A 57,009-nucleotide genomic window follows, 5' to 3' on the forward strand; every position below is an offset into this window, starting at 1 on the left:
CGCCCCCCCGTGTGTCGCTGGGCCCGGCGGCCCCCCCCCCCCGGGGGGGGGGGCCCCCCCCCCCCCCCGCCCCGGCGGCCGGCCGCCTCCGGTGTCCTCCGGCGGAACGGCGTCGTCACATAGAACGACGGGCGACGGCGGTGCGGTTCCGCCGCAGCCGGGCCGGAACGCGCAGCCGCTCCCGCAGCCGGGTGATCCGCGGCAGCCGTTCGCGCTGCTCGCGGGTGTGCCGGTCCAGTTCCTCCAGCAGCCTGTGCGAGCGGTGCTCGGTGTCCATCTCGTCCAGGATGCGGTTCACCTCGGTCAGCACCGCGCCGTGCAGCTGCCACTGGCGGGCGTCGCGCCGGACCTCGTCGAGCAGCAGCTGGGCCAGCTTGTCGCGGGTGGCCGAGGCCTGCCGCAGCTCGGCGGCGAGCCGCTCCTCGGCCGACTCGGCGCTGGCGCTGACGCTGGTGGTGACCAGCACCGCGAAGCTGACCACGGCGTCGGCGATCTCGGACAGCTGCTGCTGCACGACGGCGCCGGTCTCGGGTTCGAACAGGGGCTCCGGTTCGCGCTCCTTGGCCAGGTCGGTCAGCGTGCGCGCGAGCACCCGCAGCACGACCGTGCAGATCTCCAGCGTGTCCAGGCCGGTGCGCAGCACCACCCGGTGCAGCAGGCCCTCCCGCACGCGCGGGTTCAGCCGCAGGCTGTCCTCGGCCTGCCGCAGGGCCGCGTCCACCTCGACGATGTCGTGGTCCAGGCGCCGCGCCTCGTGCAGCCGCTCCGCCGCCCGGTGCACGGGCGTCCGGACGGCGGCCTCCTCGCCCATGCGCAGCATCAGCTGCCGCAGGCGGCGCGCCAGTCCCTCGATCGACTCGCCCGCCTCCTCCACCCACACCGGCGGAGCCAGCAGCAGGTTGCAGCCGAGCCCGACCGCCGCGCCGATCAGGGTCTCCACGACGCGGGCCCACGCCGTGTCCCCGTGGGCGGTGACCCCGAGGACCAGCATCGCGCTGATCGCCACCTCGGGCACGTACTCGTCGACCCGCACCAGACGTCCGACGACCAGCGAGGCCAAGATCAGCAGCGCCAGGCTCCACCAGGTCAGACCCACCAGGAGGCTGAAGGCGATGGCGACCAGCACACCGGTGACCACCGAGTTCACCCGGCGGATGCCGTTGGTGAGCGTGGCGTAGAGGGTGACCTGGACGACCAGCAGCGCGGTCAGCGGCGCGGTGAGGGGAGCGGCCTCCGGACTCAGCCGCAGGGCGATCACGTAGGCGGCCGTCGCCGCGACGGCCGAACGCAGTGTCTGGACGACCACGGGATCCCGGCGCCGCTTCACGAACCTGGCGGTTGACGCCGTCCACTCACGTACTTTGTGCATCCTCTGGCCTGTTCCCTTCCCCAGGCGCATCGAACGTGTTTGTGAAGGACGGTAGTCGCCCGGAGGGACCACGGCGGAAATCGGCCAGTGCGGAAAGCCGCGTGCTTTCGCGCCCCGCGGCCGATCGGAAGGCGTGGCAGGCCAGGACGCCCCCCCGGTCGCGGGGCGGGTGCGGGGATCCGGCCACCGCCGGGACCGGCGTGGTGGTCGAACACGCCGTGGGACCGGTCACCGCGCCCCCCTCCGCCTCGCGCCGCGGACGGCCGGCGGGCAGGTCCCCGGGGCCGGCGCGACGTCGCGCCGGCCCGCGCCCACGACGTGCTGATCCACCTCCACCGGGTGCGGGCGGCGCGGCTGCGCGTCCGCTGAACGCGCTTCCGGGGCGTGGGGCCGTCAGGCGGACACCTTGTCGAGGAAGGCGAACAGGTGGTCCGTGGTACGGGCGATCTGTTCCTCCAGGGTCAGGCTCTCCTCGAAGCGGGCCCCGGTCTCCGGGACCTTCCTGCCGCGCAGGTAGAGGGAACAGGCGAGGTCGGTGCACATGTAGGCGCCGACCGAGTTGCCCTCCCGGCCGGCCGGGCCCGCCTTGCGCGCGGTCATCAGGGAGACACCGCCGCGCGGATGGGTCGTCAGGCACAGCGAGCACATGCTGCGGTGCAGGAAGCCGCGCTGTGCGGGCTGGAAGCGCAGCGCGACACCGACGAGCCGCCCCTCGCGTTCGGTGACCAGATAACTGCGGTCGGGCGCCCCCGGATCGCGCCAGCCGAGGAAGTCGAGTTCCTCCCAGGGGCGCTCGGCGAGGTCCCGGGGTACGGCCAGGCGCTTGGCCTCTCCCTTCGAGCAGTTGATGAACGAGGTGCGGATGTCCTGCTCGCTGAGGGGTCTCATGGGAAGCCTCCTGGCCGTCGCGCAAAACCTAGGGGGTCTAGGTTTCGGGGGAAGGGTAGACAGCCCCGGCGGGGGGAGACCACCGGTTTTCCCGCGGCCCCGCCCGCCGCGGTGTTCCGCCGGGCGCGGGAGGGCCTGACGCGGGAGCACGGACCGGTGCGCGTGCGACGGCCGCGCGGAAGGGACACGCTGTTCACCGCGTACGACGAGCCCGACCGGGCCAGGGTGCACGACCTCCTCACCCCGACTCGCCCCCGCCCTGTGCTGCTTCGGCCGCGACGCCCCCGACGCCGACTTCCGGCACACCGCGGAACCGCGTGCCGCCGAGGCCGGCGAGGTCCGGGCGCCGCCGGCCGCCGGAGCCCGGGTGCACGTCTGCGGCGACGGCGCCCGCACGGCGCCGGGGATGCGGGAGGAGTTCCGCGCCCTGTGCCGCAGGCACGTACCGGACGCCGACGGGACGGCCGCCGGGAGGTGGCTGAACGGGCTGGCCGCCGACGGGCGGTACGCCGAGGACGCGTACCCGGCCGGCCGACCGTGGCGGGGGCGCACGGTGGCGGCCTCCTGAGGACGGGGCGGGGCGGCGGCGGGCCCCGAACTCGCCGCTGCCCCGCCCCGCCCCGGACCGGCGATCTTGTGGGGTCCGCCGGGGTTTCGCCGGCCGGCGCGGAGGTACTCGCGTGGCGCTCGAACGACGTGAAGGGCCACGCGAAGGGAGCAGGCCGTGACCGACCACCGCAGCGAAGCGCCTGGTGAGAACGGCGAGCCCGTCCCGCGTGACCTGCCGGACCAGCAGGTCACGGCCGGCGAGGACCCCTGGGAGGTCGCCCCGGACCAGGCGGGCGGTGACACCGGCGCGCGGGACGGGTCCGCCGGCGCCGACGAGTCCGACGAGTCCGCCGAACGGGCCGGGAGCGGCCGTGACGTTCCGGACACGGACCAGGCGGGGACGGGGCGGCAGGGGGAGGCGCGCTCGGGCAGCGTCCACCCCGAGCAGCCGGTACCGGACGAGCCGTCGGACTGAGCGCCTCTTCGTCGTCCCGCCGTTCACCGCGTCCCGGACCGACCGCTTCCCGCCCCGGCCGGAAGCGGTCGGTCCGGTCGTCGGTCCGGTCCGGGAGCCCGCCGGTCCGGCGGGCTCCCGGACCGCCTCACCCCGCCTTGCGTCCCCGCAGCGGCTCCGTCCGTGCCCCCGCGCCCTGCTGGAGGCCCTGCAGGAACTCCTCCAGCACCTCGGTGGCCGTGCGCTGCGGGCGCCAGCCCAGTTCCGTACGCGCACGCGTGCAGTCCATCAGCGGCAGCCTGAGGACCGCGTCGAAGAGGTGGGGGGAGGCCGGCAGCAGGTGCAGACCCCAGGCGGCGGCGATCGCCGAGCGGGCCGCGGCGCGGGGCAGCCGCACCGGGCGGGCGCCGAGCATCTCGCCCAGCAGTCCCGCGTCGACCGGGGGATCGGCCGCCAGGTTGAACGCGCCCCGGACGTCGGAGCGCACCGCGAGCCGGTAGGCGTTCGCCGCGTCGTCGGTGTGCAATGCCTGCATCCGCAGCCCCGGGATGTCGGGCAGGAAGGGCAGCAACTCCGGGCGCACCAGCGGACCCGGCAGGAACCGGCCGCCGAAGATGCGGCGCTGCTCGCTCGCCGAGGCCCGCTTGAACAGGAAGGCGGGCCGCATCCGCACCACCCGGGTCCCGGGGTGGTCGCGCTCGAAGATGTCCAGGGCACGCTCCAGGTAGGCCTTCTCGCGGCAGTACGCGGCGTCCGGCCAGCCGTGCGTGGGCCACGACTCGTCCACGGCGTGGTCCTTGGGCCCCGGCGAGTACGCGCCGACCGACGAGGCGTGCACCAGCGCCGGCACCCCGGCCGCGGCCACCGCCTCGAAGACCCGCATGCTGCCGAGCACGTTCGTGCGCCAGGTCGTCGCCGGATCGTGCGTCGGCTGGAACGCCCAGGCCAGATGGACCACCGCGTCGGCGCCCGAGAACTCCCCGGCCAGATCCGACCGGCCGGAAGCCAGGTCCACCGCGGCCCAGTCCGTCTTCGGCGGCGACCACTCGGGCAACCGCCGTGCCAGGCCCAGCACCGACCCGACGTCCGGGTCCTCCGACAGCAGGCGCACCACGCTGGTGCCCACGTTGCCGGTGGCGCCCGTGACGACGACCCTCAAGCCCGTTCCGCTGCTCACCTTCCGCTCCTCTCGGCCGCCGGTTCGCGCAGGGCCGACCGAGTACCCGGCCGGCACGGATCGCACCCGTGACCGGGAGCGGAGGAGGGACGCGCGGCAACCGCGCCGCCGCCCCCGCGCGGACCCGCCCGCGGAACCCGCCGCTTCCCGGCCCGTACGGAGCCGCGCCGACGGCCTGGACGGCGAAGGGGGCGGCCCGCGCCGGACGGCGAAGGGGCCGACTCCCGTGCCTGGACGGCGAAGGGGCCGGCCGGCGCCCGGCGGGCAGGGAAAAGCCCCGACCGGACGGGGGAATCACGGTCGGGGCCGACCGAGGGCGGGCACGGACGGCGGTTGCCTCGCGGCGAGGGGCTCCACAGGGCTTCAGCCGAACGATCGTCCCTGTGGGCGGAAGGTGAGGCCCGGGGACACTGTCCCGTCCGTACCCACGGCTGGTTCAACGGGCAACGACCTCCGGCTGTTCCGTCCCCCGCCCCTTCCCGGGGTGATGTGCGTCACTGCCCCGGGTCCGTCGCCCGGGTGTCACGCCCCGCGTGCGCCGGGGACCGTCTCGGCCCACAGGTTCTCGGCCTGGAGCAGCAGCGTGCCCAGCACCGCCGCCCGGTCGGCGCCCCGCCCGGCGTGCTCCCGCAGCTCCTCCTGCAGCTGCCCGTGCAGTTCCCGCCGCGCCGCCTCGGCCCGTTCGTCCGCGGGCGCGTCCTCGTCGCCGTCCCGCAGGCGGTCGGCCTCGGCCCGGCAGGTGTCACCGATCAGCTCCAGCAGGCACGCGTACGAGCGCAGGGCCCGGCCGTCGGGCGGCAGGGGCGTGCGGGCCTCGTCGGCCGCCACCACCAGCGTCCGGATCAGCGCCGTGACGTGCCCGGTGACACGGCCGAAGCGCTCGTCCTCCTCCTCCGGCGGCAGGGCGGCCCGCGGCGCGCGGTGCAGCCTGCGCAGCAGGCCGGAGGTCAGCCGCAGGCTCTCCCGGCTCCAGCGGCGGGCCGAGCGCAGCGCCTCCAGGCGGCGCTCCAGCCGGGCCGAGGCGCTCAGCCAGTCGGGGACGCGGTCCGCGCCCCACTGGTTCTCGCGCAGGTCGGCGGCGACCTCGTGCAGCACGTCGCCCGCCTCCCGGGCGAGCGCCGCCAGGTTCTCCCGTACGTCCCGCAGGTGGATCGGCGGCAGGACCAGGGCGTTCACGGCGATGCCGATGACCGCGCCGAGCACCGCCTGCCCCACCCGGTGCCCGACCGCGGACGCGCTGACGGTGCCGGAGGCGAGCGTGAACAGGGCGGTGGTGGCCGCATACACACCCTGGTCGCCGAAACGGGGCCAGTTCGCGAGCAGCATCAGCACCGGTACGCACAGCGCGAGCGCGCCCGTCGTGTCGCCGGTGAGCGCCTGCGCCGCCGACGCCACCAGGGTCCCCACGCAGATCGCCGCGCACTGCCGGGCCCCCTGCACCAGCGAGCTGTAGACGGTGGCCTGCACCAGCACCAGGGCCACCCAGGGCGCCATCAGCGCCAGCGGGTCGCCGAGCCAGACGCCCGCCACCAGCCAGGCCAGCAGCGCCGCCCCGGCCGCCTTCAGCGACTGCACCACCAGGTCGCGTTCCCGCCCCGGCCCCCGGCAGGCGGCCCGTACGGCCCCCGCGACGGCCCGCGCCTCGCGCCGTACGGCGTCGCCCGCCCGGGCCGGCCCTCCCGCGGTGCCGATCCGCCGCAGCACCGTATGCCTGTCTCCTTCTGCCGCACCCCTCACACCGGTCATCCGGTGCGGGTATCCGCGTGATCGGGAGTATCACCCCAAAGGGCTGTCCCGCAGGGACGCGAGGAGGGCGGCGGGATCGTCGTAGACGGCGTCCGCGCCGGCCTCCTCCAGGTCGGCGCGGGGAACGCCGCCGCACAGGACGCCCACGCAGCGCACCCCGGCCCGGCGGCCCGCGCGCATGTCCCACACGGTGTCGCCGACGAACACCGCCCGCTCGGGCGCCACGCCCACCAGGTCCAGGGCGTGCTCGACCGGCTCGGGGGCGGGCTTGCCCCGGTCGACGTCGTCGGCGCCGGCGGTGGCGGCGATGGCGTCGTCCGCGTCGAGGGCCCGGCGCAGCGCGGTCAGTTCCGCGTCGCCCGCCGAGGTGGCGAGCACCACCTTCCAGCCGTCGTGGTGCAGGCGCCGCAGGAGTTCCCCGGCCCGGGGCAGCGCGGGCAGCCGGTCGAAGTACTGCCCGTACAGCGCCTTGTGGGCGGCGCTCAGCGCCGCGTCCTGCCCGGGGTCCCGGCCGTCCCCCAGCAGGTGGGCGACGAGGTCGGCGGAGGGCAGGCCCACGGCCCGGTGGACGGCGTGCATCGGCACCCGGTGGCCCGCCTGCCGGAAGGCCTCCCACCAGGACACGACGTGCAGATGGTTGGTGTCGACCAGAGTGCCGTCGACGTCGAACACGGCTGCCCGCTGCATGGGTGAAGTCCTTTCCTCGCTCGCCGGACCGGGTACCACCCCGGCGGCCCGTCACGCCGGGGCGGTACCCGGAACGGGCCCGGGACCTGCCGGGCTCCGCCACCACGTCCAGGTGCCCCCGCAGCCGCCCGGGGACGGCGGCGCGCCGCGGACCGGCCGGTTTGCCCGGTACGCGCCCCGGGTACTGCGATGCCTCGTCCCCCACCGACGAGGAGGTCCGCCATGTCCGGTCCCACCGCCCGCAGCAAGGTCGCCGTCGTCACCGGTGCCGACTCCGGCATCGGCAGGGCCACGGCCGTACGCCTGGCACAGGCGGGCCTGGACATCGGCATCACCTGGCACGGCGACTCCCGGGGCGCGCAGGAGACGGCCGAGGAGGTCCGGTCGCACGGCCGGCGGGCCGAGGTGGCGCAGATGGACCTCACCCGGCTGCCCGAGGCCGCCGACACCGTCGACGAGCTGTGCGAGCGCCTCGGCCGCATCGACGTGCTGGTCAACAACGCCGGTACGGGCACCATGACGCCCTTCCTGGAGCTGAAGCCGGAGAAGGTCCGCGAGGTCCTCGACGTCGACCTCGTCGGCCCGTTCCTGTGCGGGCAGAGGGCGGCCCGGCACATGATCCGGCAGGGCGACGGCGGCCGGATCGTCAACGTCACCTCGGTCCACGAGCACCAGCCGCGCGTGGGCGCCGCCCCGTACTGCGCGGCCAAGGGCGGTCTCGGGCTGCTCACCCAGGTCATGGCCCTCGAACTCGCCGAGCACGGCATCACCGTCAACGCGGTCGCCCCCGGGGAGATCTCCACGCCCATGACCGGCCAGGAGGACACCGACCCGCACACCCAGAGCCGCCCCGGCATCCCCCTCGGACGGCCCGGCGACGCCCGCGAGGTCGCCGCCGTCATCGCCTTCCTGGCCGGCCCCGACGCCTCCTACGTCACCGGCGCCTCCTGGAGCGTGGACGGCGGCATGCTCCGGATGGGACCGCAGGCCGGATCGCATCTGACGAGCGACGACTGGCGGCGTCCGTGAACGGGACGCCGTCGTGAGACCGAGCACCGGTGACGACGGCGGTGCGTGCGCTCCCCGGACCCCCTCCAGGGTCCGGGGAGCGCACGCACCGCGCTGCCGCCGGTTCGGTTCTACGCTCGATGCATGACCGAAATCGCGAGCCCGCACATGTCCCACCCGCGGATCCTGGTGCTCGGGGTTCAGCCGGGCAGGCCGCCGTTCCGGATCGTGGAGATCGACGGCCAGGTGGTCGGCGAGGCGAAGGCCGTCACCGACGTCCTGCAGGCCGCCGCCGCGTTCGGCATCACGGTCCACGACCTGGACGACCCGGACGTGGTCCGCTGGGTGGGCGGGGACAAGTTCACCTGGACCGTGCACTAGCGCCGGCCGGCGGGCTCAGCCGACCGTCCACTTCTGGTTGGCTCCGCCCGTGCAGGTCCAGATCTGCAGCCTGGTGCCGTTGGCCGAACTGTTGCCGGTGGCGTCGAGGCACTTGTCGGCCTGCGGGTTGACGATGTCGCGCGCCGCGGTGACGACCCACTTCTGGTTGGGGCCGCCGGTGCAGTCCCACAACTGCACGGGCGTGCCGTCCGCGGTGCCGTTGCCGGTGACGTCCAGGCACTTGCCGAGCGCGCGGAGCGTGCCGTCCGAGCCGGCCGTCCACCGCTGCGCGCCGGTGCCGTTGCAGTCGTAGAGCTGCACCGGGGTGCCGTTGGCCGGGTTCGCCCCGGCGACGTCCACGCACTTGCCGGCCAGGCCCCGGATCGGCACGCCGGTCCCCGAGTCGCTCGTCGTCACCGAGACGTGGTCGACGACCAGCTGCTGCGGGAAGACGGTGGAGCCGTCCGGGTCGCCGGGCCAGTAGCCGCCGACCGCCAGGTTCAGGATGAGGAAGAACGGCTTGTTGAACACCCACTGCCTGCCGCCCAGGTCGGCGGGGGTGCGGCGCTGGTAGACCTGGCCGTCCACGGACCAGGTGATCGAGTCGGGCGCCCAGTCGACGGCGAAGGTGTGGAAGGCGTCGGCGAAGGCCTGGCCGTTGGGCAGGGTGTAGGCCGCGCCGATGCCGCCCGAACCGGAGTAGCCGGGGCCGTGCAGCGTGCCGTGCACGGTGGAGGGCTCGAAACCGACGTTCTCCATGACGTCGATCTCGCCGGAGTTCGGCCAGCCCACCTGCCCGAGGTCGGTGCCGAGCATCCAGAACGCGGGCCACATGCCCTGTCCGCGCGGGATCTTCATCCTGGCCTCGACGTGCCCGTACTGCGCGGAGAACTTCCCGGAGGTGTTCAGCCGGGCCGAGGTGTACTGGCAGGTGCCGTACCAGCACTGGTAGTTGGCCGGATTCTCGCGGCGGGCGGTGATCACCAGATGGCCCTGGCCGTCCAGGGCCGCGTTCTTGTTGCCGGAGGTGTAGTACTGCCGTTCGTGGTTGTTGACGTTGTCACCGGTCTCGATCTGCCACTTCGAGGAGTCGACCGCGGCACCTGCGGGACCGTCGAAGGTGTCCGAGAACGCCACGGCGGCGGCCCCGGCGTCCGGCGCGTCCGCCCGGGCGGGCCCGGCGAGGGCGGTACCGACCAGCGCGGCGGACAGGACGGCCAGGAGACATCTGCGCAGCAGGCGTGGGGAGGTCACGGGTCTTCCCTTCTTGTACGGCGGCACAAAGGCGCGCCGAAGAGGTGGGGTGAAGGGTGCGCCTTCGATTGAAGAAGTGAAGGGAAGACGGCGTCAATACCTTGGTCCGGACCAAATGGCCGTACCCAGGCCCCTGTTCGCAGTACCCCTGCTCGCCGTGCCGGTGCGGGCGCGCCGTGCGCCGTGCCGCCCGTGCGCCCCGCCGTGCGCGCCGCGCGGTTCAGCCGCGGGGCTTGCGGGCGTGCACCGCGCGGCTCAGCCGTCGTCCCAGGAGCAGGTAACCGATCAGCGCCCCGGTGGTGTTGAGGATGACGTCGTCGATGTCGAAGGCGCGCCCGGTGATCATGGCGCCCTGCGCGAACTCCACCAGCAGCATGACGACGGCGGTCAGCAGCACCACCCGCAGGATCCGGCGGGTCCGGGGCGCGACGACGGGCACGAGCACGCCGAACGGGACGCCGAGCAGCAGGTTCCCGCCGACCTGCCGGACGGCGTCGCGCAGCGCGGGCTGGTCCAGATAGGACCGCAGGGAGCGGCCGGGGTGCAGGTTGGTGTGCGTCAGCGCCTCCGAGGCGGGGGAGGGCTGCAGGGTCAGCCGGGCCAGCACCACCGCGAACGCGACCATGAAGACGAAGGCGCACAGCATCGCCAGCAGGCGCAGGGGCAGGGGGAGCGGCCGCCGCTCGGGGACGTCCTCGGGGGCGCGCCGACGGGGGAAGGGGCGCCGGCGCAACACCGGCCGCGGGTCTGAGGCTGCACGGGCCATTCGGTCCTCCAGTCTTCAACTGCGGTGGGATGTACGCCGGTTACCCGCGGTCCGGCCGACGATGCCGCCCTCGGCCGGACGCGCCCGCGAGGCCCCGCCGCCGTGCCGGGCGGCCTGCCGGCGCGCCCGGCCGGGTTCACTTCCCGTACGAGACCCGCACGTCCTCGAACCCGAGGGACCGCAGCAGGCCTTCGAGCATCTCCGTGGTGTTGGACTCGGCGCGCGCGGTCAGCCCGCTCTCCTTCGCCGCGTCGCCGATGTGCCGTACGGCGAGCTGCTGCACGGCCTGTTCGCTGTTGGGGTTGTCCGAAAAGAGGTCGCCAAGGCGGTCGAGGAACCCGCGCTGCTTGGAGACGGCGTAGGAGCGGTCCGGGTCGAGGGCCGGCCTGCCCAGCTGCGCGTGGGGCAGCCGGAGGGTGGCCGACGTGCGGTCGTCGTCGACCCTGACGTCGTTCTCGCCGACCTTGCCGAGGTCGACGTAGGCGTCCACGCTGCCCGCGCCGACGTACAGGGTGCGACTGCCGCGGACCGCGTCGGGCAGGAACCTGGCGTCCTTCTCCAGGTCCACGACGACCTGGAAGTTGCCGGAGGCGGCGTCGTAACGGCTGATGTCCTGAATGGACTTCAGGAGCGCGGGGCCCGAGCGGTCCTCGGTCTCGGTGCCGAACACGTCCTTCAGACCGGGCAGCACGCTCAGCCGGATCCCGGCGAACAGCACGGCGAGCACCAGCACGACCGCGCTCACCACCTTCGCCCAGCCGGGTACGCGCCTCGGTGTGCGTTTGACGGGGGTCGTCATGGTGACGGTCCTCCTTCCTACGCTCCGGATGCCCCTCACGGCCCCTGTCAGACAGCCCGGGGCGGTATGCGGCGGTTCGGGCGGGAGCGCGGCGGGGCGCACGGCGTCGTCCCGGTCGTGGCGGCCGGGGCGCCGTCTTCGGGGACGAGGACGGCCGGACGGCGGGGACCGGGAGGATCACCGGGATCGTCGGGCGGCCCCGGGGCCGTGGAGCAGCCGTGCGGGGGAGCAGCGGTGCGGGTCAGACCGGGCCGGACGCGGCCTCCGGCAGGGACAGGGCCGCCTCCAGCGTCGGCTGCGGGGGCAGCAGGCGTGCCAGCCCGGTGATCCGCAGGACGCGCAGCGTCAGCGGGTGGGTGCACACCAGGAGCAGCCGGCCGTGCCGGTCGAGCACCCTGCTGCGGGCCCGGTACAGCAGGCGCAGCCCGGAGCAGTCGAAGAACTCGACCCGCGTCAGGTCGATCACGACCCGGGCCTCGGGGCGTGACGTCACCTGGTCCAGATGGGGGGCGAGTTCCGCCGCCGCGGCGATGTCGATCTCACCGCGGAACTCCAGCACCGTGTGGCCCCGGGCCTGGCGGACGCGCAGGTACCGGGGGAGCGGTGCAGGATCCTGCCGCACGACGACATCGCCTCCAGCCTGCTGCGCGCGTGGGGGAGGGGACGGTCCCCAAAACCGTTCCCCGCCCTGCAAGTTACCCTCGGCCGACTGCATTTGAGCATGTTCGATTGACATATGTCTTCGAATTGCGACCGAGTTCTCGCCAGGTTTGCGCGGGGCGCACGCGGGGGCGCCTGTGCGGGCGTGTGGACGACTGCGGGAGGGGGCGGGAAGGGGTGGGTGTGCGGGCGCGCGGGTGTGCGCGGCGTCGCGGCGGGGCCGGCCAGGCCGGTCGGTGTCCGGCGAACCGGCCGGCCCGGCGAACCGGCCTGGGCGCGTGCCCGACGGAACGGCTCGGTCCGGTGGCGGCCGGCCCCGCCGCGGCGGAGAGGGGGAGCGGCGTCAGTCGACCACCAGCACCAGCTTCCCCGTGGTGCGGCCGGTGCCGCCCAGCGCGTGCGCCTCGGCGGCCCCGGCCAGCGGGAAGGTCCGTGCGACGGTGGCGCGCAGCCTGCCGGCCTCCACCAGTTCCGCGATGGCCTTCATGCCGGCGTGGTCGGCGTCGACCAGCATCCGCACCGCCCGGACGCCGAGCCGCTCGGCCTCCCGGTGGAAGTCGTCCGACCCGACCGGCAGGATCGACACCACGATCCCGCCCGGGCGCAGCACCCGCAGGGAGCGCAGCGAGTGGTCGCCGCCGAGGGTGTCCAGGACGACGTCGACGTCCTTCACGGCCTCGGCGAAGTCCGTCTCCCGGTAGTCGACCGGCTCGTCCACGCCGATGTCCCGCAGGAACCCGTGCTTGGCCGCGCTCGCGGTGCCGATCACGTACGCGCCCCGCGCCTTGGCGATCTGCACGGCCACGTGCCCGACCCCGCCGGCCGCCGCGTGGACCAGCACCCGCTGCCCGGGCCGCACGTCCGCGTACTCGACGAGGGCCTGCCACGCGGTGAGCGAGACCAGCGGGAGCGCGCCCGCCTGGATGTGGTCGATCCCGGCCGGCTTGGGGGCGAAGGCGCGTGCCGGACCGGTGACGTACTCGGCGTGCGAGCCGTGGCCGAAGGGGTACGGCAGCATGCCGAACACCTCGTCGCCCGGCTCGAACAGGGCGACGCCGACGCCCACCGCCTCCACCACGCCGGAGACGTCCCAGCCGAGGACGAAGGGCGGCTCGCCGAGGAAGCCGCCGTTCTCGCGGTGCTTCCAGTCGGTCGGGTTGACGCCGGCGGCGCGCACCCGCACCAGTATCTCGTTCGGCCGCGGCGCGGGCCGCTCCACCTCCACTTCCTTCAATACCTCGGGTCCGCCGAGGACGTCCTGGCCGATGGCTCGCATGGTGTTCCCAGTGCTCATGCCTCCCAGCCTGCCCGGGGCCCCGCCGCCCCGGAAGTGGCATGATTGCCACCCTCCGATAGGATCGTGCCATGCGGCACGCACAGCACCCGGAACGGGTCGTGGTCCTCGCCCTCGACGGCGTCTACCCCTTCGAGCTGGGCATCCCCAGCCGGATCCTGGGCGCGGCCGACGGCCGCTACGAGGTGCTGACCTGCACGGTCGACGGCCGCCCGGTGCGTACCGACGCGGACTTCACCGTCACCGCCGAGCACGGGCCCGAGGTCCTGGCCACGGCCGACACGGTGGTGATCGCTCCCGTCGCGCCCTCCCGCGTGACCGCCGAACTGCCGGACGACGTCCGCGCCGCCCTCGCGCTCGTCCGTCCCGAGGCCCGCATCGTCTCCATCTGCACCGGCGCCTTCGTGCTCGCCGCGGCCGGGCTCCTCGACGGGCGCCGGGCGACCACGCACTGGCAGCTCGCCGGCCTGTTCCGGCGCATGTTCCCGCACGTCGACCTCGATCCCGACGTGCTGTTCGTCGACGACGACCGGATCCTGACCTCCGCCGGGGCCGCCTCCGGCGTCGACGTCTGCCTCCACCTGGTCCGCAAGGACCACGGCAGCCGCCTGGCCAACGCCGTCGCCCGCCGCTGCGTCGTCCCGCCGTTCCGGGACGGCGGCCAGGCCCAGTACATCGAGCAGCCGGTCCCCGAGCAGGGCGCCGCGAGCACGGCGGCCACCCGCGCCTGGGCCCTGGAACACCTCGGCGAATCCCTCACCCTGGCCGACCTCGCCGCCCACGCCCGGATGAGCCTGCGCACCTTCGCCCGCCGCTTCCACGACGAGGTGGGCCTGAGCCCCGGGCGCTGGCTGATCCAGCAGCGCGTCGCCCGTGCCCGGCAGCTGCTGGAGACCAGCGACCTGACGGTGGACCAGATCGCCGGCCGGGTCGGCTTCGCGACGGGCGCCTCGCTGCGCCAGCACCTGCACGCGGCGATCGGCGTCTCGCCCCAGGCCTACCGGCGCACGTTCCAGACCGTCCGCTGACCTCGACGGCCGAGGTGCCGGCCAACTCCACTGGCCGGTAAAGGGATTTGTCGATCCGTCACTTCTCGCCGGAGCGTGACGGAGCCCTCACTCCCGGAGCCCCGTGCGATTGATCTTTTCGTGTTCAAACCCGATAAGCTCCCGATCAGCACTGCGAGTTGAGGCGATCACGACCGGTCGGCTCGCGGTGCGTACTCATGAGTGCGGTGCCCTTGCACACCCCCCTGTTCGATCGTTGCTTCGAAGGATGCAGATGGAACTCGCCACTCCGCCACCGGCGGCGCGGGCCCCTGTCGCCTGGTACAGCTGGTGGCTGATGCCGCTGGGCCTGGGAGGCGGGACGGTTGCCGCCACGTTCATGAGCTCGGAGCGGATAACCGTGGCCGTCGCCGGCCTGGCCGCGACGGCGGCGGGCGCCGTGTGCGTACGCCTCCTGCTGCGCACCCAGGCGCAACTGCGCCGGACGGAGAACACCTTCCGCGCCTCGCAGGCCGAGCACTCCCAGCAGTGGCAGCAGCATGTGGCGGTCCTGGAACGGAAGTTCGCCGCCGAGCGCTCCGCGCTGGAGTCCCGGCTGGCCGAGCAGAACACGGCCTACGAGACGCAGCTGTCCGATCAGCGCACCTCGTACGAGACCCGGCTGGCCGACCAGCGCACCTCGTACGAGACGCAGCTGTCCGATCAGCGCGCCTCGTACGAGACGGAGCTGGCCGACCACGCGCGGGCCTACGAGGAGCGGCTGGCCGAGCAGGCCACCTCCTACGAGACCCGGCTCGCCGACCAGGCCGAGGTCTGGCGGGAGCAGCTGTCCCACCAGCTGGCCGCCGTCGCCCGGCTCGCGGACGAGCAGTTGCCCGAGGCGATCGGCCGGCTGCGCGCCGGCGACGCCATCGACGACGTGCTGCCCGCCGTCAGCCAGTGTGCCGAGGTCGGCGCCGAGCTCCAGGCCGAACTGCGCAAGGTCCTGCGGACCGCCCTGATCGGCATCGAGGAGGAGTTCGACCGCTCCACCTCCGCCGAACAGGCCGTCATCAGCATCGGCAACCGCATCCACGTGCTGACCAGCAAGCTGCGCGGCCGGCTGCACGAGATGCAGGGCGAACACGGCCGGCTGCCGGCCGTCGCCCAGGGCCTGATGGAACTCGACCAGGAGATCGGCCCCGCCGACTGCCTCGCCGCCAGCATCGGCGTGCTCGGCGGTTCGGACCGGCCCGGCCGGCAGTGGCAGGAGCCGCAGCGGCTGCTGAGCGTGGTGCGCGGCGGCATCGGCCGCATCAAGGACTTCCACCGGGTGCAGATCCGTCACCTGCCCGAACTCGGCGTCGACGGCGGACTGGTGGACCACCTCACGCTGGTCTTCGCCCACCTGCTGGACAACGCGGCCCGCTACTCGCCGCCCACCGAGCCGGTCGTCGTCTCCGGCAAGGAGGTCCCCAACGGCATCGGCATCGAGATCCAGGACTCCGGCAAGGGCCTGAGCGAGGAGAAGAAGCGCGAGGCGGAGCACGCCCTGGCGGGCACCGCGTCCGGCGCCGGCCTCGGCGGCATCACCGAGGACGCCAACATCGGCCTGCGGGTCGTCGGCATCCTCGCCCGCCGCTACGGCATCCGCGTCACCTTCGCGGACTCGCCGTGGCTGGGCACCTCCGTGGTCGTGGTCGTCCCGCACAAGTACTTCAGCCCGCTGCCCTCGGCCGCCACCGCCCCGGCCGCCACCGCCCCGGCGGCCCCGGCCCGCGCGGCGGTCGCCGAGGCACCGCCGGCCGAGGCCGTCAAGGCTCCCGAGGCCGTGGAAACCACCCCCGGCGGACTGCCCAGGCGCAGGAGCAGGCGGACCGAGACGGCCGCCCCCGGGCAGGCCGAACGGACCGCGCGGACCGGCCGCCACGCCGTCGCCGCCGTACCGCCGGACGCATCCTTCGCCGGCCTCGCCGCCTTCGCCACCGCCGGACGCGACACCGCCGGGTCGCCGGCGGCCGGCGACGACGGCGCCGCCGGACCCGAGTCCCCCGAGCACCGCACCGAAGAGAGCGACTAGTCCACATGACGCAACAGGGAACCGACGTGAGCTGGGCGCTCCGCGATCTCGTCGAGAGCATCCAGGAGATCCGTTTCGCCCTCGTGGCCTCCAGCGACGGCAAGGCCATCACCTCCTACGGCGCCGAAGACCCCGACGACGTGGACCGCTTCGCGGCCGTGGTGGCCGGCCTGCAGGCCCTGGCCCAGCCGGTCGCCGAGCAGTTCCCCAAGTACGCGGGGCAGCTGCGCCTGGCGATGATCGAGGTCGACGGCGGCCACCTCTTCGTGGTCCGCGCCGGCGTGGAGACCTACCTCGGTGTCCTCGCCCAGGAAGGCATCGACCAGGGCCTGCTCGGGCACCAGATGAGGGACCTCGCCCGCCGGATGGGTGAGCTCCTCGGCACCACTCCGCGCCTGGAGGAGCACTCTGGATGAGTGCTCCCCGCCGACCGACGGACCCGTCCGGTCTCGAGCGCTATTACGTCCTCACCGGGGGGCGCAGCGGACCGGGCGGTTCGGCGTCGAGCCTCGACGTGGCGACCCTCATCGTCTCCCGCACGGCACCCGTGCCGGGCATGCAGCACGAGCACGAGGAGATCCTCAGGCGCTGCCGCGATCCGCTGTCGGTCGCCGAACTCGGCGCCCACCTCGGATTACCGTTCAACATTCTCGCGGTGCTGCTGTCGGACCTGCTGGACGCAGGCCGCGTCGAAGCCCGTGACCCCATCCCGGCGCACGACGCCGGCCGCGGGCCCGACCTAGCGCTCCTTGAGGAGGTACTCAGTGGACTTCAAAGGCTTTGACCAACCCGGGCGCCGGGCGTCCGGGGGCACCCGTTCGGTGAAGATCATGATCGCCGGCGGCTTCGGCACCGGCAAGACCACCATGGTCCGGTCGGTCAGCGACATCAAGCCGCTCACCACCGAGGAGACCCTCACCCAGGCCAGTGCCGACGTCGATCACCTCATCGGCGTCGCCGACAAGACGCAGACCACCGTCAGCCTCGACTTCGGCAAGATCGGCATCAACGACAGCCTGATGCTGTACCTGTTCGGCACCCCCGGGCAGGAACGGTTCTGGTTCCTGTGGAACGGCCTGTTCAAGGGCGCGCTCGGCGCGGTCGTCCTGGTGGACACCCGGCGCCTGGCCTCCAGTTTCCGGGCGATCGAGGAGATGGAGCGGCAGAACGTCCCCTTCGTCGTCGCCCTCAACGTCTTCCCGGACTCCAAGGACTATCCGGCCGAGGAGATCCGGGACGCCCTGGACATCCCCTCGCACATCCCGGTCGTGGCGTTCGACGCTCGTGACCGGGCCGCCAGCCGTGACGTGCTCGTCGCCCTGATCCACCACCTGAAGGAACGCTCGGCCGTCGCAGTGGAGTCCCGATGAACGACCAGAACGCACCCGCTCCCGGCATCCCGCGCGGCTGCCCGGTCGCCCACCACGGGGCCGAACCGACGCGCCTGTACGGCCCGGAGGCGGCGACCGACCCGGTCGGCATCTACGAGCGGCTGCGCAAGGAACACGGCTCGGTGGCCCCGGTCCTGCTGGAGGGCGACGTGCCCGCCTGGCTGGTGCTGGGATACCGCGACAACCGGCGTGTGCTGGACAACCCGCGCCAGTTCAGCCGGGACGCGCGGACCTGGCGGGACTGGCGCGAGGGCCGCATCGAGGAGAGCTCGCCGCTGGTGCCGATGCTCGGCTGGCGGCCCGACTGCGTCTCCCAGGACGGCGAGCCGCACCGCCGGCTGCGCGGTGCCGTCACCGACGGACTGCAGGCGGCGGCCGCCCGGGGCATCCGGCGGCACGCCACGTACTTCGCGAACCGGCAGATCGACGCCTTCGCGGACGCCGGCCGTGCCGACCTGGTGGCGGACTACGCCGAGCACCTGCCGATGCTCGTCCTCACCCGCGTGCTCGGGCTGCCCCAGGCGGAGGGGCGCAGCCTGGTGGAGTCCTGCGCGCAGGTCCTCAAGGGCGGTGAGGACGCCGTCGCGCACAACGACCGCATCCTGCAGATCCTCGGCGACCTCGCCGAGCGCAAACGGGCCGAACCCGGCCCCGACTTCACCACCGCCCTGCTGAACCACGAGGCCGGACTCGACGCGGACGAGGTCGTCAGCCACCTGCGCCTGGTGCTGATCGCCGCGCACACCACCACCAGCAACCTGCTGGCGCGGGTGCTGCAGCTGGTCCTCACCGACACCTCCTGGCTCTCCGGCCTGATCAGCGGGCAGCTGGACATCTCCGCGGTGGTGGAGGAGGTCATGTGGAACGCGCCGCCGCTGGCGGTCATGCCGGGCCGGTTCGCCGCCGGCGACCTCGAACTCGGCGGCCACCGGATCGAGGAGGGCGACCTGCTCGTGCTGGGTCTCGCGGCCGGCAACCTCGACCCCGAGGTCCGGCCCGACGCCGGGGTGTCCGTCCAGGGCAACCAGTCGCACCTGGCGTTCAGTTCGGGTCCGCACGAGTGCCCCGGGCAGAACATCGGCCAGGCCATCATCGAGGTCGCCGTGGACGTCCTGCTGCACCGCCTGCCGGGCCTGCGGCTGGCCGTCCCCCCGGAGGAACTCAGCTCGACGGCGTCCACCTGGGAGTCCCGGCTGGACAGCCTGCCGGTCGAGTTCACCGTCTAGGTGTGCTGTCCCGTCGCCGGACTCCCGTCGCCGGACTCCCGTCGCCGGACTCCCGTCGTCCGCCCGGAGGGCGGGCGGGAGTGCGACGACAGGGCCCGGGCCCGCCGCCCGGCCGGGGCGGCCGGGCGGCGGTGGGCGCGTCACACGGTCAGCAGGTCGTCCACCGAGCCCCGCCCGGCCAGTTCGGCCGTCGCCACGGGGCCCTCCTTCGCCGCCGCGTAGCGGCCGGTGGTCAGCGCCCACTCGTAGTTGCCGTTGATCCAGTGCTGGATGGCCTCCACGCCCATCCGCACCCGGCCGCGTTCGTCCGCGTCGAGGCCGAGTTCGTCGCACATCTGCGGTACCCGGGCCTCCAGTTCGAGGTACTCCTCCAGGCAGGCCGTCGTCATCCGGTACGCCTCGTCGGCCGCCTCCCGCCACGAGCAGCCCCGCTCCCGGTGCAGCACGGCGATGAGGTTGTGGCCGTCGCCGCGGCGCTTCTCGCGCTCGAAGGAGTGGATGTCGTTCATGAACCCGATGGTGTCCGCGGCCAGATCGCGCATCCGCTCCATCAGCGGATGCGCCATCACGTGCGCCGGCACCTCGAAGCCGCGGCTGCGCTCGCCGGCGTCGATGCTGTGGTGGATGCCGACCGTGCGGCGCCGGAACGCGGCGTACTCCTCCAGCCCCAGCGTTCCGGCCAGGCCCCGGGCCGCCAGGTCGACCTCCTCGCAGTGCGCCACCAGGAACCGCCCCCACGAGGCCGCGAACCGCGTCTGCCAGGTCAGGGACATGCCCTCGGAGAGGTGTTTCCAGACCTCCGCCCAGGCCATGGTGATCGGGCAGACCACCCGCGGCATGCTCCCCGCCGGCCGCAACGGCGTGACGACGAGCTCCCGCGCGACCTCCGCTATCCGGTCCGCGCGGTCCGGCCGACTGGCGTCGAACTGGTCGTCGAACAGGAACGCCAGGGAGAACCAGTTCATCAGGACGACCATGTCGTCCGCCGAGGCGTGGGGGTAGGTACGGGCGGCGGCCTGCGGGAGGTCCCAGGACTTGTACTCCTCGAACCCGGCCCGGCTGCGCACCAGGCCCATGTCCCACACCCAGCGCAGATGCCGCGCCCGGGCGTACTCCAGGTGCTCGCTGACGGGCGTGTCGAAGGGCAGGTCGAACCGGACGTCCTGAGGCATGCGCTTCCTTTCGGGAGACGGAACGCAGAGTCCCCCACCCCTGCGAGCGGACGGTCGTCGCGACCGCCCGCACACTCGAACTCGGCTTCGAGGTCCGAAAGTCGGACCGAGAAGCGGTACGAGGCTGCCCAGGGCGTGAACACGCCATTCCGTGAAGCAGCCGTGATCTCCGTTACTGCTCAAGGCACTTGAGCCGCGTACACTCTCCCGCTTCCCGCGCACGTCAGCGCCGTCGTCGTCCGCCCGCCTCCGGTGGCCCGTGCGCACCGTCCGGCGACGCGAACAGGACGGCCCGCACCGACCGAAGCGCGACGGGGAGGTCCGGAGCGCCACGGCCGGCGCGCCGGAGCCCCGTGCCGGCCCGCGGGACGCGCGCCGGTGCCGGGCGGATCCGTGACGCCGTGCCACGGGCGCGCGCCGGTGCGCGACGGGTGCCGGCCGGCGGCCGACTGAATTGGCCGGGCCGGGATATCCGCAAGGTACCGGGCGGCGGGGCACCACCGCTCCGCGCCCCGAATCCTGCGGAGGAGACATGGCACTGGTGAATGCGGGCGTCGTGGTGCTCGACTGTGCCGAGCCGGAGAAGCTCGCCGTGTTCTACAAGGAGCTGCTGGAGGCGGAACAGACGGACGCGACGGCCAACCGGGTGGAGATCAGGAGCGCCGACGGCTTCCGGCTGGCGCTGCGCCGCGACACCAACGCGACCCCGCCGAGCTGGCCCCGCCCCGAGAACTCCCTCCAGGCGCACCTGGAGTTCGTGGTGGACGACATGGACGCGGTGGAGCGCCGGATCGTCGGTCTCGGCGGACGCCCGCTGGAGGCCAAGGAGGCCACGGGTCCCCTGGAGGAGCGCGGCTACTCCGACCCGGCGGGCCACTCGTTCGTCGTGCGCCGCACCATACCGACGGCGCCCAAACAGGGGTGAGGGACAAGCCCTCACAGGCCCGCCGGCGGCACCCGGAAGGATTCCCGGCCCTTCCGGGTGCCGCCGGCGGCGTCCGGGCGGCGGACCCCCGTCAGTCCCGGCCCTGCTTGTCGCCGGCCGGCCAGGTCCCGGTCGAGCGCTCGATGGCCTTCGCGCCCGCGCGGTCCACCGCGCTGCGCACCACGGCGAAGATGGCGCCCTGGACCGCGGCGGCCAGCAGGATCTCCCCCCAGCCGCGGTCCCGGTCCAGCGCGTCGGGCGCGTCGTCCTCGTGCCGGATCACCTTCCACGTCTTCTGGAAGGCGAGCCCCGCCAGCCAGCCGCTCGACCAGCCCAGCACGAACCCGACGGGCTTGTAGGCGAGGGGCAGCGTCTTCTTCTTGGCCATGTGTCTCTCCTTGTTCGATCAGGTGAACGGGTCGGTCGGGTGAACGGACCGGCCGGGAGCCGGTCCGCGCAGGCCCGGCGGGCCTTCGGGCCCTGGCGGCGGTCAGGGCCGGCCCCGGGCCGGGATCCGCTCGTCGGCGGGGGGCGGCCCCGGCGGCGTCCCCTCCCCGAACGGCCGGCCGCCCAGCTCCTCACGGTGATGGGGCGTCAGCCAGCCGGACAGGTCGGGCCCCAGGGGCACGATCCGGGTCGGATTGATGCCGGTGTGCACCTGGTGGTAGTGCCGCTTGATGTGGTCGAAGTCGACGGTGTCGCCGAAGCCGGGCGTCTGGTAGAGGTCCCGGGCGTAGGCCCACAGCACCTGGTTCTCCGTCAGCTTCCAGCGGTTGCACTTGAAGTGGCCGTGGTACACGGCGTCGAACCGCACCAGGGTGGTGAACAGCCGGATGTCCGCCTCGGTGATCGTGTCGCCGACGAGGTACCGCTGCCCGCGCAGCCGCTCCGCCAGCAGCTCCAGACGGCGGAAGACGGCCGTGCACGCCGCCTCGTACCCCTCCTGGCCGGTGGCGAACCCGGCCCGGTACACACCGTTGTTGACGTCCTCGTAGACGTCCGCCGCCACGGCGTCGATCTCGTCGCGCCGCGCCCGCGGATACAGGTCGGGCGCCCCCTCGCGGTGCAGCGCCGACCACTCGGTGGCGAAGTCGAGGGTGATCTGCTGGTAGTCGTTCGTGACCAGCCGGCCGCTCGGCACGTCCACCACCGCGGGCACGCTGACGCCCCCCGGATACCCGGTCTCCCGCCTGTCGTAGGCCTCGCTCAGGTAGCGGATGCCGAGCACCGGGTCGCGGCCCTGCGGGTCCAGCGTGAACCGCCAGCTGCGGTCGTCCTGGAGCGGGTCGGTGACGGCCAGGGACACGGCCTCCTCCAGCCCGAGCAGCCGGCGGGAGACCAGCGCTCGACTGGCCCACGGGCAGGCCCGGCTGACCACGAGCCGGTACCGGCCGGCCTCGACGGGCCAGCCGTCGCGGCCGTCCGCGGTGATCCGGTCGGTGAAGTGGGCCCCGGACCGCTTGAACGCCCTCCTGCCGTAGGCGCTGTTGCCGCCCTCGCCCTCGTCGCCGCTCATGGCGTCGTCCTCCTCGCCGTGCGAATGCCCTGGTGACGGTCTTCCCCGAGTTCCCCGTTTTCCGCCCGCGGCACGGTGTGAGCTAGGCCGACCGGGGCAATCGGCGGAGGTGAGTACACGAGAGGATCGGAGGACACGCGTCACCGTCCTGGTGGCGCTCGCAGCCAACCTGGTGATAGCGGTCGCCAAGGCCGTGGGGGGACTCGCCGCGGGATCGCCCGCCCTGCTGTCGGAGGCGGCGCACTCCGTGGCCGACAGCCTCAACGAGGTCTTCCTGCTCGCCGCGCTGCGCCGCAGCCGCCGCCCCGCCGACCGGCGCCACCCCTTCGGCTACGGCAAGGAGCGCTTCTTCTGGTCGCTCCTCGCGGCCGTCGGCATCTTCGTCATGGGCGGCTGTTTCTCCTTCTTCCAGGGCGTCGAGGCCCTCACCACGGGCGCCGAGGAGGAGCTCGGCGGATACGTGGCCGGCCTCGTCGTGCTCGGGGTCGCCCTGCTCGCCGAGGGGGGCTCCCTGCTGCGGGCCCTGTACCAGGTGCGCAGGCAGGGCGGCACGGGAGCCGGGCTGCGCGACCCCGCGCTGCGCACGGTCGTCGCCGAGGACGGCACCGCGGTGCTCGGCGTCAGCCTGGCCATCGTCGGCATGGCGCTCCACATGGTCACCGGTCAGGTGGTGTGGGAGGCCGCCGCCTCGCTGGCGATCGGAGCGCTGCTGGTGTACGTCGCCTACCGGCTGGGACGCGAGGCGCGCGACCAGCTGATCGGGGAGGCCGCCGACCCGCAGGCCAGCGGACGCATCCGCGCCGTCCTGGAAGCGCAGCCCGAGATAGACAGCGTGGAGGCGCTGTTCACGATGAAGACGGGTCTGGACTCGCTCCTGGTGGCCGCCCGTGTCGACCTGGTGCCCGGTCTGGACAGCGAGCGGGTGGAGGAGATCGCGGTCCGCATCAAGCGGTCCATCGCCCACACGGTGCCCGAGGCGGAGCAGATCTTCCTGGACGTGACCGACCGTCTCGCGCAGGAGGCGGCCGAAAGCCCCGCCGCGACGGGGGAGCGCGGCGGGGCCTGACACACGTGTGCCCGGTGGGGGACGGTTCATGCGCCGTCCGCGGGAAGAACCCCGGGCGGCCGGCCCCCGGCCCCGGCCAGGGCTCGCTCCCCGGCCGTCCCCACTGGCACCAACGCCCTCACTGATGACCGGAGTTGCCGCGCCGGACCGGACAGGTACCCGAGCACGTCGCCGGGCTGTACGCCGAGCACGGCGGCCGGCGGCCGGGCCGGCCCGCAAAGGAGCAGGGCCGCACCGCCACGGCGTGGACCCGGCACCGCGCCACCCGCGCCGACGCCGCCGCCCCACCACCGGGCGAGGGCCCCGCACGCCCTGCGAGGCGGCCCTTACGACCGAGCGCATCCTGGTCGACGGCGAAGTGAGGCGACGGCGGCGGTGAGGTGGCGGCGGCGCGGTGAGGCGACGGCGACGGGGCCGTGGTGCCCGGCGAGATCCGGCAGACCGCCCGGCCCACCGGACGCCGCTGTCGCGCCAGGCCCGCTCCGCACCTGACCGCCCGGGAGGGCCGGACCGTCCGCCACCACATGCACCAGGGCGGCCCGGCTGCCGGCCCGATCGCCGCACCCGGCTCCCCGGACCGCCCGGACGGGCCCCTTCCCGGGCCGACGACGCGGCAGGGCCCGCGGAGCGGGACACCGGACCCCGTCGGTCCGCTTCCCGGGACGCCAGGACCCACGGTGCCGCACGTCCCCGCGCCGCCGCGCAGCGCACGACGTTCCCCGGCCAGATCACCACCGTCACCTATCTGGCCGAACTTCGCGTACGTCTCATAGGTGCCCGGGGCATCTAATGACGATCGGCACGACGCACACTTCCTCTGCGAGGTCTTCCATGACGGACACGACCGCACCCGTGGCCTACCCCCAGGACCGCGCCTGCCCCTACCACCCTCCCGCCGCCTACGACCCGCTGCGTGCCGCCCGGCCGCTGACCCGGATCACCCTCCACGACGGCCGCGGGGCCTGGCTGGTCACCGGGCACGCGGTGGCCCGCGACCTGCTGGCCGACCCACGCCTGTCGTCCGACCGCAGCCGTCCCGACTTCCCCACCCTCACGGCGCGCTTCGCCGGCGTCCGCAACCGCAGGACCGCATTGCTCGGTGTCGACGACCCCGAACACCGCGCCCAACGCCGCACGGTGGCAGCCGACTTCACCCTCAGGCGGGCCGTGGAGCTCCGCCCGCGCATCCAGCGGATCGTGGACGGGCGACTCGATGCCATGATCGCGCAGGGCCCGCCCGCGGACCTGGTGAACGCCTTCGCGCTGCCCGTGCCGTCCATGGTCATCTGCGCCCTGCTCGGCGTCCCCTACGACGACCACGACTTCTTCGAGACACAGTCCCGCCGGCTGCTGCGCGGCCCGGCCGCCGCCGACGTGGAGGACGCCCGCGCCCGGCTGGAGGCGTACTTCGGCGAGCTGATCGACCGCAAGCGGAAGGACCCCGGCACCGGCCTGCTGGACGACCTCGTCCGGCGGCAGCCGGGCGACGGCCCACCCGACCGCGATCACCTGGTGTCCCTGGCGATCATCCTGCTGGTCGCCGGCCACGAGACGACCGCCAACATGATCTCGCTGGGCACCTACACCCTGCTCCGGCACCCCGACCGCCTGGCCGAACTGCGCGCCGATCCGGCGCTGGTGCCCGCGGCGGTCGAAGAGCTGATGCGGATGCTGTCGATCGCGGACGGGCTGCTGCGCATCGCCGTCGAGGACATCGAGGTGGAGGGCACGACGATCCGCGCGGGGGAGGGAGTGGTCTTCGCGACCTCCGTCATCAACCGCGACGAGGCCGTCTACCCCGACCCGGACGACCTCGACTGGCACCGCCCGGCCCGCCACCACATCGCGTTCGGCTTCGGCATCCACCAGTGCCTCGGCCAGAACCTGGCCCGCGCCGAGCTGGAGATCGCCCTGCGCACCCTCTTCGACAGGCTGCCCACCCTGCGTCTGGCCGCCCCGGCCGACGAGATCCCCTTCAAGCCGGGCGACACGATCCAGGGGATGCTGGAACTCCCCGTGACCTGGTAAGAGGCTTTCGCCCATGCGCATCGACATCGACAGGGACGTCTGCATCGGCGCGGGCCAGTGCGCCCTGACCGCCCCGGACGTCTTCACCCAGGACGACGACGGCTACAGCACCCTCCTGCCCGGCCGCGCGGACGGCGGCGGCAGCCCCCTGGTCCGGGAGGCGGCCCGCGCCTGCCCCGTCAGCGCCATCACCGTCTCGCAGACGGCGGGCTGACCGCCGGCAGGTCCGGCACGGCGGCCCCTGCGGGATGCCGACGGCCGGTGACGGCGGCCCCGGGGGACGGGCCGCCGGAGCGCGACGGACACGGCCCGGTGAGCCCGGCGCCCGGGTCAGCGGCGTGCGCGCCGAGGAGGGAAGCGTCACGCCCCCGGACGCGGCCGGGGGCGGGAGCGCGGAGGCGGACGCACGAGCCCGCTTCGGCGAAGTCCCGGCCGGTCACTAGGATTTCCGGATGACCGAAACGGCCGGCAGGCCCTTCCTCTACGTCGTCGTCTGCGCCGCCGGCGTCGCCGCGGACGTCGGCAGGCTGATCACCGCGGCGCGGGAGCGGGGCTGGGAGGTCGGTGTCATCGCGACACCGGTCGCCATGAACGGCTTCTTCGACACCGCCGCCGTCGAGGCGCGGACCGGCCGCCCGATCCGCTCCGCCTGGCGCACTCCGGACCGGCCGCGCCCCTTTCCGCCGCCCGACGCCGTGGTGGTGGCGCCCGCGACCTTCAACACGCTCAACAAGTGGGCGGCCGGCATCGCCGACACGCTCGCCCTGGGCACCCTGTGCGAAGCCGCGGGGCTCGGCGTGCCCGTCGCCGTCCTGCCGTGCGTGGCCGACGCGCTGGCCGCCCACCCCGCCTACCAGGACAGCCTGCGACGGCTGCGCGGCATGGGCGTGCGCTTCGGGGAGCCGTACACCGGGGAACCGGAGGAGGGCGGCGGGCAGCCGGAGTTCGGCTGGGAACGGGCCCTGGACCTGATCGACGGGCACTGACCCGGCCGGTTCCGGGCGCTCGGCGCGGGCCCGGCGGGACGGACCCGCTCCCGCACGGACCCGCCCCCGGTTCCGGCGGACTCCTCGAACCGGTGCCGCGGCGGAAGGCGAACAACCGTGAGCCGCCCCCGAGGACACCGCCCCCTGCTTTTGGACACCGGACGGTGAGACGAACGAATAAGCCCGGCGAATACCGCACCGACAGTATGGACTTCCCCGGATCCCGCCCATTGACAATTTGTCAGAAAGCCTCCGTCGCACACGTAAAGCACGAAACCGCGGGATCCCTTGTTCCGCTTCGCTGACCTGTGCAAAGGTGTGCGTCGTCGGTGTGCGGACCGTACGTCTCCCGCTGCACGCGCGAGGCGGTTCCCGTATGCGCCCTGCTCCGCAGGAGCCGCACCAGGAGCGCGTCCGGGACGCCGAATCCTGCACGGACGGGTACCCGGCGCATCGCCGACGGGTCGCATACACCTTGGTATGGACTTTACCCGCACGTCCTTGAGAGGAATGCAGCCGTGAAAGACGCAGGCCTGTCGAATTCCCCCGACCCGGCCCGCAAGTTCGGCACGACGGACGAGCAACTGAGCGCCGAGCTCAGGAAGTGGACCGGGGCGACCCCCGCGCTCCACCCCGTCGGCGAACTGCTGGACCGGCACTGGGAGGCGGGCTTCGCCTACGCACGCCTGTGCACCGGGAGCGCCCGCTCCGCCGGCATCCTCACCACCGCCGCCTTCACCCGGCTCTTCGGCGAGACCCTGCGGCAGACCGGTCCGACCGCCGCGTGGCGGCCCCGTCTGCTCGTCACCGTGCGCCGTATCGCGGCCGAGTGGGACACCGACCACCGACGCGAACTGCTCCACCCCGACCTGCGGTCCGACGCCGCCGGCGGGGAGCGGCCGGCCGCCCGTCTGCTGCCGCCGCCGGACCGGCGCCTGCTGTCCGGCGCCTTCCGGCGGCTGCCCCAGTCCGCCCGCTGCCTGCTGTGGCACGCCGAGGTCGAGACCGAACCGCTCGCCGTCCCCGCCGGGCTGCTCGGCCTGGCGGAGGAGGGCGCGCGCGCCGAACTGGGCCGGGCCCGCGACCGGCTCCGCGAGGAATGCCTCCAGCTGCACCGCGAACTCGCCCCCGACCAGGAGTGCCGGCGCTATCTGCGCCTGCTCGACGTGACCTACCGGCGCGGCGGCGCCGCCCTCGACCCCGACCTGCGCGCCCACCTGGAAGGGTGCACCCACTGCCGGTACGGCGCGGACCAGCTCGACCAGTTCAACCGGGCGCTGGGCATCGCCCTGGCCGAGGCGGTCCTCGGCTGGGGCGCGCGGGACTACGTGGTGAGCAGGGTGAGCCGCCCGTCCACCGCGGGCACCGCACGGGCGGCACGCCCCGAGGAGATCATCGGCGAGGCCTTCCCCGGGGCCGCCGAGGGGGCGCGGGCGGGTGCCGGGGGCGTACCCGGTGAGGCGTTCCCCGATCCCGTCGGCACGGCCGCGGAACCCGGCCGCACGGCCGCCGGCGAGCCCCTCCCCGCCGCGGCGCCCGATCCGGCGACCTCCGGCGCGGGCAGGGCCGGCCGCGCCGGCACCGGCTCCGAGCCGCCCGCCGGGGCCCGTGCCGTTCCCCGCACTCCCTCCCGCGGCGCCTTCCGCATTCCCTCCCGCGGCGCCTCCCGCCGTTCCGCCCCGGGGGTGACCGCCCGCGGCGCCATGAGCCGTTCCGCCCTCAAGGCGGCCCGCCGCGCCGCCCGGCGCCGCAACCTCGTCCTGGGCATCCTCACCGTCAGCGGGCTGGTCGTCCTCCCGCTGGCGCTGTGGGCCACCGGCGGTTCCGGCGACGAGGCCCCTCCGGCGGAGGACGGCCGGGCGGCCCGGACACCCGGCCCCGGTACCGGCACGCCGAGCGAGGACCCGTCCTGGATCGGATCGGGCGAAGCCGCGCAGGGCGCCCTGCGCGGCCGGCTGCGCAACGTCGCCTCCGGCCTGTGCGTCGCCCCCGTCGGCGGCAAGGCGGCCGAGGGCGCGGAGACCGAACTCACCGCGTGCTCCGCGACGGCCGCCCAGCAGTGGACGTACGAGACCGACGGCCTGCTCCGCAACGCGGCGGAGCCCGGTCTGTGCCTGGACTCCCGCCTCGGCTACTCGGTGCGCCTGGCCCCGTGCGCGGGCGCCTCCCGGCCGGACTCCGGGAACGTCCGCTACGACCTCACGCTCCGGGGTGCCCTGGTGCCCCGGTGGGACCAGGACCTCGCTCTCGCGCCCGCCGCCACCAACGGCTCGGGCGCCCTCGTCGTCAAGGCCCGCACGGACGACGACATCCAGCGCTGGACGGTCGAGATCTCCAAGGCCGACCTCAGGATGAAGGTGGTGCGCTGGGACGCCGGCGCCGCCTCCCCGGCCCGGCCCCCGGCACCCGGGTCCACCGCCGGGCCCTCGAAGGCGCCGGCCCCCGCCGCCCCGGCCGCGCGGCGGACGACGAGCCCGTCCCCCGGTGTCACGGGCTGCTCTCACGGGCCCCACTGCTCCCGGGACGGCGAACACGGCGGCCGCCCGGGACGCGGCGGAGGCGACCGCCGCTGAGCGCCCGGCCACCGGCGAGCATCGGGCACCGGGCACCGGGCACCGGCGGGCAGCGCGCCCGGCGCGGCGGCCGGCTCGCGTGCAGGACCCGCCCGGCGCGGCGGCCGGCTCGCGCACAGGACCCGCCCGGCGCACGCGCCGCGGCGTGCCCGTCGCGGAAGGGCGCCACGGGAAGGGGCGGCGGAACGCTCACCCCTCGTCGAGCAGCCCCAGCTCCGCCCAGATCGTCTTGCCCTCGGCCGTGTACCGGCTGCCCCAGCGCCGGGTGAGCTGGGCGACCAGGAGCAGCCCGCGCCCGCCCTCGTCCCAGGTCTTGGCCCGGCGCAGGTGGGGGGCGGTGGGGCTGGTGTCGGAGACCTCGCAGATCAGTGTCGACGCGTCGTGGATCAGACGCAGCCGGATGGGCGGCGCACCGTACCGGATGGCGTTGGTGACCAGCTCGCTCACCACCAGTTCGGCGGTGAACGACGCCTCCGCCATCGACCAGGCGGCGAGCTGGTCGACGACCTGCTTGCGGATGGGTGCGACGAGCGCGGGGTCGGCGGGGATGTCCCAGGTCGCGACCTGGGAGGCGGGCAGGCCCCGGGTGCGGGCCAGCAGCAGGGCCACGTCGTCGGCGGCGCCGCCCGGCGGGAGCAGGGCGCGCAGCACGCGGTCGCAGGTCTCGTCCAGCGAGCCGGACACGGCCGACAGGGCGTCGCACAGCAGGCCGTGGCTCGCGTCGGCGTCCCGCCCGCGGCTCTCCAGCAGCCCGTCGGTGTAGAACGACAGCACGCTGCCCTCGCGCAGCTCGACCTCGGCGCTCTCGAACGGCAGGCCGCCCACGCCCAGCGGGGAGCCGGACGGCAGGTCGAGCTGCCGGGCCGGTCCGCCCGGCGGGAGCAGGACGGGCGAGGGATGCCCGGCCCGGGCGAGCGTGCAGCGCCGCGACACCGGGTCGTACACCGCGTACAGACAGGTCGCGCCGACCTCGCCGGGGCTGCCGTCGCCGCCGGACTCCCGGGACAGCCGGACGACCAGGTCGTCGAGGTGGGTGAGCAGCTCGTCGGGGGCGAGGTCGATGTCGGCGAGGGTGCGCACGGCGGTGCGCAGCCGGCCCATGGTCGCCGAGGCCTGGATGCCGTGGCCGACGACGTCCCCGACGACCATGGCCACCCGCATCCCGGACAGCGGGATCACGTCGAACCAGTCGCCGCCCACCCCGGAGCGCGCGGCCGGCAGATAGCGGGAGGCCGCCTCCACCGCGGCGGTGCGCGGCAGCGTCCGGGGCAGCAGGCTGCGCTGCAGGGCGACGGTCGTCTCGCGCTCACGGGAGTAGCGCCGGGCGTTGTCGATGCAGACGGCGGCGCGCGCGGTGACCTCCTCGGCCAGCAGGACGTCGTCGTGGGTGAAGGGGTCGGGGTGCCGGAACCGGGTGAAGACCGCCACGCCCAGGGTCGTCCCGCGTGCCTGGAGCGGGACGGACATCGTGGAGTGGACGCCGTACTCCCGGGCCCGCCGGGAACGCGTCTCGTCCCGGCCGGGCCACCGGCCCGGGTCCCCGGACGAGGCCGGGGCGACGACCGTGCGGCCCGCGACCAGGGAGTCGGCCTGCGGGGAGGAGGCCGGGTAGACGTCGACCCGGCCGGGTTCGGCGACGGCCTCGGGGCTGTCCGGGGTGACCGACCGGTGCGCGGTCCGGCGCAGGCTGACGGGGGCGGTCAGCGGGCCGTCGGGCTCGCCGCCGTACTCCTGCGGGTCCAGCAGGTCGACGCTGACGAAGTCGGCGAGCGCGGGCACGCACACGTCGGCCAGCTCCTGTGCCGTGCGCGTGACGTCGAGGGTGGTGCCGATGCGCACGCTGGCCTCGTTGACCAGCTGCAGCCGCTCGCGCGCCCGGTACTGCTCGGTGAAGTCGTGGGCGGTCACGCACACGCCCCGCACCCGCCCGGCCCCGTCGGTGAGCGGCGCGATGCGGGCCAGCCAGGCGTGCGCGCGGCTCTCGCTGCCGGCCTTCATGTACGTCTGCATCTCGTGCCGGCGGCCGGTGTCGAGCACCTGCCGCATGTGCCGTTCGAGCTCCGCGTGCTGCGGCCGGCCGCCTATCTCGGTGGGTTTCAGGCCGCGCAGACGGGAGGCCGGCAGGTCGAGGAGGTCCGCCATGGCGTCGTTGACGCCGCGCAGGCGCAGCCGCGCGTCGAAGATCATGGTCGCGCAGGGTGACTGCCGGACGGCCGCCCGGACCAGCGGGTCGTCCGGCAGGGTGTGGTCGGCGACCTCCAGCGGGGTGACGGCGAACCAGTCGCCGGGGCCGCCGTCCTCGGGCTGTCTGCGGTGGGCGAGCACCCAGGCGGACACCGTGTGGCCGTCGCGGTGCCGCAGCGCGAGCGTGCCGCTCCAGCGGGCGTCGACGGGGGCCTGCAGCGGGCCCGCCCCGTCGGCCAACAGCTCGGCGGCCGGGCGGCCCACGACCTCGTCGGCGGTGTGGCCCAGCAGGCGGCGCGCGCCCTCGCTCCACCCGGTGAGCGTGCCGCCCGCGTCGATGACGGCACGGGCCGTCACGGCATCGTCGACCGTCTGGTCCGGGCTCATCCTCGCCACTCCATCGCGGACACCCACAGTGATCAAGCGCGTCACTTGAGTTCCAGCCTAGTGCGTCCGGGTCCGGCGTGGTCCGGGAACCCCCCACGCCGCCGGAGTGCGGCCCGGCCCGTCCGGCCCGCGTGCGGGACCGCCCGCAGAAGCCCGAGGGAGGAGGACGCCACCGCGCCCCGACGGCCGTATGTGACACACCGACAGGGCCTGTTCCCTCACGTTCGGTTGTGAGCGCTTCCGAACCCTCGCGGGGAGGAGAGCCGTCGCGCCGGTCCCTTGTGGACCGGTCCCGCCCGCCTCCGCGACCGCGCCCGCGGTGGGAGCGCTCCCGGTCCGGCTCCCCGGATCGGCTCCCCAGGGCGGGGCAACCTGTCCTGTCCGGACCGTTGACGGGGGTCACGTCTGCCACAAGCATGTCTGCGTCCGCATCTGGGAGCGCTCCCATGAACTCGGTGAGCGCCACCCGCACCTCCCGACGAGGAGCCCAGACGTGAAAAGACGCAGTACCGCCCTGCTGTCCCTGACGGCGCTGCTGGCGACGGCACTCACCGCCCTGCCCGCCGCCCCGGCCGGGGCCGACGAGGCCGAGCAGGTCAGGAACGGCACCTTCGACACCACCACCGAGCCCTGGTGGTCGAGCAGCAACGTCACCACGGGCCTGTCCGACGGCCGGCTCTGCGCCGACGCCCCCGGCGGCACCGTCAACCGCTGGGACGCCGCCGTCGGACAGAACGACATCACCCTCGTCAAGGGTGAGTCGTACCGGTTCTCCTTCAGCGCGACCGGTTCTCCCGCCGGGCACGCGGTGCGGGCGATCGTCGGCCTGTCGGCGGCGCCGTACGACACCTACCACGAGGTGACCCCGCAGCTCAGCGTCTCCGGGGACCGGTACTCCTACACCTTCACCTCGCCCGTCGACACCACCCAGGGGCAGGTCGCCTTCCAGCTCGGCGGCAGCCCGGACCCGTGGCGCTTCTGCGTGGACGACGTGTCCCTGCTGGGCGGGGTCGAACCGGAGCCCTACGAGCCCGACACCGGCCCCCGGGTACGCGTCAACCAGGTCGCCTACCTGCCCTCCGGGCCCAAGAACGCCACGCTCGTCACCGACGCCACGGCCAGGCTGCCCTGGCAGTTGAAGGACCGTGCCGGTGCGGTGGTCGCACGCGGCTGGACCGTGCCGCGCGGGGTCGACGCCTCCTCCGGCCAGAACGTCCACTCGATCGACTTCGGCGCGTACCGCAAGCGCGGCCAGGGCTACACGCTGGTCGCCGACGGCGAGACCAGCAGGCCCTTCGACCTCGACACGAGCGCGTACGAGCGGCTGCGGCTGGACGCGGCGAAGTACTACTACACCCAGCGCAGCGGCACCGCGATCCGCGACGACCTGCGCCCCGGGTACGGCCGCCCGGCCGGGCACGTGGGCGTGGCCCCCAACCAGGGCGACACCGAGGTGCCCTGCCGGCCGGGCGTCTGCGACTACACGCTCGACGTCAGCGGCGGCTGGTACGACGCGGGCGACCACGGCAAGTACGTCGTCAACGGCGGCATCTCCGCCTGGGAGGTGCTCGGCACCTACGAGCGTGCCCTGCACACCCGCACCGGCGACGCGGACGCCCTCGGCGACGGCACCCTCGCCCTCCCCGAGAGCGGCAACAAGGTGCCCGACCTCCTCGACGAGGTCCGCTGGGAGCTGGAATTCCTGCTGAAGATGCAGGTGCCCGGCGGCGAACCGCTGGCCGGCATGGCGCACCACAAGATCCACGACGAGAACTGGACCGGGCTGCCGCTGCTGCCCAGCGACGACCCGCAAAAGCGCGAGCTGCACCCGCCGACCACCGCGGCCACCCTCAACCTGGCGGCGACGGCGGCACAGGCGGCCCGCCTGTACGAGCCCTACGACGAGGAGTTCGCCGCGAAGGCCCTCACCGCCGCGCGCAAGGCCTGGGCGGCGGCCCTCGCCCATCCCGAGGTCTACGCGGACCCGGACGACGGCGTCGGCGGCGGCGCCTACCCCGACACCGACGTCACCGACGAGTTCTACTGGGCGGCGGCCGAACTGTACCTGACCACGGGGGAGAAGGCCTTCGAGCGGTACGTGCTGGACTCCCCGGTGCACACCGCCGACATCTTCGGCCCGACCGGCTTCGACTGGGCGCGCACGGCCGCGGCCGGCCGCCTCGACCTCGCGCTGGTGCCGAGCCGGCTGCCCGGCCGGGACAAGGTCCGCGAGTCCGTCGTCAAGGGCGCCGACCGCTACCTGGCCACGCTGAAGGCCCACCCGTACGGCATGCCGTACGCCCCCGAGGGCCAGCGGTACGACTGGGGCTCCAGCCACCAGGTCCTCAACAACGCCGTCGTCCTCGCCACCGCGTACGACCTGACCGGCGCCGCGAAGTACCGGGACGGCGCGCTGCAGAGCATGGACTACATCCTGGGGCGCAACGCGCTGAACATCTCGTACGTCACCGGCTACGGCGAGGTCAACGCCCACAACCAGCACAGCCGCTGGTACGCCAAGCAGCTCGACCCCGCACTGCCCGCCCCGCCGGACGGCACCCTGTCGGGCGGTCCCAACTCCAGCATCCAGGACCCCCTCGCCCAGGCGAAACTCCAGGGCTGCGTCGGCCAGTTCTGCTACATCGACGACATCCAGTCCTGGTCGACCAACGAGCACACCATCAACTGGAACGCCGCCCTGACCCGTATGGCCTCCTTCGTGGCGGACCAGGGGTAGCGGCCGCGCGGGCGCGCCGCGTGCCGGGGACCGGTCCGCCGGAACACCCTTGCGCGCGGCGCGTGGCCCGGTGCCCCGCCGGCCCGCTCCCGGGGGCGGAACCGGGCCCGCCCCTGCGCCCTCGGTACCGTGTGATCTACTGTCTGAGCTGCGGGTATTTACGATCCAGTACCCGAGCGGTACCGTGAGGGCATGCCAGCTCTCAACGTGGAGTTCAGCGACCGCGAGCTAGAGGACCTGCGGCAGATCGCCAAGGAGCGCGGTACGTCCATGAAGGCGCTCGTGCGGGAGGCGGCCGCGGCCGACATAGCCCGCCACCGCGCACTGCAGGAGGGCGCGGAGGCCTTCCGCCGGTTCTTCGCGTCCCACGCCGACGAGTTCGCGGCCGCCTTCCCCGACGACGAACCACCGACCAGGGGCGAGGGGCGGGCCGCCTGACCGATGGCACCCGCCCTGCACATCGACGTGCCCTGGCTGCTCCAGCGCCACGAGGAGGTCCTGCCGGACCAGCCCACCGTCAACGACTTCTCGGCGCTGGTCGCCGCCGTCGCCCGGCACCGCGTCGACCCGCCCCGCCTGGGCGTGGACTCCGACCCGGCGTGGCGGGCCGCCGCACTGCTGCACACCCTCGCCGTGCTGCGGCCCCTGCCCTCGGCCAACGCCCGCTTCGCCTGCGCGACCGCCGTGGCGTACATGTTCGCCAGCGGCGTCGGCATCGATCCGCCCTACGGCGCCCTGGTCGATCTCGCCCGCGACCTGATGTCCGGCGCGGCGGACGTCTACGGCGCGGCCGACCGGCTGCGCTCCTGGCAGATCTGAGGCCCGGCCCGCCGCACCCCCGGGGCCGCCGGCCGAGGGCGGGAGGAACGGGGCCGGCGGCCCTTGCGCGCGGGAGAGCCGCCGTCCCGCGCGTGGCCTCCGAGAAGGGCCGTACCCAGTGCACTACGCCGGCGCGCGCGCCGGGAGCGTGCGCGGCGCACCCGGTGAGTGCGCGTCATTCGCACGGGGCGCATGAAATGTCGAAAGCGCATGCGAGCGGCATCGGCCGGTCCCGCTTCTGACTTTCTTTCAACGGGTCGGATGTCGCCCGAATGCCTTGTTGGCCCTGTCGGGTTTGTGCCAGAGTGATTCATCCGTGCGGGGGGTAAAGGCCGGGTGTCGCACACGCGTTGACCAACCGGGCCCGATGCGCCGATCGGCGAATTCGATCCCTCCGCGCCCGCCCAAAGCGATCCGTATCGACCGGACTCCTTTTCGGCGACGGAAATTCCGTGTGTCCCATGCGTGTGGGAAGGAACCCAGCCCAGTGCCCACCCCCCACCCCCCTCGTCCCCCGTACCCGCCCCCCGGCAAAGATCCGGGGGAGTCCGACGAATCCCTCGCCGCCCGGTTGAGAGGCCGCCCGCAGAGCGAAGCCGCCGCCCACTCCGTGGCCCTGCTGATGGCCCGGCACTGGCAACCGGTGCACGACTACGCGGTCGTCTGCCTGGCCTCCTCGGCCCGGGCCGCCGCCCTGGTCACCGCGACCGCATTTCATCGAACCCTCAACCTTCTCGCGTTCGGGGAGTCGGCCCTCGCGCTGCGCCCGGCACTTCTGGTGACCGTGCGGGAAACGGTCCGGGAATGGGCCGCCGACAACCGGATATCGGCGGTCCTCCCGGAATTGGAGAAACCTGCCGGAGGCCGCGGCATGCGGACGGCCGCCGCCACGGCACCCGAAAACCGCGCCCTGGCGGAAAGGTCGTTCCGGGCCCTTCCCGCGGTCGCGCGCTGTCTGCTCTGGCACGTCGAGGTGGAGGCCGAGCCCCTTGCCGTCCCGGCCGGACTGCTGGGCATGGACATCGCCACGGCGTCGACCGCACTCGAACAGGCGCGTGAAAAGTTCCGCGAGGGGTGTGCACGGGCCCATCACGTCCTCGCACCGACCGAGGACTGCCGTCTCCACACCCGCCTGCCCGAGGTGCCGGTCCGCCGGGGCGGCGCGCTGCCCCCGGACGTCCGGGAGCACCTGGACCGGTGCCCCCACTGCCGCCAGGCGGCCGGCCTGCTCGGCCGGACCGAGGACGCCTTGGGAGAGCTGATCGCCGAGGCGGTGCTCGGCTGGGGCGCCCGCCGCTATCTGGACTCGCGTCCGGGCCGTGCCGCGCGGAGCGCGCGCACCGGTCGCGCCGCCCGCCGCGCCGGGCGGCACGGGGCCCGGCCGCCCGGCGGTGGTTCGGGGCTGCCGCCCCGGACGCACGGGCCGGGCGGCCGGATCGCGGGCGCCCGCCTCCCGCGGGCGCTGCGGTCCTCCCGGGCGCTGCTGTCGGGGTTCGGAGCGGTCTCGGCCGGGGTGCTGGCCACCGTGCTCGTCGTCAGCGCCTCCTCGCAGGGCGGGCAGGGCACCGACCCGGCCGGCTCCACCGGCGCCGCCGCCGGCGGCGCCACGCCGCCCGGCGCGTCCGCCACGGCGCCCGGCGACGCCGCCCTCCCCACGGCACCGGGGCGGACGCGACTGCGCGACGCCGCCGGCCTGTGCCTGGACGTCCGGGGCGCACCGGAGGAAGGCGCGGGAACCCGGCTGGCGGTCTGCTCGGCGGCGCCGACCCAGCGGTGGACGTACGAGGAGGACGGGCTGCTGCGCAGCGTGGCCGAGCCCGGGCTGTGCCTGGACTCGCGCAAGGACGCGGGCGTCGTCGTCCTGGGCGGCTGCGCCGACGAGGACGACGAGCGGGGCGAGGACGTGCGCTACGACCTCACCGTGCGGGGGGAGTTGCTGCCCCGCTGGGACGAGCGGCTCGCCCTCGCCCCCACCGCCGGCGCCCCGGACGCCGACATCGTCGTCAAGGTCCGGGACCGCTCCGACGCACAGCGCTGGCGGACCGACCCGGTGGCGACGGCCGGGGGTTCGCGGTCCGTGGCGGGCGCCGGGGGCCCGGCGGGGCCGCCCGTGGAGCGCGCCGCCCGGCCGGGGTGAGGAGGCCGGCCCGCGGCGCCCGCACGCGAACGTCCCGGGGCGGGCGCACGCGCCGCCCCGGGACGCGTCAGGCGCCGTCCTCGACGAGGTCGGCGGGGCCGGGCGTGGTGGGCCCGGCGTGCCCCGACAACGCGAGGGTGAGGTCGAACTCGGCCAGCAGGCAGCGGATCACGTGCTCGACGCCGGCCTGTCCGTCGAGGCCGAGACCGTAGACGTACGGCCGTCCCAGCAGCACGGCCCGCGCGCCGAGCGCGAGCGCCTTGAAGACGTCGTCGCCGGTGCGGATGCCGCTGTCGAACAGGACGGTGAGCCGGTCGCCGACGGCCTCGGCCACGCGGGGCAGGGCGTCCGCCGCCGCCACCGAACCGGCCACCTGACGGCCCCCGTGGTTGGACACCACCACACCGTCCATCCCGGCGTCGGCGGCCAGCCGGGCGTCGTCCGGGTGCAGGACGCCCTTGAGGACGATCGGGCCCTCCCAGTTCTCCCGCAGGAACGCCAGGTCCGGCCAGGTCTTGGCGGGGTCCGCGAACATCCCGACGAAGTGCATGACCGCCGCGTCCGGATCCTCGTGCACCGGCTTGGCCAGGCCCGCCCGGAAGGCCGGGTCGGAGAAGTAGTTGGCGGTGCCCACACCGTGCAGGAACGGCAGGTACGCCTGGTCGAGGTCGCGCGGCCGCCACGCCAGCAGCGGGGTGTCCAGCGTGACGACGAGCACGGTGAACCCGGCCGCCTTCGCCCGGCCCAGGAAACTCCGGGCCACCTCCGGGTCCCTGGGCCAGTACAGCTGGAACCAGCGCTCGGCGTCGCCCATCGCCTCCGCGACCTGCTCCATCGGTGTGCTGGAGGCCGAGGACAGGATGTAGGGCACGCCCTGCGCGGCGGCGGCCCGGGCGGCGGCGGGCTCGGCGTCCGGATGCATGATCGACAGCACCCCGACCGGCGCCAGCGCCAGCGGGGCGGGCAGCGCGCGGCCCAGCACCTCCACCGACAGGTCGCGCTCGTGCACGTCCCGCAGCACGCGCGGCACGATCCGGCGGCGCCGCAGGGTCGCGCGGTTGGCGCGGGCGGTGCTGCCGTCGCCGGCGCCGCCCGCCACGTAACCGGCCGGACCGGGCCCGAGCCGCCGTTCGGTCAGCTCCTCGAGCCGGGTCAGATCGGTGGGCAGTCGCGGTACGGCGCCCGTCATCCCGTGGAGGTAGATCTCGTACTGGAAGTCCGCCCAGTGCCAGCCCATCGGCCCGTCCCGCCTCTCGTCGCCGAGACCGCGCTGCACGCCGACGATACCGACGGGCAGGGGAGCCGGCGGGGGCAGGGTGCCGCCGCCGGACCGTCCACGGTCCGGGCGGTCCGGCCACCCGCCGGCCCCTGCCCGGCGTGGTCGCCCGGGGACGGCGGCAGACGGCCGCGGCGGGCGGGGGCGCTCCCGGCTCCTCCCCGGCTCGGGTCCGGCCCGCCGTCGCCCGCTCGGCGGTCCGGGGGCCCTCGCCCCGGGTCCGAACATGAACACAAAGCGTCGGACAGTGATCGCCCAGGGGCTGATCCGGAATGTTTCAGGCCGATTAAGGAGCGGGGGGATTTCGGCCAGGTGGCCGCTTCGTACGCCCGGCGGCGGCTCCATTACTGGGTTGCCCGGTTCGGTTTCCGTGACTTCGAGCCACTGATTCAATACGCAATGTTACTGAAACCCGTGGGGTCGATGTGAGTTTCGGCGGCGGACTCGGCAGACTCGCGCTCGCCGGCCCGGCACCGATCGAGCACGGACCGGCACCCATCCACACGAGCGGAAGGATGCACACAATGCGGAACACCGCGCGCTGGGCAACGACCCTCGGCCTCACGGCCGCCGCCGTCTGCGCACCCCTGGCGGGGACCGCGCTCGCCGCCCCGGGAAACGCCCCCTCCGCGCTCTACGCCCCCTCGGCCCTGGTGCTCACCGTGGGCCACGGTGAGCGCGCGGCCGACGCCACCCCGGAACGCGCGGTCACCCTGACCTGTTCCCCCGGGCCCGCCGGTACCCACCCGGCCGCCGCCGGCGCCTGCGCCGAACTGCGCGGCGTCGAGGGCGACGTCACCGCCCTGACGGCCCGGAACGACGTGATGTGCACCAAGGAGTACGACCCCGTGGTCGTCACCGTCGACGGGGTGTGGCAGGGGCAGCGCGTCTCCTACGAGCGCACCTTCGCCAACGAGTGCGTGAAGAACGCCCACAGCTGGAGCGTCTTCACCTTCTGAGACCGGGACCGCACGGTTGCCGTGGCGTGAAGAGGCCCGTGACTGGGGAGTGCGTGCCTCTGCCGGGGGAATCCGCGGTCCCGTACGAGGGGGCCGGCGGGCGGAGTGGGGCCGCCCGCCGGCCCCTGGGCGCGCCGGGCCGCCGCCGGCGCGCGGCCGGCTCAGGCCCGGTCGCGGTGACTGGTGTCGCACCAGGGATAGCGGCGGCTGCGGCGGCAGGTGCACAGCGCCACCCGGAAGCGGTCGGAGCGGACGGTCGTGCCGTCCTCCAGCTCCACTTCCACCGGGCCCTCCACCAGCAGCGGGCCCTTGCGCCGCATGGTGATCCGGCGCGGGGCGTCAGACGGGACGTTCGGCACGGACGACCACCAGCTCTTCCTCGTCGTCGGTGGCGGACAGCAGCCCCCGCTGCCGCAGCCAGCGTTCCCTCTCACGCAGCACCGGCCCGAACGCGATCCGCTGCCGGCGGGTCACCGCGGCCTTCAGACCGGCCGCGCGCAGCGTCGTGAGCGTGCGCTCGGGGTCGCTGAGCGCGGACTGGACGAGCAGCAGGACGCCACCGGGCCGCAGCAGGTCCGGCGCCTCCCGGCAGATCCGGTCGAGCACGAGCCGGCCGTCGCCCCCCGCGTCCCAGGCCCGGGCCGCGCCGCGCGGCTGCCCGTCGTGCGGCGCCGGCACATACGGCGGGTTGGCCAGGATCAGGTCGAAGGACTGCCCCCGCACGGGAGAAAAAAGGTTTCCGCGGCGGGCGCGCAGCGGCAGCCCGGTCAGCAGGCCGTTGAGCCGGGCCGCCCACACGGCGCGCCGCGACACGTCCACGGCGGTCACGCGCATACCGCGCCGTGCGGCCTCCAGCGCCAGAGCGCCGCTGCCCGTGCCCACGTCCAGGGCCTCCGCGCCGGGGGGCAGCGGTTCCTCGGACAGGGCACCGGCCAGCAGCTCGGTGTCCTCCTGCGGGGCGTAGACGCCCGGAAGTGCCAGTGGGTTCACAGCACCCAGGTACCCGGACTTTCACGAGGTATGGGTGGGGGCGGAAGTGACGGGTGTGCGCAGTGATGAACGGCCCGCGCGCCAGTCGGCGAGCAGGCGGTCGGCGAAGCGGTCCTCCACGAACACGGTGGCGTCGATGCCGAAGACGATGTCCGGCGCGAGGTGCGGCTCGCTTTCCAGCAGGCCGGCGATGACCTCCTGACGCACCACCTGCTCGTGGACCGCGTCGGCCTCCACGTGCTCGTCGTAGAAGTGCTCGGCGGCGGGCCCGGCCCCGGTGCGGCGCATCGCCTCGGCCAGCCGCCGGGACCCGGGCGAGGAGGTGATCTCGACCGCCGCGAAGTGGCCCACCAGGGCGCCCCGCAGGGCCCGGTGCAGACCGAAGAGCGACATCATGTTCACCGTGACCAGGGCCTCCGCCGACGCGGCGTCCAGATAGCGTCCGTACGCCGTGTCCAGGCCCAGGTCCGTCATCAGGTCGGCGAACAGCCGGGCGTGCACGCGGTCGGGCCGGCCGCCGCCGTACTCGTCGAACTCCACCGCCGCCATCGCCGCCTTCGCCCGGCCGGACAGCCGCGGCAGCACCCAGGCGTGCGGGTCGGCCTCCTTCAGGTGGTACAGGGAGCGCTGGGCCGCGTACTCGCGCAGCTGCCACAACTCGCCCTCGTCGCGCAGGAAGTGGCTGACGCCCGTGCCGTCGACCGGCTCGACCAGGAGCTCCGCCACCGCGTCGTCGACACTGTCGTGGACCGGGACGTCCTCGCGCAGGGCGGACAGGAAGTGGTGCTCCAGCGCCGCGCGGACGCGCAGCAGGTCGGGGTCCCATTCGCGCTGCGGGGCCACCCCCGCGAAACCGCGGTAGTGCAGCTCGTAGCACAGGTACAGGGCGAGCTGGAGGTCGTCGCCGTACACGGGGGCACCGGCGGCCTCCGCGGGGCCGGGCAGCGCCCCCGTGCCGAGCAGGTAGTCCTTGACGGCTGCGGACAGGGGGCCGCGCGGCGCGGGCAGGCGGGGTTCTTCGCGGTCGTACTCCATGCGCCTCGGGTACCCGGCCGACGGCGGGACAGCCCTGGCCGCGCGGCACTCGTGGGGCGGGCGCGTCGCGCGAGGGCGTCCGCGCACGCGTGACGGTCCGGGAACGCCGGGCCGAAGGGCGCGGCCGTCACCGGATCCGCTTCCGCTCGGCGCCCGGCACGCCGGCCGCGGCCCCGACGGGGCGGTGGCGGCGGGCCGTGCCCCGGCCCGCCGCCACCGCTTCCCGTTCCGGCCCCGTGGAGCCGTGGGGCCCGTGCCGGTCAGTCCCCGTGGGACTGCTCCTGGGCCTGCCGGTTCGGGGTGATGGCCTCCCCGGCCTCGCCCCGGCGGCTCCGCTGCTCGTCGGAGTCCCGGACGCGCTTCCCGGTCTCCTCGACCTCGTGCAGGACCTCCTCGGCGGCCGTCCTCGGCTTCTCGTGCCGGGCGTCTTCGGACACGGTGTCTCCTTTCTCGGTGTTGCTCGGTGTTGCTCGATATTGCTCCGTGTTGCTCCGTGTTTCTCCGTGCGGTTCACTCCCGGCCGGTGGCGGGCACCGTCAGCCGCCGGTGTCCGCGATGCGCAGCGGCACCGGGTCCGCCGGCGCCGCCTCCTCGCTGAGGCGGCTGACCTCCGCCCACCAGGACGGGCCGTCCTCTATGTGGCGCAGCAGGACGCCCTCGCGGATCGCCCAGGGGCAGATCGTGACGGACTTCAGGCCGGTCAGCTTCATCACCGTGTGCCCGACCATCGCGCCCGCCAGGCTCTGCGCGGCCCGCGGGGCGGAGATGCCGGGCAGGCGGGCACGGTCGGCGGCGGACAGGCCGGCCAGCCGCCCGACCGCCTCCCGCAGGTCCTCACGGTTCAACTGCCGTTCCACGAAGGGCCCGCGGCGCCCGGGCGCGGCTCCGCACAGCCGGCCCAGCTGCTGGAAGGTGCGCGAGGTGGCGACCGCCGTGCGCGGTCCCTCCCAGCGGATCCGCGCGGCGACGTCCCGCAGCTGGTGGCGGACCTTGCGGCGCAGGGCCCGCACCTGTTCGGACGAGGGCGGGTCCTGGCCCCCGTCGAAGAACTCGTGGGTGAGCCGTCCCGCGCCCAGCGGCAGCGAGGCCACGAAGTCGGGCAGCCGGCCCCGTCCGAAGGCGACCTCGAGCGAGCTGCCGCCGATGTCCAGCAGGGCGAGCGGGCCCGATCGCCAGCCCATCCAGCGGCGGGCCCCGAGGAACGTCAGCTCGGCCTCGACCTCGCCCGGCAGCGTGCACAGCTGGACGTCCGTGCGGTCACGGACCGTCCGCAGCACCTCGTGGCGGTTCGGGGCGCCGCGCACCACGGCGGTCGCGAAGGCCAGCGGCCCGGCCGCGCCCCACCGGGTCGCGGTCGCGCTCGCCTCGGCCACCGCGTCGACGAGCTGCTCGACGGCCGGCGCGGGGATCGGGCCGCCCGGCGTGACCTGTTCCGACAGCCTCAGCCGCCACTTGGCGGTGTGCACCGGCAGCGGCACGCCGTCCTCGGCGTCGGCCACCACCAGTCTGACCGTCTTCGACCCCACGTCCACCACGCTGATTCGCATGGCCCGCAGGTACCCGTTTCCGCGCCGGACCAACGGGCCAGTATCCGCCGTTCTGCGGCCGCGCGCCTGTTCGGAACCCGGCTCCGCGTTCCTCGGCTTTCCTCGGCTTTCCTCGGCATTCCTCGACGAGGACATGAACGCACAGGCATGCCGGCCGCATGCCCGGCGCCGCGCTCCGGACGGCCCTCGCCGGCCCGCGCCGCCCGACCGTCGTCGCGCCGCTCCCGCGGGGTCCCGCTGCGCCGGCGGGATCGTGGAGGCGTGCGGGCCGAGCCGGCCGGGAACCTCCGGACACCTGAAGGTGCCCCGGGAGACGGGCCCGGCGCGGGTGCGCCAGGACACCCGGCGCCGCGTCCGCGCCCCGGACCCCGCGCCGACGGCCGAGCCGGACGCCTGGCCGGCCCCGTACCGCAGGTTCCGGGGCGAGGGCCCCGGTACCCGACGCGGGTGCCGGAGCCCGGCCGCGGCCCCGGCGCCCCCCTCACGCCATCTGGCGGCGCACCAGCTCGTGCAGCCGGCCGTTCGCGTCGGCGAGCAATCGGGCGGGCGGGCCCTGCTGGACGACCTTGCCGTCCTCCATCACGATGATCCGGTCGGCGTCCAGCACCGTGGACAGGCGGTGCGCGATCACGATGCGCGTGGCGTTGAGGGCCTTGGTGCTCTCGATGACCGTGCGCTGGGTCTCGTTGTCCAGGGCGCTGGTCGCCTCGTCGAAGAACAGGATGCGCGGGCGGCGGATCAGCGCCTGGGCGATCATCAGGCGCTGCCGCTGGCCGCCGGAGATCGCCCCGCTGCCCGAGACGATGGTGTGCAGTCCCATCGGCATCCGCTCGATGTCCTCGGCGAGCCCCGCCATCCGGGCCGCCTCCATCGCCTCCTCGGGGGTGTACGGACCGGTGCCGCAGATGACGTCCAGGATCGAGCCGGTGAACGGCTGCGCGTGCTGGAGGACCACTCCGCACTGGCGGCGCACGGCCGACTGGTCGAGGGCGGCCAGGTCCTGCCCGTCGTACAGCACGCTGCCGGACAGCGGGCGGTCGAAGCCGATCAGGAGCCTCAGCAGCGTCGACTTGCCGCAGCCGCTGGGGCCGACGATCGCCACGAACTCGCCGGGCCGCACCTCGAAGGAGACGTCGTCGAGGACCAGCGGTCCGTCGTCGGAGTAGCGGAAGGACAGCCGCCGCGCCTCGACCGCCCCGGACAGCGGGCCCGGCCGGGTGCTCGCGGTGCGCACCTCGGGCGTCGCCTCCAGCACCGGCCTGATCTCCTCGAACAGCGGCAGCGCGGCCACCGCGGAGACGAACGCGCCGGTCAGCTGGGTGACCGAGGTCAGCACCATCGTCACGGCGGTGCTGAAGGTCAGGAACGCCGCCGCCGACATCGAACCGCGCGCCGGACCCGCCAGCAGCATGAACATCAGCAGGGTGCACAGCGGCAGATAGACCGCGCCCAGCACGGTGGTGAGGTTCTTGATGCGGCCCACCTTCTGCTGGAGCTCGCGGCTGCGCGCGAACCGGTCGGCCCAGGCGGCGTAGGCGTAGTTCTCGGCCGCGGCCACCCGCAGCTTCGGCAGGCCGCGCAGGGTCTGGAACGCCTGGTTGTCCAGCTTGTTGGAGAGCACCACCAGCCGCCGCTGCCAGCGCACCTGCCACAGCCCGAGTGCGAGGAACACGGTGGCGACGACGACCAGCATGCCGATCGCCGCGAGCGCCATCGGCACGCTGTACCACAGCAGCAGCCCCAGGTTCACCGCGCCGACGGTGACCGACTGGGCGACGGTCGGCGCGACGCCCGCGAGCAGCCTGCGGATCGCACTGATCCCCATGGCCGCGCCGGCCAGCTCGCCCGTGGAGCGCTCGGTGAAGAACGTCGTCGGCAGGCGCAGCAGCCGGTCCCAGACCGCCGGCTGGAGGGTGGCCTCGATACGGCCCTCCAGCCGCAGCAGGGTCAGGTTCTGCAGCAGCATGAACGCCGCCGCCACCACGCCGGCGAGGATCAGGGCCAGGCACACCTGCGCGATCGGACCGGTCTGCGCCCTCGGCACGAACTCGCCGAGCACCTTGCCGGTCGCGAGGGGCACCAGCGCGCCGACCGCCACCGTGACCAGACCGCTGACCAGCAGGTTGACCAGATCGCCGCCGGTGCCGCGCAGACAGAACCTGAGCAGCCCGAGAGGGCCGAGCCGTCGGTCGGGCAGCGGACGGTAGAACATCACCGCGCGCGGCTCGAACTCGTCGGCGTTGGCCTTCTCCACCGGCGTCTCCCGGCCGGTCGCCGGGTGGACGGCGACGTAGCCGCCGCGCCGCCACAGCAGCGCCACCGGCGCACCCGACAGTGCCCGGTGGCCCACCAGCGGACCGATGTCGTCGCGCCACCAGCGGCCGTCCAGGCGGACCGCCCGGGTGCGCATCCGGGAGGCCACCGCGATCTGCTCGACCGGGTCGAGACGGTCGTCGCCGGTGCCGTTCTGCGGCGGGTCGGCGAGCGTGATCCCGGCCGCCCGCGCGACCAGCTTGCAGGCCGCGTACGTGGCGTCGGCGTCGACCGCGGTCGCCCGCCGCGCCGACCGCTCGCCGATGGACGCCAGCAGCGTCCGGTCGGCCTGGACGCGCACCGCCTCACCGGCCTTGATGCCCTCCGCCGTACGGCTCTCGTGGGTGCGCTCCAGCTGCTCGATCCAGCGGTCCAGCGTGGTCAGCAGCCGGTACTGCTGGTCGACCATGCTCTGCCACAGCGCCGGGTCCATCAGCAGGTCGGCCGCGGCCTCCGCGCCGTACAGGGAGCCGTACTGGACGCTGCCGGGCGGCACCTGCATCCAGAGGACGTCGTCGTCGGCGGCGGGCACGGCACCCCGCTCGCCGGCCATCGGCGCCTGGAAGAGGACCGACAGGCTGCGGCCGACACCGAGCGCGAGGGCGTGCTCCAGCGGGCTCGTCGCCGGCGGGACGTACCGGGGGTTGCCGTACTCGTCGTAGGACCAGGTCTGCGTGCTCGCCGGCTGGTACAGCTCGCGCAGGCCGATGCGGTGCACCACGCAGTCCCTGAGCGGGCGCGCCACCAGCGTGTGCTGCGGCCCGGCCACCGGGCCGAGCAGCAGCGAGCCCGCCTCCAGCCGGCCGAGGTGGTGCCAGTGGCCCTGCTGCGCGGCGTCGACCGCGAACAGGTCCACGGCGCCCGCCGCGACCAGCCACAGCACCTGCGGGCCCGCCAGGTCCAGGCGGCCGGACCCGGCGCAGTCGATGCGCGCGCCCACCTGCCCGAGCGCGTCCAGGACGAGGTCCCCCTCGTGTACGGAGGTCATCTCACCGCTCCCTGACCAGCGCCGCGTACGCCCCGCCGCGCGCCACCAGCTCCTCGTGCCGCCCGCGCTCCACGACCGTGCCGTGCTGCAGGACGACGATCTCGTCGCTGTCCCGCACGGTGCTGAGCCGGTGCGCGATCACCACGCAGGCGCAGCCCCGCCTGCGCAGGTTGTCCATCACGACCCGTTCGGTCTCCGCGTCCAGGGCGCTGGTCACCTCGTCGAGCACGAGGATGCTCGGCCTGCGGACCAGGGCCCGGGCGATCTCCAGGCGCTGGCGCTGCCCGCCGGAGAAGTTGCGGCCGTCCTGCTCGACCCTGCTGTGGATGCCGCCCGGACGGCGCGTGATCACGTCGTACAGCACGGCGTCCCGCAGCGCCTCCACCACCGCCTCGTCCGGGATCGACGGGTCCCACAGCGCCACGTTGTCGCGGACCGTGCCCTCGAAGAGGAACACCTCCTGGTCGACGAAGGAGACGGACGCGGCCAGCGCGCCGCGCGGGATGTCCTCGATGCGCTGCCCGTCGATGCGGATCACGCCCTCCCACGGCGTGTACAGACCCGAGATCAGCCGCGACACCGTGGACTTGCCGCTGCCCGAACCGCCGACCAGCGCGACCTGCTCGCCCGGCCCGACGGTCAGGTCGAAGCCGCTGAGCAGGGGCTTGTCGAGCGGGTTGTAGCCGAAGGTGATGTTCTGCAGCTCGACGTGGCCGTGCAGGCGGCGCGTCGACCCGCCGGAGCCGGGGCGGCCGTAGAGCGGGTCGGTCCGGAAGTTCTCCACGTCCTTCAGCCGGGCCACGTCGGCGGCGAAGTCCTGGATGCGGCCCGCGACGCCGTTCAGCCGGGTCAGCGGGGCGGTGAAGCGCGCGACCAGCGCCTGGAAGGCGACCAGCAGGCCCACCGAGAGGTGCCCCTCGACCGCGCGCATCCCGCCGATCCACAGGATCAGCGCGCTGTTGAGGGTGGCGAGCGTCGGCGCGACCACGCCCAGCCAGGCGCTCGGCACGCCGAGCCGCTGCTGCTCCTCCAGGGTGGTGGCGTGCTGCCCCGCCCACTTGCGGAAGTAGCCGTCCTCGCCGCCGGTCGCCTTCATCGTCTCGATCAGCTGCAGGCCGGTGTAGGCGGTGTTGGTGAGCCGGGCCGTGTCCGCGCGCAGCTTCGCCGTGCGCGTGGCCCGCAGCCGTACGACGACCCGCATCGCCACGATGTTCAGCAGCGCCACGCCGATGCCGACGAAGGTGAGCTGCGGGTCGTACGTGTAGAGCAGCACGGCGTACAGCACGACCACCACCGCGTCCACGCCCGCCGCCGCCAGGTCGCGGGCCAGCGTCTCGGCCACGGCGTCGTTGGACTGCAGGCGCTGCACCAGGTCGGCCGGGCTGCGCTGGGCGAAGAACGTCACCGGCAGCCGCAGCAGATGGCGCAGGAAGCGGGCGCTGGAGAGCGTGGAGGAGATGATCCGGCCGCGCAGCAGGTTCGCCTGCTGGAGCCAGGTCAGCACGATCGTGAGCAGCACGCACGCCGCCATCGACGTGAACAGCACGCCCAGCAGCGAGGTCCGGCCGCCGATCAGGAACTCGTCGATGTAGGTGCGGCTGAGCGCGGGCACCGCCGCGCCGACCGCCACCAGCAGCAGGCTCGCCAGCACCGCGGCGGGCAGGGTGCCCGCGGTGCCGCGCAGCCGGGCCGGCATCGCGCCGAGCACGCCCGGCCTGCGGCCGCCCCTGGTGAAGTCCTCGCCGGGCTCCATCACCAGCACGACACCGGTGAAACTGCCGTCGAAGTCCTCCAGGGGCACGAAACGGCGGCCCTTGGCCGGGTCGTTGACGTACACCCCGCGGCGGCCGAACCGGCGGCCCATCCCGTCGTAGACGACGTAGTGGTTGAACTCCCAGAACAGGATGGCCGGCGCCGTCACCTCGGCGAGGGCGGCCAGGTCCATCTGCATGCCCTTGGCCGTCAGGCCGTAACTGCGGGCGGCCTTGAGGAGGTTGCTGGCGCGCGAGCCGTCCCGGGAGACGCCGCAGGCGATGCGCAGCTCCTCCAGCGGGACATGGCGGCCGTAATGGCCGAGCACCATCGCCAGGGAGGCGGCGCCGCACTCGACGGCCTCCATCTGCAGCACGGTCGGCGTACGGACGGTCCCGCCCCGGGCCTTGGGGACCTTCCGCTTCGGCGGGGCCGCCCGGCGTCCGCCCCGGGTCTCCTGCGCGGCGCTCACGGCAGCAGCCAATCGACGGGGCGCTGGTCGGCCAGCCGGATCGAACCCGTGGCCAGGGTCATGGAGGTCAGTTCGTACGGCGGTCCGTCCGCGGACGACCACCGGTAACCGCTCTTCGTGGCGGACGACCTGTCCAGTTCGACCGTGACGGCCACCGGCCTGCCCTCCTCGGTGAACTGCCGGCCCAGCTGGGCGTCGCCGAGGAACGCGGCGATCTGCCGCGCGGACTGCGGGGAACGGTCCACGGACTTCACACGGCCGCGCAGCACGCCGTACTCCCGGCTCGGCACCGACTGCACGGTCAGGTCCACCGGGGCCCCGGCGGGGACGTCGGCGGCGTTGTCGGCGGGCACGTACACCGTGGCGTACAGCGGGTCCCCGGCGCGGGCGACCTTCTCCACGGCGGCGACGTCCGCGCCGGTCCGGATGATCTGCCCGACGGCGGCGGCGAGCGCGGAGACGCGGCCCGCGTCCAGCGAGCGGACGACCGTCTCGCCCCGGTCCGTGCGGACCTTCAGCACGGGGGACCCGGCGGGCAGTCGCTCGCCCTGTTCGGCGAGGACCGCGGTGACCTGGCCCGCGACCGGGCTCTGCAGGACGTAACTGCCCTGCCCGTGCGTGAGGACGGCGGGCGCGCCGATCGTGGAGGCCACCGAGCCGGTCACCGCCCACACCGAGGCGGCCGCCATCGCGACCACCGTCACCGACAGCACGAGCCAGCCCTGCGGGCGGGCGAAACGCACCGGCAGGTCGAGCTCCTCCGGCGACTGGAGTCTGGCGAGGGCCTGTTGGCGGAACTGCAAGGGACTTCCCTCACCCGTGACGAAATCTTCTACGGCATCCGAGAATCCCGGAACCGCCGGCTGCGGTTCCGGGACTTCAACGGCACAGGGGCGCGATCAGAGACCGGCGACCAGGTTGGTGACCGGGGCGGTGTTCAGGCCGGTGACACCCTCGACGGTGCCGACGGCCGTGTCCACCAGGCCGGAAACCGGGGCGACGCCGTCCACCGCGGCGACGACGGTGTTGACCGCGTTCACGGACAGGCCGCCGGAGACGTTGTCGAGCTCGGCGTCGGAGATCTCGACGGTCTCGACCTGGGGGGTGGAGTTCATGATGGAACTTCCCTTCGTATGGCTGTTTCACAAGGGGGAGAGCGGCCCCCTCTGGGGACAGACGGAAGGCCGCGACCGCAGGGCCGGGCGCCCGTCTCCGGAAGCCCTGAGCGGGCCCCGCGGTGCGATGGATCAAAGCACGCGGCGGGTGCGCGCTTCCACTCAACCAAGCCCCCTACCAGCGGGTTTGTGCACCGAAGGTCATCAACGGTGCAGGTGCGCGCACGCCTTGTCGGCGACTTCTTCACATGCGTCACGGCATCGGCCCCCACGGCTCCCCGAAGCCGCGACGGCGAATCCGGCACTCCCGCCCCAAAGGCGTGAGCGGGACCGCGCGCCCGCGGATGTCCGCCGCCGGGCGTGACCGGGTTGGGCAGTCGGTGTGCAGATTCGCTGAAGCAGGGATTCCGCTCTGTGCTCGCTACGAAGCGTCATTTTGTGGATGCGTAGCGTGTCTGCTCGGGAGGGTGTGCGCCGTGCTCGTGCGGGCCGCGGGCCGGCCCGGCTCCTCGGCGGTCATGGAGACGCAGGCGAACGCCCTCCGGTGGTCCGGCTCGGCCGGCGCCGCCTCGATCAGGACGTCCGAACCGGTCACCGCGGGCTGGAAGGGCGCCGACCGCTGCGCCGTCGTCATCGGGACGAACCCGCCGCGCGCCGCCGACGCGGTGCCGGCCGTCGCGGTGCCGGTCGCGGCCGGCGGGGCCTGCCCCGGCAGCGCGCCGCCCTCCCGGGCCGGCCGGCCCGGGAGGGCGGTCGCAGCAGCGCGCGGTCCTCGCCCACCGCCTCGACGGGCAGTTGTGGGCCGAGCGCCCAGGGGGGGCGGAGCGGGCGGAGAGGATCTCGCCGGCTTCGGCGCCGGTCATCGCCGTGGAGGGATCCTCCCCGCCGCCGGGCCGCCGGGCCGCCGGGCGCGCCGGACCGGCCGGCTCCGCGCCCGGTTCGGCTTGCCCGCAAACGGAATTGAACGCCCCGCACGGTCCGTGCGTACCAACAGCCGTCCAGGCGCCCCCGACAGCTGCCGAACGGCGGCCCACACACTCCGGTCCCCCCAGGAGGTCGAGAAGTTTGAGTCACAAGCGAATCCCGAAGCGCAAGGCCGCGATAGCGGCGGGCGGTGTGGTGGCGCTCGGCGCGGCCGCGATCCTGCTCCCGAACGCCAACGCGTCCCAGGACGGCGCGTCGGGCGGCGCCGCGGCCGCGCCGAAGACCCTGAAGGCGGGCGACGCCTCGGATCTCGCCTCGCAGCTCGCCGGGCTCCTCGGCGACGCGTTCGCGGGCTCCTACTACGACGCCGGCCGGCAGCAGCTCGTCGTCAACGTCGTACCGGGTGACGACAACAACGTGATCGTGCAGGCGAAGAAGGCGGGCGCGCAGGTCCGCGAGGTCGACCACAGCTGGTCCGAGCTCCAGGACGGCGCGCGGACCCTGAAGACCCGGGCCACCATCCCGGGCACCTCGTGGGCGATCGACCCGCGCACCAACAAGCTCCTGGTGACCGCGGACAGCACGGTCACCGGCGCCGAGTGGGACCGGCTGGAGTCCACCGTGCGGAGCCTCGGCTCCGGCATGGCGACCATCAAGAAGTCCCAGGGCACCTTCAAGACCTTCGCCTCCGGCGGCGACGCCATCTTCGGCGGCGGCGCGCGCTGCTCGCTCGGCTTCAACGTCACCGCGGGCGACGGCTCCCCGGCCTTCCTGACCGCGGGGCACTGCACGGCCGCGGCCCAGCAGTGGTCGGACGCGCAGGGCGGCGCGCCGGTCGGCACCGTCGAGCAGTCGGTCTTCCCCGGCGAGGGCGACTTCGGACTCGTGAAGTACGACGACCCGGCCACCCAGGCCCCCAGCGAGGTCAATCTCGGCGAGCAGACCGTCCAGATCACCGAGGCCGCCGAGGCCACGGTCGGCCAGGAGGTCTTCCGGATGGGCAGCACCACCGGGCTCGCCGACGGCCAGGTGCTCGGACTCGACGCCACCGTGAACTACCCGGAGGGCACCGTCACCGGCCTCATCCAGACGAACGTCTGCGCCGAGCCCGGGGACAGCGGCGGCTCCCTGTTCACCCGGGACGGCCTCGCGATCGGCCTGACCTCGGGCGGCAGCGGCGACTGCACGGCCGGCGGCGAGACGTTCTTCCAGCCGGTCACCACCGCGCTGGAAGCGGTCGGTGCCACCCTCGGCGCCGGCGGCGCGGCGGGCGGTGCCGGGGACCAGGCGGGCGGCGAGGAGGCCGGCGCCGGGGAGCAGGGCAACGGCCAGGGCGCGGGCAACGGCCAGGGCGCGGGCAACGGCCAGGGCGCCGGGAACGGCCAGGGCGTCGGGAACGGCCAGGGCAACGGCCAGGGCGTCGGCGGCGGTGGAGACGACGAGGCCGGTGCCGGTGCCGGTGACGGCACGGAGGCCGGCGGGGAAGCAGGCGAGGGCGCCGAGCACGGCTCCGGCCTGACCGGGACGGGCTGACCCGGCCTGGCGGACCGGCACCGGTGTCGGTCCGCGGGCGGCCGCCCCACCGATCCGGCCCATCGCGACACGGCGGGCCGGACCGGTGGACGGGATCGGTGGGCGGGATCGGTGGGCCGGTCGTGATCGTCCGGTGCCGGCCGTCCGGTGTGAAGGTCCGGCCGACGGGCCCGCGACCGCTGTACGCGGGGGAGCCCGAAGGACATAGAGACATAGAGACATAGAGAAGGGGACGCCGCTCCACGGCGCTCCCCGACGCGGGCCCGTACCGGGACGCGCCCCGCACGCGGCCGGCATCCCGGGACGGCATGCACGGACCGGGCACGTGGCCGCGGCCCACACGGACCCGATCGCCGTGAACGCCTTCACAGGCGCGGGCTCTCCCGTCGCCGCTCACACGGCGTCGCCGCTCACAGAGCCGAGCCGCTGTGAGCGGGATTCACAGCCACCGTCCGGCCTTCCTCCGTGGTTCCGGCCGGCGGTGGACCGGGCCGGCCCTCCGGCGGAAGGGCCGGCCCGTCCCGCACCAGGGCCCGCCGGCCCGGGTCACGGCTGCGGGCGCGCCCTGATCAGCAGCAGCGCGACGTCGTCGAGGCGTTCCTCCCCGCCCGTGTCGCGCCGGTCCTGCCGCACGAGGCTGTCGGCGAGCTCGTCCAGCGGCAGGTCCCCGGCCTCGGCCAGCCGCCGGCCCAGGCCGGTGACGGCGTCCTCGAGGTCGACGCCGGGCGCCTCGACCAGTCCGTCGGTGTAGAGGGCGAGCAGACAGCCGGGAGCGAGGTCCACCTCGGCCGTCGGATACGCGGCCGAGCCGTCGACGCCCAGCAGCGGGCCACCGGCCAGGTCGAGCACCCGCACCCGTCCGTCCGCCCTCCTCAGCAGCGGTGGCGGATGACCCGCGCGGGACATCACGGCCCGCCCGCGGGCGGGGTCGAGCCGCAGGTACAGGCAGCTGGCGAAGAGGTCGGCGTCCAGGTCGATCAGCAGCCGGTTGGTGCTGCTCATGACCTCCCGGGGAGACTGCCCGACGGCCGTGTACGCGCGTACCGCGGTGCGGACCTGCCCCATCAGCCCGGCCGCCGTCACGTTGTGGCCCTGCACGTCGCCGATCACCGCCGCCGCCAGCCCCTGGGCCGGCACCAGGTCGTAGAAGTCGCCGCCGATGTCCATGCCCTGCGTGGCCGGCAGGTAGCGGGCGGCCGCCTCGAGGCCGGGCAGCGACGGCAGCGAGTGCGGCAGCAGCGCCTCCTGCAGGCCGTGCGCGAGCCGGTGCTTGGTGTCGTAGAGCAGTGCCCGCTCCAGCGCCTGGGCGATCAGCCCGGCCAGACTGGTGAGGACCGCCCGCTCCTCCGCCGGGAAGGTGTGCGGTTCGGCGTAGGCGAGCACGCAGGTGCCCACCGGCCGCCCGGAGGCGATCAACGGCAGGTAGGCCCAGGCCGCGAAGCCGTCGCGGGTGGCCCGCCGCCCCGGGTACAGGTGCTCCAGGTGCTCCGGCGACTCGAAGAAGGCGGGCACCCCGGTCCGCAGCACCTGCGTGCCGGGGGTCTGCTCGGCCAGGGGCGTCCCGTCGAACCGTTCCACGGCGTGCGGGTCCGCGTATCCGCGGTGCCCCAGCACCCGCAGCCGGCCCGCCCTCGGCCTCAGGACGACCAGGCCCCGGCTGCCCACCGCCGGGGCGACCTCGTCGGCGACCAGCTGCACCACGTCCTGCACGCCCACCGCCTCGGTCAGCGCACCGGCCAGGCTCAGCACCTGCGTGATGGTGACCAGAGGAGACGGCGCCCCGCCGAAGCGCGGCCGGGCGCGGTTCAGCTCCGACACCGCCCGGGCCCTGCTGATGCGGACGCTCAGCCCGGTGGTGCTCGGGTACAGCCGGAACGACAGCCAGTCGCCGGGCGGGCGCAGCGCCGTGAACGAGGTGGCGCGCTGGCTGAACAGCGCGGCCCGATAGCGGTCCTCGTAGACGGGATCGTTCAGCCACGGCACGGACACCCACAACGGGGTGCCGAGCAGCCGGGTGACCGGGACGCCCAGCAGGTCGGCCGCCGCGGGACTGGCGAAGCCGACCCGGCCGTGCAGGTCGAGCGAGCACAGCCCGTACGGCAGTCGCTCCACCATCCGCGCGGCCTCCACCGCGCCGGGTGTGCCGGCCAGGCCGCCCACCGCCGGGCCGCCGAGCAGGTCGGGTTCGGGGATCAGCGGACGGCCCCGCCGCGCGGCCCGCTCCAGCCGCAGCGCCAGCCGGTCGCAGGCCGCCAGGAGGTGCTCGCGCTCCCAGTCGGACAGTTCCGGCGGATGCGAGCCGGGCCAGGTCACGAACACCGCGCCGTACGCGGCCGACTCGGTCACCAGCGGCACCGCGGCCAGCGCGAACGGATAGGGCAGCACCACGGCGATGCGCGGATAGCGGCGCGCCATCTCCTCCTCGCCCCCGACCCAGACCAGCCGCCGCTCACGCGCCGCGTCGGCGACCGGGACGGGCGCGTTCAGCCCGACCCGCTCCCACGGCGCGGCGAAGGCCCGGGGCAGCCCCGCCATCACCGCCATCAGCAGCACCGGCTGGTCCGGCGCCAGCACGTACACCGCGCCGGAGTGGGCGTGCACCTCGTCCATCATCGAGGTCAGCGTCAGGGACAGCAGCGGACGTCCGGGCGGCGGCCCGGCCGCTGCCGACGCCCGCGCGGACGACTGTCCGTCGGACACGCCGACCACCTCCTCGCACGGCGGGACGACGGGTCCCGGGGACACATCTCCCGCCCGCCGGCTCGGCGCGCACGGCGAGCCGTACGGGAAACGCGCTCACGACCGGCCCGGCCGGAGCGCGCGGGCCCCACGCCACGGTGAAGGGACTTCGCGTACCCCCGATGCGCCGGCTCATGCCACCCCAGGGGAGGCGCGTACGGCGTACGGATGCGAAGGCGTGCGCTCCCGTGCAACCTGATGGCCGATTTCATACGTCCGCAGGACTCCGCGATCGCCGACGGCGACGTCCGCGGCGGGCGGCGCGACGGCCCACGGCCGCCGGGCGGAACCTTCGAGGAGGGGGCCCGGCGGCGTCGGCGCCGGTGGCTCCGGGAAGCCCCGGCCGGGCGCTTCGGACGCGACCGTGGGTGAGTGGCCGGTCGCGGACCGAACTCGACGGCCGGGGGCGAGGCGCCTTACAGTCGCCGGTGGCCGGGGCGGGGCCTGTGCCGTGTACGCCGTGTGGACACCGTCCGCCCGGGCGGCGGCCGCCCGGGCCGTCAACGGCAAGCCGTCGGGCGAGAGGGACGAGGGAGCGCGGATGGTGGGGGAGAACCCTTGGATTCGGGAACTGCGCAGGACGCGGCGGCCCGCGGCGCATGTGGTCTTCTTTCCGCACGCCGGCGGCGCCGCCACCTTCTTCGCGCCGCTCGCCCGGCACTTCCCCGCGGACTTCGACGTCTCGGCCGCCCAGTACCCCGGGCGGCAGGAGCGTTTCGGCGAACCTTTCGTGGAGACCGTCGAAGGTCTCGCCGACCACCTGGCGCCCGTGCTCCGGCGGTACGCCGCCGGCCCCGCACCGCTCGTGCTCTTCGGGCACAGCATGGGGGCGAGCGTGGCCTTCGAGACCGCGGGCCGGCTCGGCGCCGGCCACCGGGGGGCACCGTGCCGTCTGGTCGTCTCCGCCAGCCCCGCCCCGTCGGTGCGCCGCAGGGACGACGTGCACCGCGGCACGGACCGGGAGATCCTCGCCCACCTGGCCGAACTGGGCGGAACCGACGCCGAGATCCTCGGCAGCCCGGACCTCGTGGAGCTGTTCCTGCCCGTCCTGCGCAACGACTACGGCGCGGTCGCGCGCTACCGCCCGACGGACCACGCCGTGGTGGACCTGCCCGTCCTGTGCCTCGTGGGGGACCGGGACGGCAGGGCCACGCCCGAGGACGCCGCCGCGTGGAAGGAGCACACCTCGGCGGACTTCCTCCTGAGGACCTTCCCGGGAGGGCACTTCTTCCTGACGGAGCACCAGGAGACCGTGGCCCGTCTCGTCACGGACTGGGCCGGATCCGTACCCGGCGGACCCGTCCCGCACGGCACGGCCTGAAAGAACCGGCGCACCGGCGGGTTTGAGGACGCGTCGGCCGGGCACCCGCGCTGGCGGTGCTCCGATCCGGACTGCCGCTGCACGGCACCACTCTCACCGAGGTGCCCTGGTGAGCGCGTGAGCGGGCCACGACGGCGGCCGCCCTTCGACTTCGGGGGGTTGCCATGAAGTGACCCACCGTGAAGACTGGGCGCGCGTTTGGCGGGGACGAGGGCGTCGGGATGCGCTTTGGGCAAGCATCGGACAAGACATGTCCGATGTGTATAACCTCGTCTACCGTCATCGGGCAGCCGGCCTCGTCCGGCTCGCCAACTGTTCGTATTCACCGGCCTGTTGGCCTGTTGGGGGAAGGCTCCGTGCGCAGCGGCCGCGCGGAGGATCGACAGGGGGGATGTGTTGATGTCGGCTAGGTCTGCCGCGATGAGGGTGCCACCGTCCGTGCCCGGCCGGGTGAGCGGCCACGGCGCGACGGTGCGGACGTGTTGACTTCGCACGTACGGATCCGGTGACGGACGGACACCGTCGCCCGGTCCCGTGAGGCGGCGCGGACGCCGGCGGTGCCCGCCGCGCCGTCCGTGACGCCGGACCGCCCGGCCGGTCACGACACGAAGGCGCCCGCACGGGCGGCGAGCGGAGCGCTCCCGCGGTGTCGCCGCCACAACCCCCCACACCCTGATGCTCCACGGCAAGGCCTCGCTGTGCCCAGACGCCCATCACGAGGGAGATTCGGTGATCAGAGACCGACTGACAGAGGAGCACTTGCTCCTCGACACGTTGGCCGACCGGTGGCGGTCCATACG

General features: G+C 74.4%; 49 protein-coding genes (1 of these 49 running past the window's edge). 24 read left to right on the forward strand and 25 right to left on the reverse strand.

Annotated features, from left to right (window positions below):
- Positions 1–115 precede the first annotated feature (115 nt).
- Positions 116–1,369, reverse strand: a complete 1,254-nt coding sequence (locus AB0L29_RS00590; RefSeq protein WP_365821792.1) for an FUSC family protein — start codon at positions 1,367–1,369, stop codon at positions 116–118.
- Positions 1,370–1,762: 393 nt separating this feature from the next.
- Positions 1,763–2,257, reverse strand: coding sequence for an FBP domain-containing protein (locus AB0L29_RS00595; RefSeq protein WP_365821794.1), 495 nt, complete (start codon positions 2,255–2,257; stop codon positions 1,763–1,765).
- A 367-nt stretch (positions 2,258–2,624) separates the two neighbouring features.
- Between AB0L29_RS00595 and AB0L29_RS00600 the strand changes: the two genes are divergently transcribed.
- Positions 2,625–2,825: a hypothetical protein gene (locus AB0L29_RS00600; protein WP_365821796.1), complete on the forward strand. Its 201-nt coding sequence runs from the start codon at positions 2,625–2,627 to the stop codon at positions 2,823–2,825.
- A gap of 156 nt (positions 2,826–2,981) precedes the next feature.
- On the forward strand, positions 2,982–3,281 hold the full coding sequence (locus tag AB0L29_RS00605; RefSeq protein ID WP_365821797.1) for a hypothetical protein: 300 nt from the start codon (positions 2,982–2,984) through the stop codon (positions 3,279–3,281).
- Positions 3,282–3,408: 127 nt separating this feature from the next.
- Here the strand turns inward: AB0L29_RS00605 and AB0L29_RS00610 are convergent, their stop codons facing one another.
- From AB0L29_RS00610 to AB0L29_RS00620, 3 genes are all read right to left on the reverse strand, one after another.
- Positions 3,409–4,437 (reverse strand): SDR family oxidoreductase, encoded by a 1,029-nt coding sequence (locus AB0L29_RS00610; RefSeq protein WP_365821799.1) that lies wholly within the window; start codon positions 4,435–4,437, stop codon positions 3,409–3,411.
- 522 nt (positions 4,438–4,959) lie between these two features.
- A complete protein-coding gene (locus AB0L29_RS00615) occupies positions 4,960–6,141 on the reverse strand; it encodes an aromatic acid exporter family protein (protein WP_365821801.1) in 1,182 nt (393 codons plus the stop codon).
- 72 nt (positions 6,142–6,213) lie between these two features.
- Positions 6,214–6,870, reverse strand: a complete 657-nt coding sequence (locus tag AB0L29_RS00620; protein WP_365821803.1) for an HAD family hydrolase — start codon at positions 6,868–6,870, stop codon at positions 6,214–6,216.
- A gap of 222 nt (positions 6,871–7,092) precedes the next feature.
- Here AB0L29_RS00620 and AB0L29_RS00625 point away from each other — a divergent pair, with 222 nt between their 5' ends.
- Both AB0L29_RS00625 and AB0L29_RS00630 read left to right on the forward strand, forming a co-directional pair.
- Positions 7,093–7,899, forward strand: coding sequence for an SDR family oxidoreductase (locus AB0L29_RS00625; RefSeq protein WP_365821804.1), 807 nt, complete (start codon positions 7,093–7,095; stop codon positions 7,897–7,899).
- Positions 7,900–8,022: 123 nt separating this feature from the next.
- Complete coding sequence (locus AB0L29_RS00630; RefSeq protein WP_365821806.1) at positions 8,023–8,259, forward strand: hypothetical protein; 237 nt, start codon at positions 8,023–8,025, stop codon at positions 8,257–8,259.
- A gap of 15 nt (positions 8,260–8,274) precedes the next feature.
- On the opposite strand, the gene AB0L29_RS00635 is transcribed toward AB0L29_RS00630, so the two are convergent.
- The 5 genes from AB0L29_RS00635 to AB0L29_RS00655 all read right to left on the reverse strand — a co-directional run bounded on the left by AB0L29_RS00635 (position 8,275) and on the right by AB0L29_RS00655 (position 13,032).
- Complete coding sequence (locus AB0L29_RS00635; protein WP_365821808.1) at positions 8,275–9,513, reverse strand: family 16 glycosylhydrolase; 1,239 nt, start codon at positions 9,511–9,513, stop codon at positions 8,275–8,277.
- Positions 9,514–9,733: 220 nt separating this feature from the next.
- Complete coding sequence (locus AB0L29_RS00640; RefSeq protein WP_365821810.1) at positions 9,734–10,279, reverse strand: VanZ family protein; 546 nt, start codon at positions 10,277–10,279, stop codon at positions 9,734–9,736.
- A gap of 136 nt (positions 10,280–10,415) precedes the next feature.
- Positions 10,416–11,078 carry a DUF4230 domain-containing protein gene (locus AB0L29_RS00645; RefSeq protein ID WP_365821812.1) on the reverse strand — a complete coding sequence of 221 codons (663 nt, stop codon included), beginning with the start codon at positions 11,076–11,078 and terminating at the stop codon, positions 10,416–10,418.
- A 241-nt stretch (positions 11,079–11,319) separates the two neighbouring features.
- Positions 11,320–11,700 (reverse strand): anti-sigma factor antagonist, encoded by a 381-nt coding sequence (locus AB0L29_RS00650; protein ID WP_365821814.1) that lies wholly within the window; start codon positions 11,698–11,700, stop codon positions 11,320–11,322.
- A 381-nt stretch (positions 11,701–12,081) separates the two neighbouring features.
- The gene (locus AB0L29_RS00655; RefSeq protein WP_365821816.1) at positions 12,082–13,032 is read right to left on the reverse strand and encodes an NADP-dependent oxidoreductase; all 951 of its coding nucleotides are present in this window, start codon (positions 13,030–13,032) and stop codon (positions 12,082–12,084) included.
- A gap of 71 nt (positions 13,033–13,103) precedes the next feature.
- On the opposite strand from AB0L29_RS00655, the gene AB0L29_RS00660 reads away from it, so the two are divergent.
- From AB0L29_RS00660 to AB0L29_RS00685, 6 genes are all read left to right on the forward strand, one after another.
- On the forward strand, positions 13,104–14,060 hold the full coding sequence (locus tag AB0L29_RS00660) for a helix-turn-helix domain-containing protein (protein ID WP_365821818.1): 957 nt from the start codon (positions 13,104–13,106) through the stop codon (positions 14,058–14,060).
- A 253-nt stretch (positions 14,061–14,313) separates the two neighbouring features.
- Positions 14,314–16,098, forward strand: coding sequence for an ATP-binding protein (locus tag AB0L29_RS00665; protein ID WP_365821820.1), 1,785 nt, complete (start codon positions 14,314–14,316; stop codon positions 16,096–16,098).
- Between the two features lie 5 nt (positions 16,099–16,103).
- The gene (locus AB0L29_RS00670) at positions 16,104–16,514 is read left to right on the forward strand and encodes a roadblock/LC7 domain-containing protein (protein ID WP_365821822.1); all 411 of its coding nucleotides are present in this window, start codon (positions 16,104–16,106) and stop codon (positions 16,512–16,514) included.
- Positions 16,511–16,882, forward strand: a complete 372-nt coding sequence (locus tag AB0L29_RS00675) for a DUF742 domain-containing protein (RefSeq protein WP_365821824.1) — start codon at positions 16,511–16,513, stop codon at positions 16,880–16,882. The genes AB0L29_RS00670 and AB0L29_RS00675 overlap by 4 nt, the downstream gene beginning before the upstream one ends.
- Positions 16,863–17,468 (forward strand): ATP/GTP-binding protein, encoded by a 606-nt coding sequence (locus AB0L29_RS00680; protein ID WP_365821826.1) that lies wholly within the window; start codon positions 16,863–16,865, stop codon positions 17,466–17,468. Before AB0L29_RS00675 ends, AB0L29_RS00680 begins: the two co-directional genes overlap by 20 nt.
- Positions 17,465–18,715 (forward strand): cytochrome P450, encoded by a 1,251-nt coding sequence (locus AB0L29_RS00685; protein WP_365821828.1) that lies wholly within the window; start codon positions 17,465–17,467, stop codon positions 18,713–18,715. Before AB0L29_RS00680 ends, AB0L29_RS00685 begins: the two co-directional genes overlap by 4 nt.
- Positions 18,716–18,855: 140 nt before the next feature.
- Here AB0L29_RS00685 and AB0L29_RS00690 read toward each other — a convergent pair whose 3' ends face one another.
- On the reverse strand, positions 18,856–19,887 hold the full coding sequence (locus tag AB0L29_RS00690; RefSeq protein WP_365821830.1) for a 7-epi-alpha-eudesmol synthase: 1,032 nt from the start codon (positions 19,885–19,887) through the stop codon (positions 18,856–18,858).
- Between the two features lie 532 nt (positions 19,888–20,419).
- Between AB0L29_RS00690 and AB0L29_RS00695 the strand changes: the two genes are divergently transcribed.
- On the forward strand, positions 20,420–20,812 hold the full coding sequence (locus tag AB0L29_RS00695) for a VOC family protein (RefSeq protein WP_365821832.1): 393 nt from the start codon (positions 20,420–20,422) through the stop codon (positions 20,810–20,812).
- Between the two features lie 91 nt (positions 20,813–20,903).
- Here the strand turns inward: AB0L29_RS00695 and AB0L29_RS00700 are convergent, their stop codons facing one another.
- Positions 20,904–21,200 (reverse strand): DUF4235 domain-containing protein, encoded by a 297-nt coding sequence (locus AB0L29_RS00700; protein WP_365821834.1) that lies wholly within the window; start codon positions 21,198–21,200, stop codon positions 20,904–20,906.
- 102 nt (positions 21,201–21,302) lie between these two features.
- The gene (locus AB0L29_RS00705; protein WP_365821836.1) at positions 21,303–22,328 is read right to left on the reverse strand and encodes a glutathione S-transferase C-terminal domain-containing protein; all 1,026 of its coding nucleotides are present in this window, start codon (positions 22,326–22,328) and stop codon (positions 21,303–21,305) included.
- A gap of 109 nt (positions 22,329–22,437) precedes the next feature.
- Between AB0L29_RS00705 and AB0L29_RS00710 the strand changes: the two genes are divergently transcribed.
- The 5 genes from AB0L29_RS00710 (at position 22,438) to AB0L29_RS00730 (ending at position 28,981) form a co-directional block, all read left to right on the forward strand.
- Positions 22,438–23,394, forward strand: coding sequence for a cation diffusion facilitator family transporter (locus tag AB0L29_RS00710; protein ID WP_365821838.1), 957 nt, complete (start codon positions 22,438–22,440; stop codon positions 23,392–23,394).
- An 831-nt stretch (positions 23,395–24,225) separates the two neighbouring features.
- Entirely contained in the window at positions 24,226–25,422 is a 1,197-nt protein-coding gene (locus AB0L29_RS00715) for a cytochrome P450 (protein ID WP_365821840.1), read from the forward strand.
- A gap of 13 nt (positions 25,423–25,435) precedes the next feature.
- A complete protein-coding gene (locus AB0L29_RS00720) occupies positions 25,436–25,636 on the forward strand; it encodes a ferredoxin (protein WP_365821842.1) in 201 nt (66 codons plus the stop codon).
- Positions 25,637–25,874: 238 nt separating this feature from the next.
- Positions 25,875–26,408, forward strand: coding sequence for a flavoprotein (locus AB0L29_RS00725; protein ID WP_365821844.1), 534 nt, complete (start codon positions 25,875–25,877; stop codon positions 26,406–26,408).
- A 518-nt stretch (positions 26,409–26,926) separates the two neighbouring features.
- Positions 26,927–28,981, forward strand: coding sequence for an RICIN domain-containing protein (locus AB0L29_RS00730; RefSeq protein WP_365821846.1), 2,055 nt, complete (start codon positions 26,927–26,929; stop codon positions 28,979–28,981).
- A 189-nt stretch (positions 28,982–29,170) separates the two neighbouring features.
- Here the strand turns inward: AB0L29_RS00730 and AB0L29_RS00735 are convergent, their stop codons facing one another.
- On the reverse strand, positions 29,171–31,552 hold the full coding sequence (locus tag AB0L29_RS00735) for a SpoIIE family protein phosphatase (RefSeq protein ID WP_365821848.1): 2,382 nt from the start codon (positions 31,550–31,552) through the stop codon (positions 29,171–29,173).
- Positions 31,553–32,045: 493 nt separating this feature from the next.
- On the opposite strand from AB0L29_RS00735, the gene AB0L29_RS00740 reads away from it, so the two are divergent.
- The 4 genes from AB0L29_RS00740 to AB0L29_RS00755 all read left to right on the forward strand — a co-directional run bounded on the left by AB0L29_RS00740 (position 32,046) and on the right by AB0L29_RS00755 (position 37,245).
- Complete coding sequence (locus AB0L29_RS00740) at positions 32,046–34,289, forward strand: glycoside hydrolase family 9 protein (protein WP_365821850.1); 2,244 nt, start codon at positions 32,046–32,048, stop codon at positions 34,287–34,289.
- A gap of 192 nt (positions 34,290–34,481) precedes the next feature.
- Positions 34,482–34,727: a hypothetical protein gene (locus AB0L29_RS00745; protein WP_365821852.1), complete on the forward strand. Its 246-nt coding sequence runs from the start codon at positions 34,482–34,484 to the stop codon at positions 34,725–34,727.
- A 3-nt stretch (positions 34,728–34,730) separates the two neighbouring features.
- Entirely contained in the window at positions 34,731–35,108 is a 378-nt protein-coding gene (locus tag AB0L29_RS00750) for a toxin Doc (protein WP_365821854.1), read from the forward strand.
- Between the two features lie 487 nt (positions 35,109–35,595).
- Positions 35,596–37,245, forward strand: a complete 1,650-nt coding sequence (locus AB0L29_RS00755; RefSeq protein WP_365821856.1) for an RICIN domain-containing protein — start codon at positions 35,596–35,598, stop codon at positions 37,243–37,245.
- A 67-nt stretch (positions 37,246–37,312) separates the two neighbouring features.
- On the opposite strand, the gene AB0L29_RS00760 is transcribed toward AB0L29_RS00755, so the two are convergent.
- Entirely contained in the window at positions 37,313–38,482 is a 1,170-nt protein-coding gene (locus tag AB0L29_RS00760; protein ID WP_365822659.1) for a lactate 2-monooxygenase, read from the reverse strand.
- 563 nt (positions 38,483–39,045) lie between these two features.
- Here AB0L29_RS00760 and AB0L29_RS00765 point away from each other — a divergent pair.
- Positions 39,046–39,480 (forward strand): protease inhibitor, encoded by a 435-nt coding sequence (locus AB0L29_RS00765; RefSeq protein WP_365821858.1) that lies wholly within the window; start codon positions 39,046–39,048, stop codon positions 39,478–39,480.
- Between the two features lie 161 nt (positions 39,481–39,641).
- On the opposite strand, the gene AB0L29_RS00770 is transcribed toward AB0L29_RS00765, so the two are convergent.
- From AB0L29_RS00770 to AB0L29_RS00810, 9 genes are all read right to left on the reverse strand, one after another.
- Positions 39,642–39,839 carry a CDGSH iron-sulfur domain-containing protein gene (locus AB0L29_RS00770; RefSeq protein WP_365821860.1) on the reverse strand — a complete coding sequence of 66 codons (198 nt, stop codon included), beginning with the start codon at positions 39,837–39,839 and terminating at the stop codon, positions 39,642–39,644.
- Positions 39,820–40,479 carry a HemK2/MTQ2 family protein methyltransferase gene (locus AB0L29_RS00775; RefSeq protein ID WP_365822661.1) on the reverse strand — a complete coding sequence of 220 codons (660 nt, stop codon included), beginning with the start codon at positions 40,477–40,479 and terminating at the stop codon, positions 39,820–39,822. The genes AB0L29_RS00770 and AB0L29_RS00775 overlap by 20 nt, the downstream gene beginning before the upstream one ends.
- A 12-nt stretch (positions 40,480–40,491) precedes the next feature.
- Positions 40,492–41,505 carry an iron-containing redox enzyme family protein gene (locus AB0L29_RS00780; protein WP_365821862.1) on the reverse strand — a complete coding sequence of 338 codons (1,014 nt, stop codon included), beginning with the start codon at positions 41,503–41,505 and terminating at the stop codon, positions 40,492–40,494.
- Between the two features lie 260 nt (positions 41,506–41,765).
- Positions 41,766–41,942, reverse strand: coding sequence for a hypothetical protein (locus AB0L29_RS00785; protein ID WP_365821864.1), 177 nt, complete (start codon positions 41,940–41,942; stop codon positions 41,766–41,768).
- A gap of 99 nt (positions 41,943–42,041) precedes the next feature.
- Positions 42,042–43,052 (reverse strand): Ppx/GppA family phosphatase, encoded by a 1,011-nt coding sequence (locus tag AB0L29_RS00790; RefSeq protein WP_365821865.1) that lies wholly within the window; start codon positions 43,050–43,052, stop codon positions 42,042–42,044.
- 481 nt (positions 43,053–43,533) lie between these two features.
- On the reverse strand, positions 43,534–46,353 hold the full coding sequence (locus tag AB0L29_RS00795) for an NHLP bacteriocin export ABC transporter permease/ATPase subunit (protein ID WP_365821867.1): 2,820 nt from the start codon (positions 46,351–46,353) through the stop codon (positions 43,534–43,536).
- 1 nt (position 46,354) lies between these two features.
- Positions 46,355–48,577, reverse strand: a complete 2,223-nt coding sequence (locus tag AB0L29_RS00800; protein WP_365821869.1) for an NHLP family bacteriocin export ABC transporter peptidase/permease/ATPase subunit — start codon at positions 48,575–48,577, stop codon at positions 46,355–46,357.
- Positions 48,574–49,380, reverse strand: coding sequence for an HlyD family efflux transporter periplasmic adaptor subunit (locus AB0L29_RS00805; RefSeq protein WP_365821871.1), 807 nt, complete (start codon positions 49,378–49,380; stop codon positions 48,574–48,576). The genes AB0L29_RS00800 and AB0L29_RS00805 overlap by 4 nt, the downstream gene beginning before the upstream one ends.
- 96 nt (positions 49,381–49,476) lie before the next feature.
- Positions 49,477–49,692 carry a type A2 lantipeptide gene (locus AB0L29_RS00810; RefSeq protein WP_365821872.1) on the reverse strand — a complete coding sequence of 72 codons (216 nt, stop codon included), beginning with the start codon at positions 49,690–49,692 and terminating at the stop codon, positions 49,477–49,479.
- A gap of 1,065 nt (positions 49,693–50,757) precedes the next feature.
- On the opposite strand from AB0L29_RS00810, the gene AB0L29_RS00815 reads away from it, so the two are divergent.
- Entirely contained in the window at positions 50,758–52,149 is a 1,392-nt protein-coding gene (locus tag AB0L29_RS00815; RefSeq protein ID WP_365821874.1) for a S1 family peptidase, read from the forward strand.
- A gap of 546 nt (positions 52,150–52,695) precedes the next feature.
- On the opposite strand, the gene AB0L29_RS00820 is transcribed toward AB0L29_RS00815, so the two are convergent.
- Positions 52,696–54,858, reverse strand: a complete 2,163-nt coding sequence (locus AB0L29_RS00820) for a SpoIIE family protein phosphatase (RefSeq protein ID WP_365822663.1) — start codon at positions 54,856–54,858, stop codon at positions 52,696–52,698.
- Positions 54,859–55,348: 490 nt separating this feature from the next.
- Between AB0L29_RS00820 and AB0L29_RS00825 the strand changes: the two genes are divergently transcribed.
- Both AB0L29_RS00825 and AB0L29_RS00830 read left to right on the forward strand, forming a co-directional pair.
- Positions 55,349–56,209, forward strand: a complete 861-nt coding sequence (locus AB0L29_RS00825) for an alpha/beta fold hydrolase (protein ID WP_365821876.1) — start codon at positions 55,349–55,351, stop codon at positions 56,207–56,209.
- Between the two features lie 729 nt (positions 56,210–56,938).
- Positions 56,939–57,009, forward strand: the 5' portion of a protein-coding gene (locus tag AB0L29_RS00830; protein ID WP_365821878.1) for a cytochrome P450. 1,138 nt of this gene lie beyond the right edge of the window; 71 of the gene's 1,209 nt are visible here — the first part of the coding sequence; its start codon is at positions 56,939–56,941; its stop codon lies beyond the right edge, outside the window.

This window comes from Streptomyces sp. NPDC052701, from assembly GCF_040678355.1.
GTDB lineage: Bacteria > Actinomycetota > Actinomycetes > Streptomycetales > Streptomycetaceae > Streptomyces.

What these genes read in the sequence shown, in the direction of transcription:
- AB0L29_RS00590 (WP_365821792.1), bottom strand. Translation starts at nt 1,369, where the DNA reads ATGCACAAAGTACGTGAGTGGACGGCGTCAACCGCCAGGTTCGTGAAG.
- AB0L29_RS00595 (WP_365821794.1), bottom strand. Translation starts at nt 2,257, where the DNA reads ATGAGACCCCTCAGCGAGCAGGACATCCGCACCTCGTTCATCAACTGC.
- AB0L29_RS00620 (WP_365821803.1), bottom strand. Translation starts at nt 6,870, where the DNA reads ATGCAGCGGGCAGCCGTGTTCGACGTCGACGGCACTCTGGTCGACACC.
- AB0L29_RS00625 (WP_365821804.1), top strand. Translation starts at nt 7,093, where the DNA reads ATGTCCGGTCCCACCGCCCGCAGCAAGGTCGCCGTCGTCACCGGTGCC.
- AB0L29_RS00630 (WP_365821806.1), top strand. Translation starts at nt 8,023, where the DNA reads ATGACCGAAATCGCGAGCCCGCACATGTCCCACCCGCGGATCCTGGTG.
- AB0L29_RS00640 (WP_365821810.1), bottom strand. Translation starts at nt 10,279, where the DNA reads ATGGCCCGTGCAGCCTCAGACCCGCGGCCGGTGTTGCGCCGGCGCCCC.
- AB0L29_RS00645 (WP_365821812.1), bottom strand. Translation starts at nt 11,078, where the DNA reads ATGACGACCCCCGTCAAACGCACACCGAGGCGCGTACCCGGCTGGGCG.
- AB0L29_RS00655 (WP_365821816.1), bottom strand. Translation starts at nt 13,032, where the DNA reads ATGAGCACTGGGAACACCATGCGAGCCATCGGCCAGGACGTCCTCGGC.
- AB0L29_RS00660 (WP_365821818.1), top strand. Translation starts at nt 13,104, where the DNA reads ATGCGGCACGCACAGCACCCGGAACGGGTCGTGGTCCTCGCCCTCGAC.
- AB0L29_RS00665 (WP_365821820.1), top strand. Translation starts at nt 14,314, where the DNA reads ATGGAACTCGCCACTCCGCCACCGGCGGCGCGGGCCCCTGTCGCCTGG.
- AB0L29_RS00670 (WP_365821822.1), top strand. Translation starts at nt 16,104, where the DNA reads ATGACGCAACAGGGAACCGACGTGAGCTGGGCGCTCCGCGATCTCGTC.
- AB0L29_RS00675 (WP_365821824.1), top strand. Translation starts at nt 16,511, where the DNA reads ATGAGTGCTCCCCGCCGACCGACGGACCCGTCCGGTCTCGAGCGCTAT.
- AB0L29_RS00685 (WP_365821828.1), top strand. Translation starts at nt 17,465, where the DNA reads ATGAACGACCAGAACGCACCCGCTCCCGGCATCCCGCGCGGCTGCCCG.
- AB0L29_RS00690 (WP_365821830.1), bottom strand. Translation starts at nt 19,887, where the DNA reads ATGCCTCAGGACGTCCGGTTCGACCTGCCCTTCGACACGCCCGTCAGC.
- AB0L29_RS00695 (WP_365821832.1), top strand. Translation starts at nt 20,420, where the DNA reads ATGGCACTGGTGAATGCGGGCGTCGTGGTGCTCGACTGTGCCGAGCCG.
- AB0L29_RS00700 (WP_365821834.1), bottom strand. Translation starts at nt 21,200, where the DNA reads ATGGCCAAGAAGAAGACGCTGCCCCTCGCCTACAAGCCCGTCGGGTTC.
- AB0L29_RS00705 (WP_365821836.1), bottom strand. Translation starts at nt 22,328, where the DNA reads ATGAGCGGCGACGAGGGCGAGGGCGGCAACAGCGCCTACGGCAGGAGG.
- AB0L29_RS00715 (WP_365821840.1), top strand. Translation starts at nt 24,226, where the DNA reads ATGACGGACACGACCGCACCCGTGGCCTACCCCCAGGACCGCGCCTGC.
- AB0L29_RS00720 (WP_365821842.1), top strand. Translation starts at nt 25,436, where the DNA reads ATGCGCATCGACATCGACAGGGACGTCTGCATCGGCGCGGGCCAGTGC.
- AB0L29_RS00725 (WP_365821844.1), top strand. Translation starts at nt 25,875, where the DNA reads ATGACCGAAACGGCCGGCAGGCCCTTCCTCTACGTCGTCGTCTGCGCC.
- AB0L29_RS00735 (WP_365821848.1), bottom strand. Translation starts at nt 31,552, where the DNA reads ATGAGCCCGGACCAGACGGTCGACGATGCCGTGACGGCCCGTGCCGTC.
- AB0L29_RS00745 (WP_365821852.1), top strand. Translation starts at nt 34,482, where the DNA reads ATGCCAGCTCTCAACGTGGAGTTCAGCGACCGCGAGCTAGAGGACCTG.
- AB0L29_RS00750 (WP_365821854.1), top strand. Translation starts at nt 34,731, where the DNA reads ATGGCACCCGCCCTGCACATCGACGTGCCCTGGCTGCTCCAGCGCCAC.
- AB0L29_RS00760 (WP_365822659.1), bottom strand. Translation starts at nt 38,482, where the DNA reads ATGGGCTGGCACTGGGCGGACTTCCAGTACGAGATCTACCTCCACGGG.
- AB0L29_RS00765 (WP_365821858.1), top strand. Translation starts at nt 39,046, where the DNA reads ATGCGGAACACCGCGCGCTGGGCAACGACCCTCGGCCTCACGGCCGCC.
- AB0L29_RS00780 (WP_365821862.1), bottom strand. Translation starts at nt 41,505, where the DNA reads ATGGAGTACGACCGCGAAGAACCCCGCCTGCCCGCGCCGCGCGGCCCC.
- AB0L29_RS00790 (WP_365821865.1), bottom strand. Translation starts at nt 43,052, where the DNA reads ATGCGAATCAGCGTGGTGGACGTGGGGTCGAAGACGGTCAGACTGGTG.
- AB0L29_RS00795 (WP_365821867.1), bottom strand. Translation starts at nt 46,353, where the DNA reads ATGACCTCCGTACACGAGGGGGACCTCGTCCTGGACGCGCTCGGGCAG.
- AB0L29_RS00810 (WP_365821872.1), bottom strand. Translation starts at nt 49,692, where the DNA reads ATGAACTCCACCCCCCAGGTCGAGACCGTCGAGATCTCCGACGCCGAG.